Origin of the sequence: Streptomyces sp. H39-S7 (genome assembly GCF_027158205.1) — a bacterium.
Classification (GTDB): Bacteria; Actinomycetota; Actinomycetes; order Streptomycetales; family Streptomycetaceae; genus Actinacidiphila.
In genome coordinates this window covers 1-47,292 of sequence record NZ_JAPVLU010000051.1, presented here as the reverse complement: position 1 = coordinate 47,292, position 47,292 = coordinate 1, and the positions used below count along the sequence as shown (strand labels likewise).

50 protein-coding genes and 2 pseudogenes are annotated in these 47,292 nt (G+C 71.2%); 29 read left to right on the top strand and 23 right to left on the bottom strand.

The window, feature by feature from the left end:
* Together O3X23_RS35480 and O3X23_RS35475 are read left to right on the top strand one after the other, a co-directional pair.
* Positions 1 to 388 (top strand): annotated as a pseudogene (locus O3X23_RS35480) (AMP-binding protein); the annotation flags it as partial.
* A 131-nt stretch (positions 389 to 519) separates the two neighbouring features.
* Positions 520 to 1,248, top strand: a complete 729-nt coding sequence (locus tag O3X23_RS35475; RefSeq protein WP_269276737.1) for an SDR family NAD(P)-dependent oxidoreductase — start codon at positions 520 to 522, stop codon at positions 1,246 to 1,248.
* A gap of 85 nt (positions 1,249 to 1,333) precedes the next feature.
* Here O3X23_RS35475 and O3X23_RS35470 read toward each other — a convergent pair whose 3' ends face one another.
* The 3 genes from O3X23_RS35470 to O3X23_RS35460 all read right to left on the bottom strand — a co-directional run bounded on the left by O3X23_RS35470 (position 1,334) and on the right by O3X23_RS35460 (position 4,052).
* Entirely contained in the window at positions 1,334 to 2,098 is a 765-nt protein-coding gene (locus O3X23_RS35470) for an AfsR/SARP family transcriptional regulator (protein WP_269276754.1), read from the bottom strand.
* Between the two features lie 755 nt (positions 2,099 to 2,853).
* Entirely contained in the window at positions 2,854 to 3,549 is a 696-nt protein-coding gene (locus O3X23_RS35465; protein WP_269276736.1) for a DUF5701 family protein, read from the bottom strand.
* Between the two features lie 89 nt (positions 3,550 to 3,638).
* The gene (locus O3X23_RS35460; protein ID WP_269276735.1) at positions 3,639 to 4,052 is read right to left on the bottom strand and encodes a cytidine deaminase family protein; all 414 of its coding nucleotides are present in this window, start codon (positions 4,050 to 4,052) and stop codon (positions 3,639 to 3,641) included.
* A gap of 215 nt (positions 4,053 to 4,267) precedes the next feature.
* Here O3X23_RS35460 and O3X23_RS35455 point away from each other — a divergent pair, with 215 nt between their 5' ends.
* The 7 genes from O3X23_RS35455 (at position 4,268) to O3X23_RS35425 (ending at position 9,035) form a co-directional block, all read left to right on the top strand.
* Complete coding sequence (locus tag O3X23_RS35455) at positions 4,268 to 4,600, top strand: ArsR/SmtB family transcription factor (protein ID WP_269276734.1); 333 nt, start codon at positions 4,268 to 4,270, stop codon at positions 4,598 to 4,600.
* 34 nt (positions 4,601 to 4,634) lie between these two features.
* Positions 4,635 to 5,288 carry an NAD(P)H-dependent oxidoreductase gene (locus tag O3X23_RS35450; RefSeq protein WP_269276733.1) on the top strand — a complete coding sequence of 218 codons (654 nt, stop codon included), beginning with the start codon at positions 4,635 to 4,637 and terminating at the stop codon, positions 5,286 to 5,288.
* A gap of 101 nt (positions 5,289 to 5,389) precedes the next feature.
* Complete coding sequence (locus O3X23_RS35445) at positions 5,390 to 5,824, top strand: SRPBCC domain-containing protein (protein WP_331283986.1); 435 nt, start codon at positions 5,390 to 5,392, stop codon at positions 5,822 to 5,824.
* Positions 5,821 to 6,165, top strand: a complete 345-nt coding sequence (locus O3X23_RS35440) for an ArsR/SmtB family transcription factor (RefSeq protein WP_269276731.1) — start codon at positions 5,821 to 5,823, stop codon at positions 6,163 to 6,165. Before O3X23_RS35445 ends, O3X23_RS35440 begins: the two co-directional genes overlap by 4 nt.
* Positions 6,166 to 6,232: 67 nt before the next feature.
* A complete protein-coding gene (locus O3X23_RS35435; RefSeq protein WP_269276730.1) occupies positions 6,233 to 7,042 on the top strand; it encodes an SDR family NAD(P)-dependent oxidoreductase in 810 nt (269 codons plus the stop codon).
* Positions 7,043 to 7,398: 356 nt separating this feature from the next.
* A complete protein-coding gene (locus O3X23_RS35430) occupies positions 7,399 to 8,415 on the top strand; it encodes a helix-turn-helix domain-containing protein (protein WP_269276729.1) in 1,017 nt (338 codons plus the stop codon).
* A 332-nt stretch (positions 8,416 to 8,747) separates the two neighbouring features.
* Positions 8,748 to 9,035: a hypothetical protein gene (locus O3X23_RS35425; protein ID WP_269276728.1), complete on the top strand. Its 288-nt coding sequence runs from the start codon at positions 8,748 to 8,750 to the stop codon at positions 9,033 to 9,035.
* A gap of 45 nt (positions 9,036 to 9,080) precedes the next feature.
* On the opposite strand, the gene O3X23_RS35420 is transcribed toward O3X23_RS35425, so the two are convergent.
* Complete coding sequence (locus O3X23_RS35420) at positions 9,081 to 9,614, bottom strand: GNAT family N-acetyltransferase (RefSeq protein WP_269276727.1); 534 nt, start codon at positions 9,612 to 9,614, stop codon at positions 9,081 to 9,083.
* 71 nt (positions 9,615 to 9,685) lie between these two features.
* On the opposite strand from O3X23_RS35420, the gene O3X23_RS35415 reads away from it, so the two are divergent.
* From O3X23_RS35415 to O3X23_RS35400, 4 genes are all read left to right on the top strand, one after another.
* Positions 9,686 to 10,174, top strand: coding sequence for a hypothetical protein (locus O3X23_RS35415; RefSeq protein ID WP_269276726.1), 489 nt, complete (start codon positions 9,686 to 9,688; stop codon positions 10,172 to 10,174).
* Between the two features lie 242 nt (positions 10,175 to 10,416).
* Positions 10,417 to 11,628, top strand: coding sequence for a lycopene cyclase family protein (locus O3X23_RS35410; protein ID WP_269276725.1), 1,212 nt, complete (start codon positions 10,417 to 10,419; stop codon positions 11,626 to 11,628).
* A gap of 9 nt (positions 11,629 to 11,637) precedes the next feature.
* Positions 11,638 to 12,348: a class I SAM-dependent methyltransferase gene (locus O3X23_RS35405; protein ID WP_269276724.1), complete on the top strand. Its 711-nt coding sequence runs from the start codon at positions 11,638 to 11,640 to the stop codon at positions 12,346 to 12,348.
* Positions 12,345 to 13,883: an FAD-dependent oxidoreductase gene (locus O3X23_RS35400; RefSeq protein ID WP_331283985.1), complete on the top strand. Its 1,539-nt coding sequence runs from the start codon at positions 12,345 to 12,347 to the stop codon at positions 13,881 to 13,883. Before O3X23_RS35405 ends, O3X23_RS35400 begins: the two co-directional genes overlap by 4 nt.
* On the opposite strand, the pseudogene O3X23_RS35395 reads toward O3X23_RS35400, so the two are convergent.
* The 5 genes and pseudogenes from O3X23_RS35395 to O3X23_RS35375 all read right to left on the bottom strand — a co-directional run.
* A pseudogene (locus O3X23_RS35395) lies at positions 13,867 to 14,766 on the bottom strand (DUF5914 domain-containing protein); the annotation flags it as partial. The gene O3X23_RS35400 and the pseudogene O3X23_RS35395 sit on opposite strands and share 17 nt — an antisense overlap.
* Positions 14,763 to 15,746 (bottom strand): phytoene/squalene synthase family protein, encoded by a 984-nt coding sequence (locus O3X23_RS35390; protein ID WP_269276722.1) that lies wholly within the window; start codon positions 15,744 to 15,746, stop codon positions 14,763 to 14,765. The pseudogene O3X23_RS35395 and the gene O3X23_RS35390, both read right to left, overlap by 4 nt.
* The gene (gene crtI / locus O3X23_RS35385) at positions 15,743 to 17,281 is read right to left on the bottom strand and encodes a phytoene desaturase family protein (protein ID WP_269276721.1); all 1,539 of its coding nucleotides are present in this window, start codon (positions 17,279 to 17,281) and stop codon (positions 15,743 to 15,745) included. The genes O3X23_RS35390 and crtI overlap by 4 nt, the downstream gene beginning before the upstream one ends.
* Positions 17,278 to 18,486 carry a polyprenyl synthetase family protein gene (locus tag O3X23_RS35380; protein ID WP_269276720.1) on the bottom strand — a complete coding sequence of 403 codons (1,209 nt, stop codon included), beginning with the start codon at positions 18,484 to 18,486 and terminating at the stop codon, positions 17,278 to 17,280. The genes crtI and O3X23_RS35380 overlap by 4 nt, the downstream gene beginning before the upstream one ends.
* 198 nt (positions 18,487 to 18,684) lie before the next feature.
* Positions 18,685 to 19,134 carry an SRPBCC family protein gene (locus tag O3X23_RS35375; protein WP_269276719.1) on the bottom strand — a complete coding sequence of 150 codons (450 nt, stop codon included), beginning with the start codon at positions 19,132 to 19,134 and terminating at the stop codon, positions 18,685 to 18,687.
* Between the two features lie 618 nt (positions 19,135 to 19,752).
* On the opposite strand from O3X23_RS35375, the gene O3X23_RS35370 reads away from it, so the two are divergent.
* Positions 19,753 to 22,461, top strand: a complete 2,709-nt coding sequence (locus O3X23_RS35370; protein WP_269276718.1) for a glycoside hydrolase family 3 C-terminal domain-containing protein — start codon at positions 19,753 to 19,755, stop codon at positions 22,459 to 22,461.
* A gap of 36 nt (positions 22,462 to 22,497) precedes the next feature.
* Here O3X23_RS35370 and O3X23_RS35365 read toward each other — a convergent pair whose 3' ends face one another.
* The 3 genes from O3X23_RS35365 to O3X23_RS35355 all read right to left on the bottom strand — a co-directional run bounded on the left by O3X23_RS35365 (position 22,498) and on the right by O3X23_RS35355 (position 24,792).
* Positions 22,498 to 23,001: an AAA family ATPase gene (locus O3X23_RS35365; protein WP_269276717.1), complete on the bottom strand. Its 504-nt coding sequence runs from the start codon at positions 22,999 to 23,001 to the stop codon at positions 22,498 to 22,500.
* A gap of 62 nt (positions 23,002 to 23,063) precedes the next feature.
* The gene (locus tag O3X23_RS35360) at positions 23,064 to 23,612 is read right to left on the bottom strand and encodes a DUF1062 domain-containing protein (RefSeq protein WP_269276716.1); all 549 of its coding nucleotides are present in this window, start codon (positions 23,610 to 23,612) and stop codon (positions 23,064 to 23,066) included.
* A 184-nt stretch (positions 23,613 to 23,796) separates the two neighbouring features.
* Positions 23,797 to 24,792 carry a helix-turn-helix transcriptional regulator gene (locus O3X23_RS35355; protein WP_269276715.1) on the bottom strand — a complete coding sequence of 332 codons (996 nt, stop codon included), beginning with the start codon at positions 24,790 to 24,792 and terminating at the stop codon, positions 23,797 to 23,799.
* 61 nt (positions 24,793 to 24,853) lie between these two features.
* Between O3X23_RS35355 and O3X23_RS35350 the strand changes: the two genes are divergently transcribed.
* A complete protein-coding gene (locus O3X23_RS35350) occupies positions 24,854 to 25,441 on the top strand; it encodes a DinB family protein (protein WP_269276714.1) in 588 nt (195 codons plus the stop codon).
* Positions 25,438 to 25,899 (top strand): VOC family protein, encoded by a 462-nt coding sequence (locus O3X23_RS35345; protein WP_269276713.1) that lies wholly within the window; start codon positions 25,438 to 25,440, stop codon positions 25,897 to 25,899. The genes O3X23_RS35350 and O3X23_RS35345 overlap by 4 nt, the downstream gene beginning before the upstream one ends.
* A gap of 42 nt (positions 25,900 to 25,941) precedes the next feature.
* Here O3X23_RS35345 and O3X23_RS35340 read toward each other — a convergent pair whose 3' ends face one another.
* Positions 25,942 to 26,196 carry a hypothetical protein gene (locus tag O3X23_RS35340; RefSeq protein ID WP_269276712.1) on the bottom strand — a complete coding sequence of 85 codons (255 nt, stop codon included), beginning with the start codon at positions 26,194 to 26,196 and terminating at the stop codon, positions 25,942 to 25,944.
* A gap of 198 nt (positions 26,197 to 26,394) precedes the next feature.
* On the opposite strand from O3X23_RS35340, the gene O3X23_RS35335 reads away from it, so the two are divergent.
* The 5 genes from O3X23_RS35335 to O3X23_RS35315 all read left to right on the top strand — a co-directional run bounded on the left by O3X23_RS35335 (position 26,395) and on the right by O3X23_RS35315 (position 30,314).
* Positions 26,395 to 27,645 carry a PP2C family protein-serine/threonine phosphatase gene (locus tag O3X23_RS35335; RefSeq protein ID WP_269276752.1) on the top strand — a complete coding sequence of 417 codons (1,251 nt, stop codon included), beginning with the start codon at positions 26,395 to 26,397 and terminating at the stop codon, positions 27,643 to 27,645.
* A complete protein-coding gene (locus O3X23_RS35330) occupies positions 27,642 to 28,013 on the top strand; it encodes an STAS domain-containing protein (protein WP_269276711.1) in 372 nt (123 codons plus the stop codon). Before O3X23_RS35335 ends, O3X23_RS35330 begins: the two co-directional genes overlap by 4 nt.
* Positions 28,014 to 28,198: 185 nt before the next feature.
* Positions 28,199 to 28,549 (top strand): hypothetical protein, encoded by a 351-nt coding sequence (locus O3X23_RS35325; protein ID WP_269276710.1) that lies wholly within the window; start codon positions 28,199 to 28,201, stop codon positions 28,547 to 28,549.
* Positions 28,550 to 28,715: 166 nt separating this feature from the next.
* Positions 28,716 to 28,928: a DUF4287 domain-containing protein gene (locus O3X23_RS35320; RefSeq protein ID WP_269276709.1), complete on the top strand. Its 213-nt coding sequence runs from the start codon at positions 28,716 to 28,718 to the stop codon at positions 28,926 to 28,928.
* A gap of 150 nt (positions 28,929 to 29,078) precedes the next feature.
* Positions 29,079 to 30,314: a GNAT family N-acetyltransferase gene (locus tag O3X23_RS35315; protein ID WP_269276708.1), complete on the top strand. Its 1,236-nt coding sequence runs from the start codon at positions 29,079 to 29,081 to the stop codon at positions 30,312 to 30,314.
* Between the two features lie 90 nt (positions 30,315 to 30,404).
* Here O3X23_RS35315 and O3X23_RS35310 read toward each other — a convergent pair whose 3' ends face one another.
* Entirely contained in the window at positions 30,405 to 31,745 is a 1,341-nt protein-coding gene (locus O3X23_RS35310; RefSeq protein ID WP_269276707.1) for an MATE family efflux transporter, read from the bottom strand.
* Positions 31,746 to 31,837: 92 nt separating this feature from the next.
* Here O3X23_RS35310 and O3X23_RS35305 point away from each other — a divergent pair, with 92 nt between their 5' ends.
* Together O3X23_RS35305 and O3X23_RS35300 are read left to right on the top strand one after the other, a co-directional pair.
* Positions 31,838 to 32,359, top strand: coding sequence for a PadR family transcriptional regulator (locus O3X23_RS35305; RefSeq protein ID WP_269276751.1), 522 nt, complete (start codon positions 31,838 to 31,840; stop codon positions 32,357 to 32,359).
* Between the two features lie 71 nt (positions 32,360 to 32,430).
* Positions 32,431 to 33,321: an aminoglycoside phosphotransferase family protein gene (locus O3X23_RS35300; RefSeq protein ID WP_269276749.1), complete on the top strand. Its 891-nt coding sequence runs from the start codon at positions 32,431 to 32,433 to the stop codon at positions 33,319 to 33,321.
* Between the two features lie 57 nt (positions 33,322 to 33,378).
* Here the strand turns inward: O3X23_RS35300 and O3X23_RS35295 are convergent, their stop codons facing one another.
* Positions 33,379 to 33,786, bottom strand: a complete 408-nt coding sequence (locus O3X23_RS35295; RefSeq protein WP_269276706.1) for a DUF3224 domain-containing protein — start codon at positions 33,784 to 33,786, stop codon at positions 33,379 to 33,381.
* A gap of 87 nt (positions 33,787 to 33,873) precedes the next feature.
* Positions 33,874 to 34,053 (bottom strand): winged helix-turn-helix transcriptional regulator, encoded by a 180-nt coding sequence (locus O3X23_RS35290; protein WP_269276705.1) that lies wholly within the window; start codon positions 34,051 to 34,053, stop codon positions 33,874 to 33,876.
* Between O3X23_RS35290 and O3X23_RS35285 the strand changes: the two genes are divergently transcribed.
* Positions 34,042 to 34,770 carry a nitroreductase family protein gene (locus tag O3X23_RS35285; protein ID WP_269276704.1) on the top strand — a complete coding sequence of 243 codons (729 nt, stop codon included), beginning with the start codon at positions 34,042 to 34,044 and terminating at the stop codon, positions 34,768 to 34,770. The two genes, O3X23_RS35290 and O3X23_RS35285, sit on opposite strands and share 12 nt — an antisense overlap.
* Here the strand turns inward: O3X23_RS35285 and O3X23_RS35280 are convergent.
* Entirely contained in the window at positions 34,754 to 35,815 is a 1,062-nt protein-coding gene (locus tag O3X23_RS35280; RefSeq protein ID WP_269276703.1) for a sodium:calcium antiporter, read from the bottom strand. The genes O3X23_RS35285 and O3X23_RS35280 overlap by 17 nt on opposite strands.
* A gap of 283 nt (positions 35,816 to 36,098) precedes the next feature.
* Between O3X23_RS35280 and O3X23_RS35275 the strand changes: the two genes are divergently transcribed.
* A complete protein-coding gene (locus O3X23_RS35275; protein ID WP_269276702.1) occupies positions 36,099 to 36,689 on the top strand; it encodes a DUF2243 domain-containing protein in 591 nt (196 codons plus the stop codon).
* Entirely contained in the window at positions 36,689 to 37,564 is an 876-nt protein-coding gene (locus tag O3X23_RS35270; RefSeq protein WP_331283984.1) for a cytochrome c oxidase assembly protein, read from the top strand. The genes O3X23_RS35275 and O3X23_RS35270 overlap by 1 nt, the downstream gene beginning before the upstream one ends.
* A gap of 79 nt (positions 37,565 to 37,643) precedes the next feature.
* Here O3X23_RS35270 and O3X23_RS35265 read toward each other — a convergent pair whose 3' ends face one another.
* The gene (locus O3X23_RS35265) at positions 37,644 to 38,648 is read right to left on the bottom strand and encodes a LacI family DNA-binding transcriptional regulator (protein WP_269276700.1); all 1,005 of its coding nucleotides are present in this window, start codon (positions 38,646 to 38,648) and stop codon (positions 37,644 to 37,646) included.
* Between the two features lie 193 nt (positions 38,649 to 38,841).
* On the opposite strand from O3X23_RS35265, the gene O3X23_RS35260 reads away from it, so the two are divergent.
* Positions 38,842 to 39,315 (top strand): tetratricopeptide repeat protein, encoded by a 474-nt coding sequence (locus O3X23_RS35260; RefSeq protein ID WP_269276699.1) that lies wholly within the window; start codon positions 38,842 to 38,844, stop codon positions 39,313 to 39,315.
* Positions 39,316 to 39,521: 206 nt separating this feature from the next.
* Here O3X23_RS35260 and O3X23_RS35255 read toward each other — a convergent pair whose 3' ends face one another.
* The 4 genes from O3X23_RS35255 to O3X23_RS35240 form a co-directional block, all read right to left on the bottom strand.
* Positions 39,522 to 40,310: a hypothetical protein gene (locus O3X23_RS35255; RefSeq protein ID WP_269276698.1), complete on the bottom strand. Its 789-nt coding sequence runs from the start codon at positions 40,308 to 40,310 to the stop codon at positions 39,522 to 39,524.
* Positions 40,311 to 40,376: 66 nt separating this feature from the next.
* Positions 40,377 to 41,180 carry an ABC transporter permease subunit gene (locus tag O3X23_RS35250; RefSeq protein WP_269276697.1) on the bottom strand — a complete coding sequence of 268 codons (804 nt, stop codon included), beginning with the start codon at positions 41,178 to 41,180 and terminating at the stop codon, positions 40,377 to 40,379.
* Positions 41,177 to 42,124: an ABC transporter ATP-binding protein gene (locus O3X23_RS35245; RefSeq protein WP_269276696.1), complete on the bottom strand. Its 948-nt coding sequence runs from the start codon at positions 42,122 to 42,124 to the stop codon at positions 41,177 to 41,179. The genes O3X23_RS35250 and O3X23_RS35245 overlap by 4 nt, the downstream gene beginning before the upstream one ends.
* A 24-nt stretch (positions 42,125 to 42,148) precedes the next feature.
* Entirely contained in the window at positions 42,149 to 42,610 is a 462-nt protein-coding gene (locus tag O3X23_RS35240; RefSeq protein ID WP_269276695.1) for a GbsR/MarR family transcriptional regulator, read from the bottom strand.
* A gap of 159 nt (positions 42,611 to 42,769) precedes the next feature.
* Here O3X23_RS35240 and O3X23_RS35235 point away from each other — a divergent pair, with 159 nt between their 5' ends.
* Both O3X23_RS35235 and O3X23_RS35230 read left to right on the top strand, forming a co-directional pair.
* Positions 42,770 to 43,741, top strand: coding sequence for an ATP-binding cassette domain-containing protein (locus O3X23_RS35235; RefSeq protein ID WP_269276694.1), 972 nt, complete (start codon positions 42,770 to 42,772; stop codon positions 43,739 to 43,741).
* On the top strand, positions 43,738 to 44,523 hold the full coding sequence (locus tag O3X23_RS35230; protein ID WP_269276693.1) for an ABC transporter permease: 786 nt from the start codon (positions 43,738 to 43,740) through the stop codon (positions 44,521 to 44,523). Before O3X23_RS35235 ends, O3X23_RS35230 begins: the two co-directional genes overlap by 4 nt.
* Here O3X23_RS35230 and O3X23_RS35225 read toward each other — a convergent pair.
* A partial coding sequence (locus tag O3X23_RS35225) for an ATP-binding protein (protein WP_269276692.1) occupies positions 44,504 to 47,292 on the bottom strand: 2,789 nt, incomplete at its 5' end. The two genes, O3X23_RS35230 and O3X23_RS35225, sit on opposite strands and share 20 nt — an antisense overlap.

The following is a 47,292-nucleotide window of genomic DNA, read 5'->3' as shown; positions in this document are numbered from 1 at the left end:
CGGCCAGGCGTACGGCACGACGGAGACCGGCATCGTCGCCGCCGACCCAACCGGCTGGTTCGCCCCGGGCTCGGTGGGCATGGTGGCCCCAGGGGTACGGGTCAGGATCGTCGATGGTGAGCTCCAGGTCCGGATGACCGGCACCCCGTACTGGGGGCCGGAGGAGGCGCCCGCCCGATTCCTGCCCGACGGCGATCCGGACGGAGCGGGCTGGTTCTGCACCCGGGACCGGGCGGTCCGCGATCCGTCCAGCGGCGCGCTGCGCATCATGGACCGCGTCGATCCCCCGGCCGACCGGCACCAGCTGACGCGCGGCGTCGACCACGTCCTGCTCTCGGACCGGACGGCGTCCCGCTCCCTCACCCGCAGCGGGGCACCCGCGGGCTGACCGGCAGGCAGCGGGCGGCGGGCCGGGGTGGCGGGCGATGCAACCGAATGACGTGGGAGGTGTTCTTCCAGCTAGCAGGATTCGTTCACCTCTCACAAGGAGACGTCGCGTTGACCCGCACCCTGACTGGGATGACAGCGGTCGTCACCGGAGCCGGCAGCGGCATCGGGCGGGCGACGGCACACGCCTTGGCCGACCGCGGCGCCAATGTCCTGGCCGTCGGCCGGACCCGGGAGAAGCTGGTGGCCACGGCCAGGGACAGGTCCTCCATCGTGCCGATGAGTGCCGACGTCACGGGAAGGGCGTCGCCCACCGCCATCATCGCGGCCGCGCTGGAGACGTTCGGCGGCATCGATGTCCTGGTGCACGGTGCCGGGAGCCTGCGGTGGACACCGCTGGGCACCGTGTCCGCCGACGACTTCGACCGCTTCATGGCCGTCAACCTGCGTGCCCCGCTGCTGATCACCCAGGCGGCGATGGCGCCGCTGACCCGGTCGGCCGGGACCGTCGTCAACATCAGCGCGTCCTTCGGGCAGCGGGGCTGGCCGGGGCTGTCGCTGTACGGCGCGGCCAAAGCCGGCCTCGACTTCTTCACCCGGACGTGGGCGGGCGAACTCGCCGACCGCGGCATCCGCGTCGTGTCCGTGGCGCCCGGGCCCATCGAGACACCCATCCTGGAGAACAACGCTCTCGGCGACCGGGCCGTGACCGCCATCCACCGATTACACGAACTGCTCCCGCTGGCCCGGGTGGGGAGCGCCGAGGAGGTCGCCTGGTGGATCGCCAACTTCGCCGAGCCGCTGGCGGCCTACACCACGGGCGCCATCCTCCCGGTGGACGGCGGATACGGGGCCGTGTGAGCGGATTGTTCCGGACCCCACATTCCCACCGTATGCTCACAGAATTCCCATCGAATCCCTTATGGCGCCCGTTTCCCGCAAAACTCTAGCCCGAGTTGAGAATTCGGTACTGTAATTCCTGCACCGGCGTGCCCGGCTCTATGCCGAGATCCGAGACGAGATTCAGGCGCAGCCTGCCGAACACGTCGAGCGCGCGGACCCGGTCCCCCGACATGCTGAGGGCGCGCATGTATGTGCAATGCAGCCCTTCGTGCAGCGGATGCTCGAAAACCGGAACGGCGAGATCGGCGATGGCCTCGTGGTACATCCCCATCCTGATCTTGACGTCGGAGAGATCCTCGATCACCCCGAGCCTCGACTCCTCCAGTTCACGCCGCTGCGCCTCCAGCGCGAACCCCGTCGTCACGTCCACGAAAGCGGGGCCGCGCCAGATGTCGAGCGCGCGGCTGAGGATGGTCAGCCCCTCCGCGTCATCCCCCTGCCGGATCACTCCGCGGCCGTCGGTGACCAGGCTCCGGTAGGCGCCGTAGTCGAACTGCGCCGACCTGTCGCTGAAGACGTAGCCACCCGGCTTGGTCATCAGCAACTCGCCTGCCACCGACCGCGCCGACAGGCCGGTGAATTGCTGGAGCACCTTGCGGGACTGGAAGACGTAGGTCTGAACGTTGCGCAGCGCGCTCACGGGTGGGTCGTCCTCCCAGATCTCGCGCACCAGGGACGAGACGGGGACGACCCGGCCGGCGTTGGCCAGCAGGACGGCGAGCACGGTGCGCGGCTTCGGCGCCAGTTCCACCTGGTGCACCGTGTCATCGAGGGAGACGTACAGCGGACCTAAAACTCCTATATTCATACCCACTTCACAATTCCTTCAGGCCGACTTTTCCTGTAGAAACATGAGAAATAATGAGGCACGCCGAGTGACCGCACGTGCAGAGGTCACCCAATTACCGTACCCCGGCCACGCCCTCTGTCAAGATACGGCTGAATCAAACCTTGTGGCGCCGGAAACGATTGCTGCTTCTTATCCCATTCTTTACCCTCGCCATGCAACCGTCCGGCGTGCGGCGGTGTTACGGCGTCGCGCTCACGATGTGGCGAGGAATCCGCCGCCGTCCGAAATTCCGACAACCTTCCGTCTGGCTGAGTTATCCCTACCCGGGGCCAAAAAGCGCACACCAATCCGGCCGATTCCCAACGGTCGGCAGGCGCTTCGGGGATCCTCCGTAAGGGCCCCCGGAGGACACCGGCGCCACCGGCGCGCCACCCGGAGGTGGACCCGCCACCCGTGCAGACCTGGCACGCGGCGGCGGGAGCAGAGGCCAGGAGCCGGCAGTCAGGGCCCGGCAACCCCCGGACGGCCGCACCGGCACCTTCCGGTGACCCTGGCCGGATCCCGCCGGGGCGCACAAACCGGAGCGCGGGCAGACCGCACGAAGGCCGTACCGGGCAGGACGGCTTGACGTGCCATCAGATATGCGTCAGTCGGGAATTCCCGGCATGCCCCACCTGACCGCCATCCGGCCATCATGGCCCGCTCCCATCATCCTGAACAGCCCGAAGCGGGACGCCGAGCCGGGCTCGACCCGGGAGGTAATCAACGCATGCCTAGCCCCCGTTGGTCCGACGGCCCGTCGCGGAGGCGAAGCCCAGCCAGGTGTGCCGGTTGCCCGCCCAGCACCAGCCGACCTTGGCGGCGTTGCGGCGGTCCCGGCCGTCCCGCCCGGAGCCGTTACTGATCCAGATCGCCGGGGTGCGGGCGTCCAGGGTGCCGTTGGCCTTGGGCAACCGGGAGCCGATCGTCATGAAGCAGTGGTTGCGCTCCAGGACGTCGGGCCGCTGCAGCACCCAGTGGATGCCTTCGGTGAGCGCCAACGGGGTACGGCCCTGCGCGGTGAGCGCGGGCAGCGCCTCCTGCGGGCTCCAGTTGGCCATCTCGTCGCCGCGGTCCACGCCGGTGAGGAGGTAGAGCGGGGCGTCGGGCAGGGCGACCGTGTCGAGCGGGGTGAAGAGGTCGACGTCGGGCATGTCGGTGACGACGAAGCCCGGCTTGTCGTCACGGAGCAGCAGCGGCGCGAGCGCGGAGGCGGGGGCGCGCTCCGGGTGGAGGGCGAGCAGGGCGCCCTCGCCGCCCGCCGGATTCTCGGCGGCTTCGGCGTCCTCGGCGAAGCCGCGAAGCTCGGCCGCGGACAACCCGGCGATCGCGTGCACCCCCAGTTCGATCAGGCGCTCGGCCTGCACGCGCAGGCCCGGGAGTACACGAAGAGCGGTGGAGGTGGTGGCGCTGGGTGTGGTTTCGGGCACGATGCTCCCAGGGACAGCGACGTGGACGGGTTCACGGCCAACGAGGCGACGGACGCGAATGTTCCCGCCGCCACCTCACCCGCACCGCTTCACTCGGCGTCGAGTTGGTGGTCCGACCAGACGTAGCTCTCGGGCAGGAGGTCGGTGATGGAGACGGTTCGCAGGCCGTCGCTCGTGCCGACGATGACGTCGAGGGCCGGGAAGTAGTCCAGCAGGACCTGGCGGCAGCGGCCGCAGGGAGGCACTACCCCGCGCTCGCGGTCCCCCACGGCGACGATGGTGTCCAGGTCATAGGCGCCCTGAGCGGCCGCGGTGCCGATGACGACCAGTTCCGCGCAGGGGCCGCCAGTGAAGTGGTAGGCGTTCACCGCCGTGACGATCCGGCCGTCCCGGGCGCGGGCCGCGGCCGCCATGGTGTGGTTGTCTCCCTGGCAGCGCGTGGCCGCGACGTGCGCCGCGGCCGCGATCAGTTCGTGGTCCACGCGGTCGTTCCGGTTGGTCATCTTCTCTGCTTTCCTGCGGGGTCGGGCGCGACGCCGGGGCGGCTGCCGATGCTGCGGAGCCGGCATCAGCATGGTGCGGGGTACTCCGTCGCACGAGTTTGCCCCACTCGTTGGCGGGGTGGCTCGGAACAGGGCGGTCGCGGTCCGGGATCGGGATGCGATCCGGGATCGAGATATCGTGATGTGTCGACGTGCGTGTGCGAGAGAGGTGGCTCATGGCTGGGACGACGGGTTCGGATCCGGGCGATCTGATCGAGGTGTTCAAGGCCCTCGGCAACCCTGCCCGCCTGCAGATCATGCAGTGGCTCAAGGATCCGGAGACGCACTTCCGCGAGTACGAGCCGATCGCGGACCGGGAGTCGGTCGGCGTGTGCGTCACACACATCCAGGCGAAGTCGGGCCTCGCCCAGTCCACCGTCTCCGGCTACATGAGCACGCTCGAACGTGCGGGGCTCGTGCATCCCACTCGCGTGGGCAAGTGGACGCACTACCGGCGCGACCCCGAGCGGCTGGCACAGGTGGCGCGCGCGATGGACACCAGCATCTGATTGACGAATCGCGATATGTCGATATGATCTCTTCATGTCGACATCCAATGCTGCCCCCACCGCCCTGATCGTCCATGCCCACCCCGAGCCCCACTCGTTCAGCACGGCCCAGATGACCACCGCCGCCCAGGCCCTGCGCGATACCGGGTACCGGGTCGACGTCCTCGACCTCTACTCCGAGACGTGGAACCCGGCCCTCGCCCGCGAGGAGTTCGCGCCGATCGACGGGCCCTTCAAGCCCCAGGCCGAACAGATGCGCGCGGTCGAGGACGGGACGCTCGACGCGGCGGTCAGGGCCCATCTCGACCGGCTGCTCGCCGCCGATCTGCTCGTGCTGTCATTCCCGATGTGGTGGTTCTCGCTGCCCGCCATCCTCAAGGGGTGGGTCGACCGGGTCTTCGTGATGGGCGGGACGTTCGGCGGGGACTACGGCCTGTTCGGCGACGCGGCGCTCGCCGGGAAGCGCGCGATGCTGCTGTTCACGACCGGCGGATCCAGTCAGTCGTTCAGCCCCGGTGGAGCCTTCGGCTCGATGGACGACTTCCTGTTCCACATTCACCGCGGGATGCTGGAATTCGTCGGCTACCGGGTTCTCGAACCCGTGATCACCTACGGACCGGCCCATATGACCGACCAGGACCGGGCAGCGGCGCTCGAAACGGTCAGAGCGTCGATACGCTCGATGTAGCCGTCGTTGCGCAACGCAAGGTTGCGCATTGCCCGAGTGGCCTCTAAAGTCATACGCAACCAATGGTTGCTTATTGGAGGTCCCTGGTGGAGTTCGGAAAGTTGGAGCGCGAGATCCGTATCGACGCGGCACCGGAGATCGTGTTCGATGTCGTCAGCCGCCCCGAGCACCTCAAGATGTGGTGGTCCGATGACGCGTCGTTCGAGCCCGCGCCAGGCGCGGTCGGCGAACTGACGTGGGGTGACCGGGCCGTGGTGGAACAGTTCACGGTGGTCGACGTGGATCCGCCCCACAGATTCGCGATCCGCTGGATCGCTCCCGATGGCCAACTGCCCGACGCCGGCAACTCCCTCCTGATCACCTTCGAGCTCGAGCCCTCCGGTGACGGCACCATCCTGCGCCTGGCGGAGAGCGGTTGGCGGGAGAAGGGCTGGGAAGCCGCGGTGCTCGAGGAAGCCTTCCACGACCATGAGCGCGGCTGGGACCTGTTCCTGCCCAGGCTGCGGGGCTACGCCGTTTCCGTGGTGGCGCGATGAGCGCCGCCGTCGACGACGAACTCTGGTCGGCGATCGGCGATCCGGTCAGGCGCCGTCTGCTCGACCTGCTGCTCGCGGAGGGAGTCGGTACGCCGACCAGCCTGAGCGATCATCTTCCGATATCGCGCCAAGCGGTCACCAAGCACCTGGGTGTCCTCGATCGCGCGGGCCTCGTGCACGCGACACCCATGGGCCGCGAGCGGCGCTACGAAGTGGACGAGGCGCAGCTCACCCGCGCCGTCCGGCAACTGGACGCAGTCGGCAGGACCTGGGACGCCCGGCTGAACCGCATCAAGCGCATAGCCGAAGAGATGCAACGCCAGAGCCGGAAAAGCGACTGACCAGGGCGACGGTGCGGCCGTCGTCTCCGGGAACCTCGCAGAGAACCCATCACCTTGGAGGAAACATATGAGTGGGCTGCTGGCCGACAGGAACGCTGTGATCTACGGAGGCGGGGGCGCTATCGGCGGCGCGGTCGCCCGGGTCTTCGCGCGGGAAGGCGCGAGGGTCTTCATCGCCGGGCGGACGCAGGCCAAGCTCGACGCCGTGGCACGTGACATCGCCGCCGCGGGCGGGACCGTCGAGACCGCGCGGGTCGACGTCCTCGATCAACAGGCGGTCGACCAGCACGCCGACGCCATCGCGTCGACGGCCGGCAGCATCGACATCGCCCTCAACGCCGTCAGTGTCCCGCACGACCAGGGGACCCTGCTGGCGGACCTCTCGCTGGAGGAGTTCATGCGGCCGGTCGACGGCTTTCTGCGCACGCTGTTCATCACCAGCAAAGCTGTGGCACGGCACATGGGACGCGAGCGTCCTGGCATCATCCTGACGTTGTCCGAGCCGGGTTCCAAACTGGCCGTGGGCGGCATCCTGGGGCACAGCGTGAGCGCTGCCGGCAAGGAGGCCTTCTCGCGGGTACTGGCCGCGGAGCTGGCCCCCAACAACATCAGGGTGATCGGCATCCGCCCACACGCCGTCGTCGACGCGCCGGCAGCGGGTTCCTATACCAAGGACCTCTTCCAGCAGACCGCGGCAGCGGCCGGGCAGTCGGTCCAGGAGTTGCTCGAAGGCGGAGGCATGGCGCAGGGCACGCTCCTCAAGAGGCTGCCCACGCTGTCCGAAGTCGCGGAGACGGCCGCGTTCCTGGCTTCGGACCGGGCGGGAGCCATGACCGGCACCATCGTCAATCTGTCCGCCGGCGCACTCGTCGACTGAGACCGCTGCGCCTCATCAGGCCGACGAAAGGTGCCGGTCGCTCACGGGCGGGCGCGGAGGGCATGCGGCCCATGCGGTGGGGCGAGGCCGGTCTGGCGGCGGGACGGACCAGGCCCTCCGCTTCGCACGATGGAACTCCCTCACCCAGCGCGGGCGCCGGCGGCGGCCGGTGCCCGCGCGGTCGGGGCGATTCGGCCAATGACGCAGCTGGCGGCATACCTTCGAGCGGTTCTGCGTAGCCTCCCGTGGGCAGAACGAGGTTCCCTTCACGCGCGCGGCGCGACGGGCGCGTTGTCGCGCGGCCGCCCAACGGGGAGGGAATCCGAAGAGGCGGCGGGATATTCGGGAGGCTGCAGGTGTTCGGCGTCGTGGACACGTTGGCGCTGCCCCCGGCGCACCGGTTCGACTGGTGGTGCGAGACCGTGAGCCGCGGAGCGGCGCCGACCCGTATCAGCAGTGACCATGCCGCCGATTTCGTCGGCAGGGTGGAGATGCTCTCGGCGGGACCCCTGGAAGCGACCAGGATGTCGTTCCCGGCCCTGAGATCGGAGCGCACGCCGGCTCTCATCAAGCAGTCCGATCCGGAGACCTACGAACTGACGCTGGTCGCGGGCGGAGCCATGAGCGTTGCGCAGTCGCGCAGAGAAGCCGTGCTGTCCGCAGGGGACTTCGTCATGTGGAGCTCCTCGCAGCCCTATACCGGCCGGGGAACCAGCAGTGCGGACAGCGGACCCTCGCAGGGCATCGTCCTGCATCTGCCCAGGAAGCTCCTCCCCTTTCCGGAGGGCGGGATCGCTCAACTCCTGGCCACGCCGATCTCCGCCTCCGCGGGAATCGGTGCGATTCTCGCCCAGCATCTGCGCGTCCTGTTCCAGGAGGCCTCACGGCTGGAGGCCCCGGAGAGTGCCCGGCTCGGGACCGCGACCATGCACCTCGCGCACGCACTGCTGGCGCAACAACTCGACGCCCATGCGTCTTTGGAGCCCGAGGCTCGCGGCGCCGCGCTCCTGGCCCGCATCGAAGCCTTCATCGAGGAGAACCTCGCGAACCCGCAGCTCTCCCCGCACACCGTCGCCGCGGGCCACCACGTTTCCGTCCGCATGGTGCATCAGCTCTTCCGGCAGCGGGAGGAGACGGTGTCGGCGATGATCCGCCGCCGGCGGCTGGAACGGTGCCGGCACGATCTGGCCGATCCGCGGCTGGACCATCTCCCCGTGCACGCCGTCGCCTCCCGCAACGGACTCGAGGACCCGGCGGGATTCAGCCGCAGCTTCCGCCATGCGTACGGCCTGCCGCCGTCCGAGTACCGGAGGACCGTCCGTGCTGGAAGGGGCAGATCGGACCTGGCCTGCGCCCTCACCCATCGCCGGTGATCCGCACCGAACCGCGATCACCGGGCTGTCCGGAACCCGGCACTCCCTTTGTCGCGCCTGTCGGGTCTGCGCGCAACGACAAGGATGCGTGCACGCGCAGCCAATGACCGCACCGGATGTCGGTCCGCAGACTGGCGGTGTCCGCGGACAGCGGTCGATGTTGCCGTCCTGATCGAGGACTGTCGCACGCGGCGCCGGGCTCCGGTGAGGAACCGGCCAACTTCGCCGCCGCCCGCTCCCCCGTTCCACGGGACGTGGGCAGCGCGGAAGTCCCGTCGCACTGCCCGACCGTTGGCTCCGCTTCACCCACCCCGACGACTCGAGGAGACCCGATGAGCAGGATGAACCGCGTCGTAACGATACTGACGGGAGCGAGCGCCGCGCTGTCGCTGGCGACGACGCCCGGCGCAGCCACCGCAAGCCCCGCTGCTGCACCCTCCGTCCCGGTCGCCCGGACAGCGCAGGTCGCCGTCGACTCGCCCTTCTTCCTGTGGGCCACCTACCACTCCGAGATCGAGTGCTCGCAGACCGGCCACAACCTCGTGAACCGCGGGCCCTACGCGTCCTACATGTGCAGCCGGGTACTCGGCGGATGGCAGCTGTGGGTCCGGAGGTACTGAAAGGTCGCTGCGCCGTGGTGCCTCATCTCCGTCCCGGTGGTCCCATCACGCGTTGGGCCGGTCCACCGGCTCACGGTCCACGGTCGGAACACCGAGGTCCCGCTGGTACCAGGTGCCCGGCTTGCCGCCGAGATCGGCGGGGTCGGCAGGGCCGAGCGGGACGAAACCCGCCTTGCTCAGAACCCTTTGGGACGCGGCATTCTCGCGCGAGGTCGCTGCCCGCAAGGTGTGCAGCCCGTGCCGTTCCACCGCCAGTCGGCACAGATCCCGGACGGCCCCGGTCGCCACGCCGTGGCCGGCGACGTGCTGCGCGACCCGGTAACCGAGTACTGCGGCGCGGTCCTTGATGTCGACCAGGTTGAACCTGCCGAGGATCGTGCCGTCTTCCGCGACGAGGACGTAGAAGGCGCAGTCGCCGACTGCCTGCTCGGCCAGCAGGGCGTTGTACCGGTCGGTGAACCGGTCGAAGAAGTCGTCGCCTCGGTCCGGGATCGAAGCGGCGAAGTACCCGCGGTTCGCCAGCTCGAAGTCCAGGACCGCCGGAGCGTGGCGTGTACGCAACTGCTGCAGATCGGGCATTGCCCAACCCTACGCAGCCGGCGTGCTGCGGCCACACGGGTTTCCGACAGCGGCGGATTACCATCGCGCCTATGAGTGATACCCACAGCGCCACCGATCCGACGGAGTTGTACGCCCGCGTCCAGGTCGCCATCACGGGGACGTCCTATCGATGGTCGCGGACGGAGCGGGGGTTCGACCTGGCGGTGGACGTCCTGCCGTCCAGCGGTCGCCACCTCACTCAGGTGCACACGTACCGCGTCGAGCTGCGGCCGCGGGAGGGGGCGTTCACGCTGACGGATGTCGTCCGCACCCAGGAGCGCGGCCGGGGTGGGGTGCCGGGCTGGACGGTGACCACCGGCCGCAGCCGGTACCGGACATGGAGCCGCACCGCGGACGGCTCCGAGCGGCACCACTTCTCGTCCGCCGACGGTCATCGCCTGATCCGGGGGGTGGCCGAGGAACTGGGCTGGCACGAGGTGCGACCGGCCGGCATGAAGGTCGCTCTGGTCCTCGGAGCCTTCGGCGGCCTCATAGCCCTCGGCACGCTCATCGCCCTCGCGGTCGTCTTCTGGCCCTGACAGCTCGGTAGGACGCCCCCGGACCATGGCCACCACAACCAGGTCGGCACCCACCGCGCCGAAAGTGCCTCCCACGAAATCGTCGATCAGACGTCGGCCTTCCTCGCCGGTCAACTGCGTCCCCTCCGCCCCCCGTTTGGCCGCGTTCCTTTGGGCAGGCGGCCCAGCAGGCTGTTTACTGCCTCCGCCGGGGTCTCCGCGCGGAGGACTGTTGGTGGGCGCGCAGGGCAGGAGGCCGAGGAGTGAGCTGGGACGCGGATGTGACGGTGGTGGGGGCGGGGGCGGCCGGGTTGTCCCTGGCGGTCGGGCTCACTGAGCCCGCGTACGGGGGAACGGCTGCCCCGCGGGTGGTCGTGGTCGAGGCTCCGCCCGGGCCGCTGCGTCCACCCGACCGGACCTGGTGCTACTGGGAGGCCGGAGAGGGGCCCTACGACAGCTTGCTGGCGGCCAGCTGGAACCGGTTGCGGGTGTACACCCCGGACGGAACGGTCATCGACCGGTCGCTGGGACCGCTGCGGTACAAGATGCTCAGGTCGCACCGGTTCGAGGCAGCCATGTCGGAACGTCTCGGCGCCCGCGGGACCGACGTGCGGCGGTTGGCGGTGGACTCGGCGCGTGATGTCGGGGACGAAGCCGTGGTCCGCGGCCGTGACGCCTCGGGGGCGCCCGTGGAGCTCCGGTCGGGGCTCGTCTTCGACTCGCGCCCGCCCCGGGAGCTGCCGGCCGCCCGCACCACCCTGCTCCAGCACTTCCGGGGATGGTTCGTGCACACCGCGGCACCGGTCTTCGATCCCGGCGCCGCGGTCCTGATGGACTTCCGTCTCCCCCAGCCGTCCCGCGGGCTGGCGTTCGGCTACGTGCTGCCGTTGAGCCCGCACGACGCGCTGGTCGAGTACACGGAGATCTCCCCCGCTGTCCTGGACGAGGCGGCCTACGAGCGGGCCCTGGGCCACTACTGCGCGTCGATCCTCGCTCTGGGGGACTACACCGTGCGGGAGCGTGAACAGGGAGTGATCCCGATGACCGACGGCCGCTTCCCACGCCGCAGCGGGCGCCGGGTCCTCCTCATCGGGGCGGCCGGCGGGGCGACCCGCCCGTCCACGGGCTACACCTTCGCCGCGATCCAGCGCCAGAGCCGTCACCTCGCCGAGGCCGTACGAACCGGCCGCTCCCCCAGCCGCGTACCCGCCCCGCACGGACGCAGGGCACGGGCGATGGACGCGGTGCTGCTGCGCGCCGTGAACACCGGACGGGTGGACGGCGGGCAGTTCTTCGCACAACTCTTCTCGTCCGTGCCCGCCGAGCAGGTTCTGCGGTTCCTCGACGGTGCGACGTCGCCCTTCGAGGACTTCGGCATCGGTCTGCGCACGCCCATCGTGCCCATGCTGCGCTCGCTGCTGGAACTGCCGCTGCTCTCCCGATCCGTCCCCGCCCACCGGCCGGGACTCCATTGAAAGGCTGTCATGTCCCTCTTGCGCGACGACGCCCTGTCGACCGCTTTCGATCATGCTGCCGCACGCTATGACCTGCTGGTCGCGGCGAGCCCCGGTTACCACGGACATCTGCGCCGCTCAGCCCGCCGGCTGGGACTGCCCGACGCCGGACGCGGGGCCCGCGTCCTGGACCTCGGCTGCGGTACCGGCGCCTCGACCGCCGCGCTGCTGTCGGCCGCCGGGCACGCCGACATCACCGCGGTGGACGCCTCGGCGGGCATGCTCGAACGGGCCGCGGCCAAGACGTGGCCCCCCGGAGTCCGCTTCGTCCACGCGGCGGCGGAACAGCTGGTTGCGGCCGGCGTCGACGGACCGTTCGACGCCGTCTTCGCCGCCTACCTCTTCCGTAACGTGACCGACCCCGATGCGACGCTGGCGGCCGTGCGCGCCGCGATGGCGCCCGGCGCACGGATCGCCGTGCACGAGTACGCGCTCAGCGGGCGTCCGGTGCACCGGCCGTTGTGGACGGCCGTGTGCCAGGCGGTGATCATGCCGGTGGGCCGGGCGGGCGGGGACACGGCCCTGTACGAACACCTGTGGCGCAGTGTGCTGGATTTCGACACCGCCGACGCGTTCGCGGCGCGGATGCGCGCCGCCGGTTTCGGGGACGACCGCGGGCTGCCGCTGCCGGGGGGGCAGACCGGGATCACCCACACGTTCGTGGGACGGGTCGCCGCATGAGCGCGCCCTACCCGGGCCGGGACCGGCTGGCCCGGCGCATCGACCCCCGCGGCGGACGCCCCCGCCTCGAGGGGCGCGAGGTGCGGGTGGCGGTGGTCGGCGGGGGAATCGCCGGGCTGTCGGCCGCCGCTGTTCTCGCCGAGCGCGGGGTGCGGGTGACGTTGTACGAGCGGGACGCGCAGCTGGGGGGCCGGCTTTCGGGGTGGCCCACGCAGTTGGCCGACGGTTCGGAGGCCACGATGAGCCGGGGTTTCCACGCGTTCTTCCGGCAGTACTACAACCTGAGGGCGCTGCTGCGCCGGACCGATCCGGGCCTCCACGGTCTGACGGGGCTGCCGGACTATCCGCTGCGCCACCGCGACGGCGGGCAGGACAGCTTCGCGCGCGTACCGCGTACACCCCCGCTCAGCGCCCTCGGCTTCGTCGCGCGCAGCCCGTCCTTCGGCTGGCGGGATCTGGGGCGGATGAACCCGCGGGCCGCACTGCCGCTGCTCGACGTCGGGGTTCCGGGTGTGTACGAGGAGCTGGACGGGACGAGCGCCACGGACTTCCTGGCCGCGATCCGCTTCCCCGAAGCGGCCCACCATCTGGCCTTCGAGGTCTTCTCGCGCAGCTTCTTCGCCGATCCGGCGACGTTGTCGGCCGCGGAACTGGTGCTGATGTTCCACATCTACTTCCTCGGCAGCAGCGAGGGGCTGCTGTTCGACGTGCCGCGTGAACCGTTCCCCCAGGGCCTGTGGGACCCGCTGGCCCGGTATCTCGGCACGCTCGGCGTGGAGATCCGTACGGGTACCGCGGTGGGTGAAGTGCTCCCGGCAGACGAGGAACGGATGACGGTCGTCACCGACACGGCCGGTGAGCCGTACGACGGGGTGGTGCTGGCCCTCGACACCGGCGGTCTGCGGACGGTCGTCGGCGCCTCGCCCGAACTGGTGGACTCCGCGTGGCGGGAGCGGATCGCCCGGCTGCGGACGGCGCCACCGTTCCTGGTGTCGCGGCTGTGGCTGTCGCGGCCGGTGGCGGGCGACCGGCCCGGGTTCCTCGGCACCAGCGGCTACGACGGCCTGGACAACGTCAGTGTCCTGGACCGGTGGGAGGGAGAGGCGCACCGCTGGGCGCTGCGCACCGGCGGCTCGGTGGTGGAACTGCACGCGTACGCCGTCGATCCGGCCGGACAGCGCGGGCAGGTGGAGCAGCGTCTGGTGCGTCAACTGCGGGAGGTCTACCCGGAGACCGCCGACGCGGAGATCATCGACGCCCGGCACGAATGGCGGGCGGACTGCCCGCTGTTCACCGTCGGCGGCTACCAGGACCGGCCGGGTGTGCGCACGACGGACGCCCGCGTGGTGGTCGCCGGGGACCTGGTGCGTACGGGGCTGCCGGTCGCGCTGATGGAACGGGCCGCCACCAGCGGGTTCCTGGCCGCGAACGCGCTGCTGGAGCGGTGGGGCGTGCGGGGCGAGACGCTGTGGACGGTGCCGCGGCGCGGCCGGTCCGCCGCCGCCCGGGCGCTGGCGGGCCTGGGGCGGCGCTGACCGCCCCGCGGAGGGCGAAGCCGGGGCGCTCGGACGAGGCGACGACGGCCTCGACGCCGCGGGTGCGGGGGCGGCCGTCGCGGCCGCTTCCCAGCGGGGTGGCATGGGTTTCGACCACGGAGCCGACGCCTTCGCCCTCGGTGATGCGCATGACGACGGTGCGGGGGCCGGGCGCGGTGAACTCGGCGGTCACGGGCACGACCACGCGGCGGGCCAGCTTGAAGGAGACCCGCACGGTGAGCACGTCGCTCTCCTCTCCGTCGTCGACCACGGTGAGGTCGGCGAAGGAGTACGGGTGGAACCAGGCGCCGTGCCACGGGTCGAGCCGGTTGGCGACGATGTCCTGCGGCTCGCAGACGCCGGTGCCGGTGTAGACGGTGGTCAGGGAGACGGCAGCGGGCGGGCGGACGGGTACGGCGGGGGCGTCGAGGGGTTCCTCGCCGCCGTGGGCATCGAGTCGCACCCAGGCGAGTACTCCGTCGTCGTGAGCGGGGTAGGGGAGCCAGCCGGCGAAGGGCGCGCCGTCGAGGGACAGCCCGTGCCAGGGGCAGACCAAGGTGCCGCAGCGGACGGGTGCCCGGGCCAGCGCGGCGCCCAGGTGCGGGCAGGCGCCCGGACCGGCGAGCAGGGTCCCGTCGGCGGCGCGCCAGGCGACGATCTCGGTGCCTTCGACGGTGACCCCGTAGCCGGCGTCCGGTCGGACGGCGGCGCTGGGGCCCAGGACGTACCAGTTGCCGGCCGGGCGGGTCTGCGCGCGTTTGAGGGCGGCGTCGATGAGCCGGGGCGAGGCGGCCCGCCACGTGGGTTCCTGCTGGTGCCAGGCCGGCGGGTTGCGGCGCAGGCTGACCGGGAAGCGAGGGCGGCGGGGGGCGGTCGGGCTCATCGGGGCGGCTCCTCGACGGCGGACAGGCGTGCGGCGGCGGGGACCGCGGGCGCCGTCAGCCGGGCTGCCGCGATCCTGGCGAGGCCGGTCGCCGCGACGGCCGCCCGCCGGGTGAGGGGGACGGCGGAGCGGCGGTGGACGCTGGCGTACCCGTCGCGGGCTACGGCGTCCAGGATGTCCCCGTAGAGCACGAACGCGGTGCGGACGCAGGGCCGGGAGACGGGTTCGAGCATGTCGAGACCCGGTGCCGCCTGCGCGTAGAACCGACGGGTCAGGGCGGCGGCGGAGCGCAGAGCGCGCGTGATGCGGCGGTCCCGGCGCCCGGTGCGTCTGCTCCACAGCAGCAGCTCCCGGTCCACACCGTCCGCGGCGAGGAGGTCGGCGGGCAGGTAGACACGGTCGCGGTCTAGGTCCTCACCGACATCACGGATGAAGTTGGTGAGCTGGAACGCCTCGCCCAGGGCGGCGGCGTACGGCGCGGCCTCGTCCCGGGGGGCCGTATGGCCCAGCACGGGCAGCATCTGCAGACCGATGACGGCGGCGGAACCGTGCATGTATCCGCGCAGCGCCTCCAGCGTCCCGTAGTCGGTCACCGTGAGGTCGCTGCGCATGGAGGTCAGGAAGTCGTCGAAGTAGCGGTGGGGGATGCGGTAGCGGTGGGCGGTGTGGGCCACCGCGGTGACGACGGGATGGCAGCCGGGACCGCCGTCCATCGCCGCGTGCAGGTCCTGGGACAGGTCCCGCAGCCGCTGCCCGCGGTCACCGGGTGCGCGGGGGGCGGCCAGGTCGTCGACGATGTCGTCGGCCAGCCGGGCGAATCCGTAGAGGGCGTGCACGGCCGGGCGGCGGGAGCCGGGCAGCAGCCGCGTGGCGAGGAAGTACGTCTTGCCGTGGCGGGCGTTGAGGCGGCGGCACCGGTCGAACGCCGCGCGCAGCACGGGATCGGTGATGGCCGCGGCATCGAGTTCGCGTCGTGTCATGCGGAGCTGTCCTTCGTCGCGGCGGAGAGGGGTGTCGCGGCCCGGTGGCGGAGCGCGGGCGGGCCCGTGATGCGCAGCGCGGCAAGGCGGCCGGAGATCAGGACGGTGGGGACGCCGACGCCCGGAGTGGTGCCGCAGCCGGCCAGTACGGCGTTGGTGGTGCCGCGCACCAGGTTGCGGGGGCGGAAGGGGCCGGTCTGCGGGAAGGTGTGGGCAACCGAGAAGGGGGTGCCCGCCGCGTGGCCCTGGGCGGTCCAGTCCGCGGGGGTGACGAGGAGTTCGGTCTCGACGGCGTCCGCGAAGCCGGTCAGGCCCCGGCGCTCCAGTTCACGCAGCAACGTGTCGCGGTAGCGGGGTCCGAGGTCGGCCCAGGACGCGGCGGAGGGGCCGACGGAGGTGTTGGGGCAGGGCGCGAGGACGTAGTGGGTGTGCCTGCCGGGCGGAGCGAGGTGCGCGTCGGTGGCGGTGGGCCGGGTGATGAGCAGGGACGGGTCGCTCATCAGGCTTCCGCTGTCGGTGAGCTCGCGAAACGTCTGCTTCCAGGCGGCGCCGAAGGAAATCGTGTGATGGGCCAGTTCGGGCCAGGTGCGGTCGGTGCCGGCGTGCAGGACCACCGCCGACGGGGAATGGCGCAGTGCGAGCGGCCGGCGCGGGCGGGCACCGAGCAGCCGGTAGGCGGCGGGCAGGTCCGGAGTCAGCACGACCGCGTCGCACGGGATGCGCTGCCGGTCGGTGACCACGGCGGTGATCCGCTCGCCGGTGCGCTCCAGCCGGGTGACGCTCTGCCCGTACAGCAAGGTGGCGCCGGCATCCGCGGCGGCCGCCGACATCGCGGCGGGGACGGCGTGCATGCCGCCTTCGGGGAAGTACACCCCGGCGACGGTGTCCATGTAGGCGATGACGGCGTAGGCAGCGAGCGCACGAGCCGGCGGCACGCCCGCGTAGAGGGCCTGGAAGGTGAAGACCCGCTGGAGCCGCTCGTCCGCGATGAACTGACCGATCTTCGGCTGCAGACGGCCGAACCCGCCCAGTGCGGCGAGCCGGGCCAGGTCCGGGTGGAGCAGCGCGAGCGGCGAGTCGAAGTTCGTGTCGATGAATCGACCCATCTGCGCCCGGTAGAGGTCGTGCAGCCACTGACGCAGGCGCCGGTAGCCGGCCACCTCCCGGCCCCCGGCAAACCGTGCGACCTCCGCCTCCATGGCGGAGGCGTCGGTGTGGACGTCGAGGCCGCTGCCGTCGGCGAACCGGGCGTGGTAGGCGGGGTGCAGGGGATGCAGGGTCAGCCGGTCGGACATCGTCTGACCGACCGCGGCGAAGGCCTCCTCCAGCAGGTGCGGCATGGTGAGCACGGTGGGGCCGGTGTCGAAGCGGTAGCCGTCCCGCTCGATGCGCCCCGCCCGGCCGCCGGGGAGGAGGTCGCGTTCGACGAGAGTGACGCGTCGGCCCGCGCCGAGCAGATGGAGAGCGGCGGAGAGGCCCGACAGGCCGGCGCCCACGACCACGACGTGGTCGGTGCGCCCGGCGACCGTCCTCATCGGGGTCCCGCGGGAACGTCGGCCGTCGCGCCGGCGCTCGCGTGCTCGCGCGGAGGCGTGGCGATCCGGGCCAGCAGTTCGGCGAGGCGCTGGGCGGCCGGGCCCTGCAGGCCTGCCGCCACGAGGTGGCGTTCGGAAGCGCGCACCAGCCGCTCGATCCGCCGTTCGACCTGCGCCGGAGCACCGGTGGACCGCAGCGCGTCCCGGGCCGTGGACAGGGCCGCACCGGACAGTTCGGTGCTTCCCCGGCAGTCCCGCAGGCGCTCGATGACGGAGGTGGCGCCGGTGGCCCGGGCCCGCGCGTGGGCCAGGGCCAGCAGGTACGTCGCTTTACCGGAGCGCAGGTCGTCCCCCGAGGGCTTGCCGGTCACCTGGGGATCGCCGAACACGCCCAGGAGGTCGTCGCGCAGCTGGAAGGCGATACCGGCGCACCGACCGGCGGCGGCCAGCGCGCGGGCGGTGGCGTCGTCGGCCCCGGCCAGCGCCGCCCCCAGGGCCAGGGGCCGTTCCACGGTGTAGCGGGCGGTTTTCAGGCAGACGGTCCTGATGGCCTGGGCGGCCGATCGTGAGGAGGTCGCCTGACCGTGCAGGTCGAGGTACTGGCCGGCCACCATCTCCGTCCGCATGGTCCGCCAGATCCGCAGGATCTCAGCGCGGACCTCCGGCCTGAGGTCGACTCCGGCGACCAGGTCGTCCGCCCACGACAACGCGAGGTCACCGGCGAGGACAGCGGCCGACAGCGCGAAGGGCGCCTGACCGTCCTCCCGGGCGCCCGGGGGGTACTGCAGTGCGATTTGCGCATGGAAGGAGGGCCGGCCACGGCGGACGGCCGATTGGTCCATGACGTCGTCGTGCACCAGTGCACAGCTCTGGATGAGTTCGAGCGCCACCGCGATACGCAACGCCCCGGCCACGTGCGCATCCGTACCGCCGCACGCCCGCATGGCCCACCAGAGGAACCGGGGCCGGATCCGCGAGCCACCGCCCAGGGTGTACGCGGCGAGCCGCTCCGCGACGTCGGTGGCGAAGGTGGCGTCGAGGGACCGACTGAACGTCACGAACTCGCCGCAGCACAACCTCAGTTCACGGTTGACCGCACCGGTCACGTCGATATCGACGGCGTCCGCACCCGTGGGTGGGAAGGAAGGGGCGTTCTGCCGCTGGGGGGTCGCGACGAAAGGTCGCGCAACCGACTCCGCGTGCATTCGGTCCTCCGTGTCGTGACATGGCGCCTGCCGCCGGTTTCGCCTGCTTCGGGCGGACGCGTGGACTCGGCAGCGTTCCCTCGTCCCCGCCCGCTATGCGTCCCCCATGGGGCGGCGGCCCGGACAGCGCGGGCCGCCGATCCACCCGATGGGCGCATCACGCGTCCGGCGGCAGGGGAGGATCAGCGGCCCCGGAGGTCAGACCTCGCCGCGCCAGGAGCCGGACTCGCGTCCGCGGTCCTCGATGTACTCCTTGAACCGCTTGAGGTCGCCGGTGATCCGGTGCTTGACGATGCCGAGCTTGTCGCCGACGTTCTCCGCAAGGCCCTCCGGCTCGAAGTCGAGCTGCAGCATCACCTTGCAGCTGGCGTCATCCAGGCGGTGAAAGGTCACCACCCCGGCCTGCTTGACCTCGCCTGCCAGGGTCGTCCACGCGACCCGCTCGTCCGGGATCTGCTCGGTGATCTCCGCATCGAACTCCCGCTCCACGCCACCGACCTTCGTGACCCAGTGCGTCAGCGTGTCCGTGCGCTGTTCGATGCGCTCCACCCCTTCCATGAAGTGGGGGAACGATGCGAACTGCGTCCACTGGTTGTAGGCGCTGCTCACGGGGACATCGACCTGGACGGATTCTTCAACCTTCGACACGAAAGCAGCCTCTCTGTTCGCGGGGAGCCGGGCACGAGCGCCGGCCATGGAGGGGAGCCGTTCCCCTCACGCACCCGCCTGCCCACACTCACGTGATCCATGACCCCGAACAGCCGCACCGCCCTGCGGCCCGGCCAACCGTCGTGCGGTACGGGAACGGGGCGGGATCGCCGGCATGAGCGAATCCGTCAGCGACGCAGACCGGCCGGACGATCGGCATGGAGCGGACCTGCGCACCGCCGCGGACGGTGCGCGGCCAAGTGCGTCTGCGGGAAACGGCAGTTGCGGTTCCGGGGGCGCGGGAGCGGGTATCACCAGGTCATCACCCGGCACAGCGGCACGTGCCTGGACGTCGCGGACGAATCGAATGGCACCGGGGCCCACCCCATGGGGTGGCCCTGCCCTTCGGTGCGCGCGAGCCAGCAGTCTCAGCAGCGCACATCCTGACCGAACTCCGCGCGCCCTGTGACGCATCACCGTAGCGGCCCGGACCTCCTCACCCGTCACCCGATCCAGCATGCACCTGGAGGACTCGTGTACCGCTTTCGCCTGCCCGCGCAGCGACCCACGTCGTGTCTCGCCGCTGCCGTCCTGGTCCTGGCCGGATGCGGTCTGAGCGTGTCCGATCTCCCTACGGTCGCCGCCGCCGCACCCCGTGGCTGCCCTTGGGTGCACTCCGCCGACCCGATACCGCAACGGATCACCTGGCTGCTGGCCGCGATGACCACCGCGCAGAAGGTGCAACTGTCCACGGGAGCGGGCGGGTCCAGCTACGTCGGGTTCACCCCGGCGATCGGCTCGCTGTGCATACCCGCGATGAACCTCCACGACGGTCCGGCCGGGGTCGGCAACGGGGCGACCGAGGTCACCCAGCTCCCGGCCCCGGTCAGCATCGCGTCCACCTGGGACCTCGGTGCCGAGCAGCGGTACGGTTCGATCATCGGCGCGGAGCAGAGTGCCAAGGGCAGTACCGTGGACCTCGGTCCGACCATCAACATCGTGCGCGATCCCCGCTGGGGCCGCGCCTTCGAGTCGATGGGCGAAGACCCCTTCCTCAACGGTCAGTTGGCCGCCGCCACCATCCGCGGAGTGCAGTCCACCGGCATGATGGCCCAGGTCAAGCACCTGGCCGCGTACAACCAGGAGACCAACCGGGGCGGGAACCGCGCGGGAATCAACGTCGACGTCAGCACCAAGGCGCTCCAGGAGATCTACCTCCCCGCGTTCCGTGACGCGGTGCGGCAGGGCGCGACCTCGTCGGTGATGTGCTCGTACAACAAGGTTCAGGCCGTCCAGGCCTGCGAGAACCCCTACCTCCTGACCACCGCGCTGCGCCGGCAGTTCGGTTTCCAGGGGTTCGTCACCTCGGACTGGGGCGCCGTCCAGTCCACCGCGCCGTCCGCCAACGCGGGCCTCGACCAGGACATGTCCGGGAAGGACGGCTACTACGGCAAGGCGCTGGAGGACGCGGTCGCCTCGGGTCAGGTCGGTCGGAGCACACTCGACGCGATGACCACGCGGATCCTCACCCAGATGTTCGCCTTCGGGCTGTTCGACAGGGCGCCCACCGGCTCGCCGGCCCAGCCCGCGACCAGCGCGGCGCACAAATCCGCTGCCGCCCAGCTCGCCGCCGAGGGGACCGTGCTGCTGAAGAACAGCGGTAACGTGCTGCCGCTCACCTCGTCCACCACCTCGATCGCGGTGATCGGCACGGCCTCCGACAACGCCCGGACCAGCGGGGGCGGCAGCGCACACGTCCAGTCCAGCGGCACCATCACCCCGCTGCAGGGCATTCGGGCGCGAGCGGGCAACGCCACCGTCACCTACCACGACGGCTCCGACGTCAAGGCCGCCGCGGCCGCGGCCGGGACGGCCCGTGTCGCGGTGGTGTTCGTCAGCGGCGATACCGGCGAAGGGAAGGACCTGAGCGGTATCGACCTGCCCGGCACGCAGAACGGTCTGGTGTCCGCGGTCGCGGCCGCCAACCCCAACACCGTCGTGGTACTCAACACCGGCTCCGCGGTGGCCATGCCATGGGCCGGATCCGTCAGGGGCATCATGGAGGCGTGGTACCCGGGCCAGGGCTACGGTGCCGCCATCGCGTCGCTGCTGTTCGGCGACAGCAATCCGTCCGGTCACCTCCCGGTGACTTTCCCGACGTCCCTGTCGCAGGTGCCCGCGCACACCACCGCGCAGTGGCCGGGCGCCAACGGCACCGTCCAGTACAGCGAAGGCGTCAACGTCGGCTACCGCCACTACGACGCGAACCACCTCACACCGCTGTTCCCGTTCGGCCACGGCCTGTCGTACACCGCCTTCTCCTTCAGCAACCTGCGCATCGGGACACTGCCGAAGGGGGGCGTGCTCACGGTCACCGCGACCGTCACCAACATCGGGGGACGCGCCGGGGCCGACGTCGCCCAGTTGTACGTGACGCAGCCCGCCGCCTCCGGTGAGCCCGCCAGGCAACTCCAGGGCTTCGCCCGCGTCGACCTCCAACCCGGCGCCGGCACCACCGTCACCTTCCCCCTGACCGAGCGCAGCCTCTCCCACTACAGCGAGTCCGCCGGTGGCTGGGTGGCCGGCGCGGGCGCCTACACCATCGCGGTCGGGGACTCGGCCGGCAACCTGCCGCTGACCGGTACGGTCGACGTCACCACAGCTCAGCTCGGCCGCCCCCTGACCGTGACCAACCCCGGAGCCCAGGAAGGGCTCGCCGGCAGGCCGGTCTCGGTCCGGATCACCGCATACGACAGCACCGGCGGACAGACCCCGGCCTTCACCGCGACCGGGCTGCCCGGCGGCACCGCGATCACCTCCGGGGGCCAGATCACCGGCACCCCCGCCCGCCCGGGCACCTACACCGTCGACGTCACCGCCCGCGACGCGGCCGGAGCGCAGGACACGGCCACGTTCCTGTGGACCGTGGTGCCCGCCGACGCGTCGGCGGCCACCCCGCTCATCGGCGTCCGGGGCACGTGCCTGGACGTGGCCGGGGCCGACAACACCGATCGCACCAAGGTCGACACCTACGACTGCAACGGCACCAACGCGCAGATGTGGGCCGCCTCCACCGGCGGCACGGTCCGCGCACTCGGCAAGTGCCTCGACGTGACCTCGGCCGGCACGGCCAACGGAACCCGCGTCCAGCTCTTCACCTGCAACGGCACCGCCGCCCAGATCTGGCAGCGCCAACCCGATGGCTCCTTGCGCAACCCGCGGTCGACCCGTTGTCTGGACGCCCCGACGGAGTCGTCCGCCAACGGCACCCAGGTGCAGATCTGGACCTGTTGGGGCGGGGCGAACCAGAAGTGGAACGTGCCCTGAGCCTGCACGAGCCCTCGCCGGGATGGGCCGTGGCCATCAACCCCACGTCTGTCGCCGGACCTGCTCGCCCTCGCCGTCCGGCTCCTCGAAATCGGCCAGGTAGCGGTTGAGCAGGCCTTCGTCCACGGTGACGGCGTTGGCCCCCTCCTCGCGGTTGCGGACCGCCAGGCGGCGCTCCAGCGTCGCCCGGTCCGCCTTCAGGTGCACCAGTTCCCAGTGGCAGCCGTGACGCTCCACGATCGCCTTGTACTCGTCGCGAGCGGCGCGGCTCCAGAAGCTGTAGTCCACCACCACGTCCCGTCCGGTACGCATCAACTCGACCAACTCCCGCCGCTGCTCCTGCCGCACCTGGTTCCTGAGCTCGTCGTACCTCTCCGTCTCCAGCACCAGGCCGGCGTCACGGCCCCCGATCCGCCGCCAGACCACCTCGTCGATCGAGAGTCGGACGTAACCGCGGCGCACCAGGGCCATCGCGTACGTGGTCTTGCCCGCCCCCGGAGGACCGCACATCAGCACAACGGTGCTCGCTGGCTGCGTCATCAGGCCAGGTTAGGGCCTGTCCGGCGGAATCTGCCGGACAGGCCCCGGAACCCGGGGAGGGCTCAGCGCTTGAGCGTGAAGGTGAAGTCGCCGGAGAGCTTGCCGCTCAGCCGTACCGCCGCGACGAGCTTCCCTTCCGTGATCGCTCTTTCGACCTCCGCCCGCGACAGGCCGCAGCCTTCATCGATCAGTCGCACCGGCCGGACAGGGATCCGGGCCGCGAAGCGGACCGAGACGTCGATCACCTCACGGTCCAGGTGGTCCGATCCACCGGTGTCGAGACGCCAGGCGTTGTCCCAGTCGAGGGCGATGCGGTTGCGGTGCCGCACGACCGGATCCTGGAGCAGCTCAGCTGCCAGGCCGGGGTCGTTGTCATGCAGCCGGTCGAGCAACTCGGGCCGTACGGAGCGCACATGTATCCGCTCCAGGACCGTGAGCTTCGCCGTTTCCCCGCAAGCGGTGCAGAGCGCGAGGAGCCAGGCGTCGATGAGCTTGTGGTTGGCGTTGACGCGAAATTTGCCGCTCGTCCGGAAGCGGTCGGACCCGCACGCGTGGCAACGGCGGAGGACGAGCGGAAGGCAGGTGGGCATGACCACCCAGGTGTTGAGCACAGAAGTACACCGGTTTCAGTGAGAAGTCCGCAGCAAAAAGCAGCACGGCGCGCAGGCGCGACGCGCGACGAATCAGCGCTCGGGGGGTCTCACACGGTGTACAACGGCACGTCCTGGACTTGACGACTCGGTTCCGCAGCACGGTAGTGGCGCACAGCGACTCCGCTCCACCGGTTTTCGCGGCTCAGGCCTCCGAGCCCGGCACGGGTGCGGTCGTCGCCCCGGCCGCCCGCAGTCTCTTCGCCAGCGTGTGGCAGCGGCTCTTGAGTTCCGGAGGGTCGAGTACCTCGAAGTCGTGCCCCAGCAGAAGGACGTGCATGAGCACGGCGTCGAGGTCGGCGGCGCCACTGAGCACCTCGCACCGTCCACTCCCCCGCCGGCGTACGACGGCCGCCGACGCCGGGATCTGCGCGCGCACCGTGTCGGCCGGCGCGTGCACGAGGAAGCGCGCCTGGTGTTCGTAGACCCGGCTCGCCACGCCCTCCTGCACGTACGCCGCCGCGTCGGGGGCCGCGCGCGGACGGAAGCGCCAGGCCCGTGCCGACACCTCGGTCATCCGGTCGACGCGGAAGCTGCGCCAGCCGTCGCGGTCGAGGTCGTGGGCGAAGAGGTACCAGCGCCGGTCGGAGGCGACCAAACGGTAGGGCTCGACCCGCCGCCGTCGCACCTCGTTCCCGGACGGGTAGTCGAAACCGGCCTCCACCTCGTCGCGGCAGGCCCGGGCCAGCGTCATGAGCACCTCGGGATCGACGGGCGTGCGGCCCCCGTCGAAGGACTCCACCGAGCCGGAGAGCGCGCGCACCTCGTGCCGCAGCCGGGTGGGCAGCACCTGGTCGAGTTTGGTCAGCGCCCGCAGCGCGGCGTCGCCGGCTCCGGCGACCGCACCGCCCGCGCCGACGAGCAGCGAGACCGCGGTGGCGATCGCCTCCTGATCGTCGAGCAGCAGCGGCGGCAGTTCCTGCCCCGGGCCGAGCCGGTAGCCGCCGCCGACCCCCTGGCCGGCGTGTACCGGATAGCCGAGCGTGCGCAGGCGCCCGACATCACGCCGTACCGTGCGCGGGGTGACCCCGAGCCGGTCGGCGAGCTCGGGACCGGTCCAGACCCGCCGCTGCTGCAGCAGCCCGAGCAGGGTGAGCACCCGCTCCGTCGTACCCCGCTCTTCACCGCTTGCCGCGTCCATGACGTCACCCTGCCAGAGATAGCGGACCGATCCTGTCCGCCTGTGATGTCAGGGTGACGTCATGGACGCAATCGAACTCGACATGAACCGGACGCTGCGCGAGCAGTGGGAGGTCCACTGGAACCATCAGCTCCGGGCCCGGCTGGCCGGGCTCAGCGACGACGAGTACTTCTGGTCTCCGGTGCCGGACGCCTGGAGTGTGCGGCCGCGCGGCAGCTCGACGGCGCCCGTGCAGGCCGGCTCCGGGGACTTCACCATCGACTTCGCCTTCCCGCAGCCGGTTCCGGCCGTCTTCACCACGATCGCCTGGCGGCTCGGCCACGTCATCGTCGGCCTGCTCGCCGCGCGCAACGCGGCGCACTTCGGAGCGCCGGAGGCGTCGTACGAGAGCTGGGAGTACGCCGGCGGCGCGGCCACCGCACTGGACCAGCTCGAGACCCAGCTGGACGTCTGGCTGGCCGGGGTGCGCGGCCTCGGCGAGGCTGGACTGCGGGTCCCGGCCGGCCCGAAGGAGCCCTTCCCGGAGGCGACCATGGCGGATCTGGTGCTGCACATCCACCGCGAGCTGATCCACCATCTGTCGGAGGTGTGTCTGCTGCGCGACCTCTATCCGCACGCGAATCCCGCTACCAACGGAGCAACACGATGAGCCGTCATCTTCAGGTCACCTTCGACGCCCACGATCCGCGGGCGCTGTCCTCCTTCTGGCTCGAGGTACTGGGCTACGTCCATCCCGGGCCGCCCGGCGTCGACCTGCCGGAGGGCGCCGACCCCCTGGCCGCCTGGGACGACTTCCTCGCGCGGATCGGCGTGCCGGAGGAGCAGCGCAACTCGAGATCGGCCATCGAGGACCCGGACGGCCACGGCCCACGGGTGTTCTTCCAGCAGGTGCCGGAGGACAAGATCGCCAAGAACCGCGTCCACCTCGACATCCGTGCGGCGCCCGGTCTGCAGGGCGAGGGACGGATGGCGGCGCTGGAGACCGAATGCGACCGCCTCGTCGCCCTGGGGGCGACGAGAGTACGCCGCGATGAGCCCGCTCCCCCGATGAGCGCCGGCCTCATCGTGATGACCGACCCGGAAGGCAACGAGTTCTGCCTGGACTGACGCGGCGCGACTGCCCCGCGCGACAGCGCGACGACCCACCGTCTACGGTGTGCCGCCCGCCGAGGGTGCGCTGCCGGCCGCGGCAGCGCACCAGGCCTGCTGCTTGAGCTCCATACGTGCCGCGGGACCGTCGAGCAGCGTCGTCCAGTGCGGATGCGCGGCGATGCGGACCGACAGCCGCTGCAGCCGTTGGCGCAGCGCGGCGATCTGCGTGCCACGGGCTTCGGCCAGGAGTCGGTAGGTGGTGTACCAGTCGCGCTGGGCCTGGAGGAGATCGAGCGGAAATTCGCGTCTCATGTCGAGCAGTCTCGCATATGTTCGAATATTTGTGCGAATTAATACACCCGGGCGCGACCAGGCCTGAGCCGACGGGCGCCCCCGCTGCCGACCGCACCCCTGTGATGCGGTGCGGCATCCCGGGTACCAGAGGGAGAGGGGGTGGACGGGCGAGGAGGAGCGGGCGTGGACGTGGACCGCGAGGCGGGCGGACGGGCGATGCTTGCCGGTCTGCTGAACGCCAGCCACCTGATGCCCCTCGACGCCTTGCCGGACAGGGTCGGCGACTACTCCCGGGCCGCGGGTCTCACTGGCGTGCTCATCTACGTCGCCGATCTGGGCCGCCAGGAGCTGCACCTGCTGACCGGCCCCGGCGGGCCCCCTCCGGACACCGAAAGGGACATTCGCATCGAGGGCACGGCGCCCGGGCGTGCCTACCAGTACGGGCGCCTGACGCCCGCCACACCGCAGAGGGGTCGCGGCGACTGGTGGGTGCCCTTGGTGGACGGCACCGAGCGCCTGGGGCTGCTGCGCGTGCGCTCCGCCCACGACGACGCCCGCGCCCGCGAGGACGTCGACCGCCTCGCCGCCCTTCTGGCACTGATGATCAGCGCCAAGCGGGTCTCCAGCGACACGCTCGCCCGGCTGACGCGGACGGAGCCCCTGACCCTGGGCGCCGAGATGGCGTGGAACCTGATGCCGCCGCGCACGTACGCCGACGGACGTGTGGTGATCGCCGCGTCGCTGGAGCCGGCCTACGCGGTGAGCGGCGATGTCTACGAGTACGCCATCGACGGTCCCCTGGTCCATCTGACGCTCTGCGACGCCATGGGCCATGACACGGCCGCCGGTCTGTGCGCGGCCCTGGCCCTGGGGGCCTGCCGCAACTCCCGCCGGCAGGGCGCCGATCTGGTCGCCAAGGGCGACGCGATGGAGACCGCTCTGATGGCGCAGTACGACGAGCGACGCTACGTCACTGGCATCCTCGCCACTCTCGACACCCGCACCGGCGAGCTGGACTGGGTCAACCGCGGCCATCACCCGCCGATCATCATCCGCGGCAAGCAGTGGAGCCGTCACCTCAAGTGCCCCCCGGGCCACCCCATGGGCACCAACCTCGGACTGCCCAGCACCGTCTGCCGCGAACAGCTGGAACCGGGTGACCGCATCGTGCTCTACACCGACGGCATCACCGAAGCCCGCCGCCCCGACAAAAGCGTCTTCGGCCTCGAACGCTTCACCGACTTCCTCATCCGTGGAGAGGCCGAGGGCCTGCCGGTCCCCGAAACCCTGCGCCGCCTCATCCGGGCCGTCCTCGACTACCACGACGGGCATCTCCAGGACGACGCCACCATCCTGATGTGCGAATGGCTCGGTCCCGCCCTGGACAACACGCACCCGGCGGCCGTCCTGACAGGACTCCCGTCCCGCGACCACGCCCCCCTCGATCCCGAAAGCAGCCAGTCATGACCACCACGCTGCGCGTCGACACCGCCGGCACCCGCGGGCAGACAGCCGCCTTCTCACTCGCCGGCGACCTGGACCTGCACACCGCCCCCGTCCTCTACCCCACGGTGGAAGACGTCCTCGGCAGCCACCCCACCGTGATCATGGACCTGACGGGCATCACCTTCTGCGACTCCTCCGGCCTCAACGCCCTCATTCGCCTACGCCGCCGCGCCCAGGAAGCCGGCGGCGATCTGATCCTCGTCGCACCGTCCCAGCAGATGCTGCGCCTGCTCTCGATCACGGGTGCCGCGCGCATCTTCACCATCCACGCCGGCCTGCCCGAAGCCTGGAACGCCACCCCCGACCCCGGCACACCGCCCACGCCGTGACCACCCGGCGGCAATGCCTGCCTGCTGAGCCGATCCCCGAGGGCGCGGCGAAGCGGGCGGTCCGCCCACGCAGGACGACCCCTGCCGACATCCATTCGAATGACAGGTGGGCGGGTCGCCGCGAGGTGGTCCGCGGGCGCGGGTGATGGTGGAAGCGAGCCCCCCCCATTCACACAAGGAGAGATATGAACACCCGTCGCATTGCCCTCACGCTGGCCGGCATCGCCGCCGCCACTTTCCTGGCCTCAGGCACCGCCTCCGCGCATGGCCACGACAACGGAGACAGCGCCGGCCGCGAGACCGCCAGCGGGAACTTCTCGTACGCGAACCGCGGCGGCCCGTTCGGCATCACCTACGCGCACGCCGGGTTCGCGCACGGGAGCAGCTACGTGGGCGGCCACGACAAGCGTGACTACGCCGGAGAGGCGAGCAGCGCGGCGGCCTCGTACGCCAACCGTGGGGGCCCGTACGGCATCACGCGGGCGCACGGCGAGTTCATGATGGTGAGCGAGCACTCGGGCGACAGCGACCACTGACCGCGTGACAGTTCGGCCCCCTCCTCGCGGAGGGGGCCGAACGCGTTTCCCGGCCCGCGTCGTGCCGATCGCCATCGACGCAGCGGTAGCCGCCCCCCTCTTGCCATCACCGTCCGCGCGGAGACAATGGACGATCATCAACCGCGAACGGACGGAACCCGGCAACATGACCGAACCCGCGAAGGGCCCCGCCAGCTACTTCCCCTCGATCGAGGCGAAGCACGGCCGGCCGATCGCCGAGTGGAAAGACCTGATCCGCTCCTCGCCCCTGAGCAAGCACATGGAGCTCGTCGCGTGGCTCAAGACCGAGCACGGTCTGGGCCACGGCCACGCCAACGCCCTCGTCGCCCACACCCTCGCCGAGGACAGCGGAATGTGAACCGCGCTTGACCCGCGCAGGCGGCGGGCGCGGGCCCAGCCGGCGGGCGCGGACCCAGCCGTAATTCGCTTGACCCGGCCACAGGTCAACGCTGCACTGTGGCGGGGCATCGCGTCGTGGTGCCGAATTCCGAGGAAGGCAGCGGCAGCGATGGAGATCCGTTCCACGACCGACGACGACCTCGGCGTCTTCGTCCACACCCTCCATGCCGCGTTCGGCCGCTTCCCGGAGACCCCGACCGAGGAGGGCGGGCTCTGGTGGTCGGCGCTCGAAATGGACCGCGGCCTGCTCGCCCTGACGGCGGACGGGCGCCCGGTCGGCACCGCCGCCGCGTACTCCTTCGAGCTCACCCTGCCCGGTGAGAACCTGGTGCCGACCGCAGGGGTGACCGCCGTCGGTGTCCTGCCCACGCACCGACGCCAGGGCGTGCTCGGCTCGATGATGCGGCATCAGCTCACCGAGCTCCGGGCCCGCGGGGAGTTCCTCTCCGTACTGCTGGCCTCCGAGGCCCTGATCTACCGCAGGTTCGGCTACGGACCGGCGACCTACACGCAGAAGCTGACGGTGCCGCGCCACCGGGCCGCCCTCGCCCTCCCCCGGGCGCGGGGAACGGCAGACGAACGCCCACCTGCCGGCTCGGACACCGGCTCGATCGAGCTGCTGCGCCGTGCCGAGTGCGGCGAGATCCTGGAGGAGGTCTACGACCGGTACCGGCGCGCACAGCCCGGCGCGCTGTCCCGGCCGCACCGCTGGTGGGCCTCGCGCGCGGGGCAGCCTCCCCTCTCGCCGGCGCCGCGCCATGTCGCCGTCCACCGGGACGCCGACGGCGTCCCGGACGGGTACGCCAGCTACTCGCTCGGCGAGGCCGACACCCTGACGGTCGACGAGACCATCGCCACCGACGACGCCGCATCCACGGCCCTGGCCCGTTTCGTGCTCGGACACGACCTGGTCACTCAGGTCGTGTTCAAGCACTTCCCGCCCGAACACCCGTTGCGCTGGCAGCTCGCGGACTTCCGCGCCGGGCAGGTGAGCGGCGACACCGACTGGCTCTGGGTGCGGCTGCTGGACATCCCGCGTGCGCTGACCGCCCGCGGCTGGTTCACGGACGGCGAGCTCGTCCTCGACGTCGATGACCCGTTCCTCGGTGGGCAGGGCCGCTATCTGCTGACCGTCAGCGACAGCAAGGCCCTCTGCGTCCCGACGGACCGCGAGCCCGACCTGTCCCTGGACGTGAGCGACCTGGGCTCGATCTATCTCGGCGGCACCGCCCCGAGCACGCTCGTGCGTGCCGGACACGTCCGGGCCCACCGCCCGGGCGCAGCCGCCCTCGCCGACGCCCTCTTCCGCGCCGACCGCTCCCCGCACTGCCTGCACTGGTTCTGACCGCGCGCTCGCCGGCCGCTCCCGACACGGCGGTGGACCCGTCTCCGCCGCTTCCGGACGCCCCCGTCCGCCGTCACCCGTCCGCCCCGGTCAGCGCATCGCGGCCATCCGCGCTCCCGCGCTCGCCTCCCTTTGACGCGTCACCCGCAGGAACAGCCCCGCCACCGCCGCGCACTGGAGCGCGGCGCTCAGTCCCATGGCCAGGCACACTCCGGGCAGCCCCAGCCCCGACAGGGCGTAGGCGAGCGGCAACTGGATCCCGACCCCGGCCAGCGTGACGTGCACCAACTGCCGGCCTCCGCCGCTGCCTTGGAACACACCGCCGAGCGCGATGAGGCACGCCAGCAGGACCAGGTACGGCCCCAGGCACCGCAGGAACAGCGTCCCGGCGGCCGCCACCTCCCCCTGCGCGCCGGACGCCCGCATCACCCACGGCGCTGCCACGAGCAACACCAGCGCCGCGCCCGCACCCAGTGCACCGCCCGTCAGCACGGACTGCCGCCCGATCGCGACCCGCTGATCGCGCCCGCCGCCCAGCGCGTGCGCGGTGAGGATCGAGGCGGCCTGGCGCACCGCGTAGAACGACATCGTCGCCACGTACATCGCCTTCGTAGCGATCCCGTAGGCGGCCACCGAACTCACCCCGAGCCGCGCGACGATCGAGATCATCGCCAGCGAACCCGCCATCCTGACCAGGAAGTCGCCCGACATCGGCAGTCCGGTGGCCGCGGTACGGCGCAGCGCTGCGACCGTGCCATGGACCGGATCCGCGTGTACGGCCTCCCGTAGCAGCCGGTTGCGCCGCAGTGCCGCGACTCCCACGGCCAGCGCGACGACCCGGCCGATGACGGTGGCCAGGGCGGCGCCGCGGATCCCCAGTTGTGGCAGGCCGAGCAGGCCGTGGATGAGCAGCGGATCGAGCACCAGGATCAGGCCGTTGCCCAGGAAACTCAACCGCATGGGGATGCGGGTGTCGCCGACCCCCTTCAGGATGCCATCGAGGACATTCTGCGCGAAGAAGACCGCGACACCCGGCAGTGAGATTGCGAAGTATCCGACGGTCAGGCTCAGCACGTGCCCGTCGTGGCCACCGAGCACCAGTCGGGCGACCGGCTCCCTGAACCACCAGCCGCCGATCGCGACCGCGGGTGTGATCAGGGCGAACAGCGCCCAGCCGCCACGCACCGCGGAGCGCACCGCGCCCGGATCCCGGGCTCCCACCGCGTGCGCGACCAGCACCGTCGTCCCGGACGCCGCCATCATGATCACGCCGAGCAGCACGTTCTCCACATTGGTCGCGACCGCTACGGCCGCCACCGCCGCCCCGCCGAGGCGGGCCACCCACAGCACGTCCATGATTCCCGCGACGACCCCGGCCAGCAGCTCGAAGTACACCGGGACGGCGAGCGAAACCAACCGACCGCGCTTCATGTCCCTCCCCCGTTCCATGAATACCTCGATTCGAGGTAGCTCGATTAGAGGTACCATGGCAGGACGTGACACGGCAAGGACGGGACGCGACAGTGCTGGAACTGACCATCCTGGGCTTCCTCCACGAGGAGCCTCTGCACGGCTACGAACTCAAGGAGCGCATCGCCGCGCTGAGCGGCCACGTCCGCCCGGTCAGCGACGGCGCGCTCTATCCGGCCATCAACCGCCTCACCGCGGCGAACCTCCTCGAACAGCACACCGAACCGGGTGCGGGCGCCGCCCCCCGCCGCGTCCTCTCCCTGACCCCCGCCGGCCGCGCCCGTCTCCGCGCACGCCTCCGCGATCCCAAGCCGGTCGAGATCACCGACTCCACCCGCTTCAACACCTTCCTCGCCTTCCTGCGCCACTTGAAAGACCCGGCGGCCCAGGCCGCCGTCCTGCAACGCCGCCTGGACTTCCTCCAGCAGCCCGCCAGCTTCTTCTACACCGACGGCAAACCGGTACGGGCGGAGGAAGCAGACGACATCTTCCGGCGCGGCATGCTCACCGTCGCCCGAGCGACGGGCACCGCCGAGAAAGCCTGGCTCACGACCGCCATCGCAGAGCTCACGTAATCCGTACGGCTTCGCCCGGCCATGCGACGATCACGGCAGGAACCGAGAGAGCGGGTGGGGACATGGCCACGATGCACGCGGACGAGGCGGAGACCGACACCAACCTGGTCCGACGGCTGCTCCGCGCCCAGTTCCCCCGGTGGGCGGACCTGCCGATCACCCGACTCGCGTCGGGAGGTACGGTCAACGCGATCTACCGGCTCGGCGAGGACCTGACCGTCCGGCTACCGCTGCTCCCCGATGGCGCCGCGGCCATCGCGATGGAGGCCTGGCTGCTCCCCCGGCTCGCGCCGCTGCTGCCACTGCCGATTCCCGAAGTGGCAGCAACGGGAGTCCCTGGTGAGGGATACCCCCTGGCCTGGGCCGTGCACCGGTGGATCGAGGGCCGCAACCCGGTCGAAGGCGCCCTGGCCGAAGCCGAGTTCGTCGCCCGCGACCTCGCGGAGTTCGCGGTCGCCATCCGCAGGATCGGCCTTGCCGGCGGTCCGCCCGCGCACCGGGGCGCGCCCCTGATCGCCGAGGACCCGGAGATGCGGGAGGCGATCGAGGCCCTGCGCCGCACCGACGAACCCTTCGACGCCGACGAGATCACCGCGGCCTGGGAGGAGTCGCTCAAGGCACCGCCCTGGACCGGCCCGGCCTGTTGGACGCACTCCGACCTCATGCCGAGCAACCTGCTGCTCACCGGCGACCGCGTCTCGGCGGTCATCGACTTCGGCACGGTGGGCATGGGCGAACCCGCCACCGACCTCATCCCGGCCTGGAACCTCCTGCCCGCCTCGGCGCGACGGGTGTACCGCGAGGCAGTGGACGTCGACGACGCGACCTGGTCCCGCAGCCGAGGCTGGGCGTTGTCGATGGCGGTCATCCAACTGCCGTACTACCGGACAACCAACCCGATCATCTCCGCCAACGCCCGACACGCCATCCACCACATCCTCGAGACCTCCGCCACGGACTGAAGCGGCTCGCTGGACGCATCTCGCGCAACTCCGACCCGCAGTCAGCCGCTGAGCCGCTCAGCCGAGTTGGTAGTCGAACCACATGCGATGCGTGCCGTCCGCGTCGACGGCCATGCCTCCGGCGCCGGAGATTCCCACCAGGTCGCCCGTTCCGCTGGAGGGCACGATCGTGAAGAACTCCGCGGTGCGGTCGCTGCCGGAGGTAGTCGCTGAGTGCACGAAGTTGAAGGAGCCCTCCTTCCCGTTCAATGAGCCCTCGAACGACTCCATGGCCACATACGTGCCGACGCCGGTGGCTTGGTCGAACGCGGCGGTGAACAGGGTCGCCGAGCGGCCTGCGGCCTCTCCCTCGAAGTGCTTCTCCATGGTCGCGACACCTACCGGCAGCGCGGTGGCGACGGATGGCTCGGACTTCAGGTCGGTCGGGACGAACGCCTTGACGGTGAAAATTGCCGTAGCTCTCATGCGCCGACCGTACCGAAGGGCTCTGACACAGGCAGCCGGTGGCGACGCAAGTCGCCGGTGCCGCTCCAGGATCGGGCGAACCGCAGATCACCCGGCTGAGGGGCTGGGGGTCACACGGGCACGGGCGCGTTCGATCTCGTTGATGTGGGTCTCCGTCCACTGCCGGAGCGCTGTGATCGGTTCCGCCAGGCTCTGGCCCAGCGTGGTCAGGGTGTACTCGACCCGGGGCGGGATGGTCGGGTACACCGTGGTGCCATGACGAATCACCCGCTCTCCGTCGCGGAGGCGATCCGCAACCGCCGTACCGTGCGCCACTATCGGCCCGATCCCATCCCCAGCGCGTCCCTCTCCATGCTGCTCGAACTCGCAGTCGAAGCGCCCACCAGCTGGAACCTGCAGGACCGTTCGATCGTCGCGGTGACGAGCGACGAAGGCCGCAAAGGGCTGGCATGGGCCACCGGCGGCCAGCCCCAGCCGCAGGAAGCCCCGGTCGTGCTGGTCTTCGTCGCCGAGCCCCAGGCCTGGCGCGACGACCACAGCGACATCTACGACCGGGCCCGCCGCGCCCAGGCATGGAGCGACGAGTTCATCGCCATGTTCTCCGCAGCGTCAACAGCGTTCCAGGAGGACCTCGACCAGCGCGGTCTGCTCCGTGAGTACGCGGTCAAGGACGCGATGATCGCCGCGTCCTTCGTGATGCTCGCGGCGACGGAGCTGGGCCTGGCGACGTCCCCGATGAACGGCTGGGACGAGGACAGGGTGAAGCAGGTGATCGGGATCGAGGACCGCGACGACCTGGCCATCGCCCTGCTGATGTCCGTCGGCTACCCGGCGGAGGAACGGCGCCATCCCGGCCGCCGCCCCCTGCAACGCAACGTTTTCCATGAACGGCACCCCGGCCGGCGCGGCACCGCATACCGGGATGAGACGCCCCCCGTCCAGCCGGACCCGCCGCATCCGCAAGGGCTCAGGCGAGAGCGATGAGGCCTGTGATGCCGGCGGCGTAGAGACTCAGGACGACGAGGGAGTCGACACCCATACGGCCGATACGGCGTTGTGGTCGGAAGATCAGGCCGACCGCGTAGACGGCGGTGAGAAGGGCCCCGAGGCCGGTGAGGTAGATGTCGGAATGCTGCGCCTGCGGCAGCACCGCCTGACCGGACAGGAGGTCGGCGAGAACGAAGAGGATGGGCAGGAAGGCGTTGCCGCCGAAGATGTCGCTCATCGCCAGTTCGTAGTCGCCCAGTTTGACGCTGGTCAGGCCGGTGGAGAGCTCGGGAAGCGAGGTGGCGGCGGCCAGTACGGTGGCGCCGAAGAGAACCCCGCTGAGCCCGATGTGTCCGGCGATCTGATCACCGCTGCGTTCCAGGACGACCCCCGCGACCAGGGTGGCCGCCGCCGCGGCGCCGAAGATCGTCGCGGCCCGGGCCGTGGAGACGTTGCGCCGGGTCGCGGCGGTTTCCTTCTGCTTCTGGGCGTGCCCACGGGGTGCTTGCTGGCCGTCGGGGGCACGTCCCGAGTCCTTCCACGGCAGGCTCCGGCCGGCCCGCCCGACCAACCACACGCCCGTCAGCCACAAGAGGGCGATCAACGCCGAGGCCGGAGTCATCCGCAGCGCGTACACGTGGGACGGTAGTTGGGAACCCATGACCGTCACCGTAAGAACGGCGATCACCAGCAGGGCCTCCAGGACCAGGACCAGGCTGGCCGCCTGGAATGTCAGGGGCCGGCGCGCACGGACACCGAACGAGTCCAGGGCGACCAGCACCACGGTCTGGATGGCGATGCCGCCCAGAATGTTGCCCACCGCCACCCCGACGTTGCCGCTGAGAGCCGCCGAGCAGGTGATGGCGATCTCCGGCAGGTTGGTCGCGATGGCCAGCAGAACGGTGCCGCCCAGGGCGGCGCCCAGATGGAGCCGCTGATCAAGGACGTCCACCGTGTCGGACAGTTGGACGCCCGCGACCCAGATCACCCCCGCCGCCGCCACGAACACGACCACCAGGGCCCACAACGGCCACCCGCCCACAACACCACATCCTCTTGATCGTCTACTGCGGTGGCGGTTACCCCGGCGCACCTGCGGCTACGCCGGGGCCGCCCTCCTGGCCGCGCATACGCGGGGTTCGTCGCGGAGGGCGGCGGCATGCCCGGATCCGGCCACGTCTTTCGGGCCACCACCACGGGCGGGGGGCAGGGTCCGAAGGTGGCTCGAAACGGTGCAAGTACCGCACGAGCGGGTGTTCGAGGCGGATCGGGCGGGAAGGGTGGTGCGGAAGGTACGCGCACATCGACGGGACGGAGAACAGGTGATGGCCAGCACGACGGGCACAGCCCTCGCGGCTACGGCGGCACCGAACGCTCTGCGACTGCCGGGGATCATCCTCGGAGTGGGGCTGGGCGGGTTCGTCGACGGCATCCTGCTGCACCAGCTCCTGCAGTGGCACCACATGCTCACGAGCACCGACCAGGACCGCGTCGGGGTGAAGTACTACGACCCGAACACGGTCTCCGGGCTGGAGATGAACACCGTGTGGGACGGCGTCTTCCACGCCGTGTGCTGGGTCGCCGTCCTGCTGGGCCTGGCCATCCTGTACGCCCGGGTCACGCACAACCGTCGGGCCGTGTGGACCTCGGCCAAACTGTGGGGCTGGATCCTGGGCGGCTGGGGCATCTTCAATGTGGTCGAGGGCATTCTGGACCACCAGGTCCTGGGCATCCACCACGTCCACGGCGGCCCCCATCAGGCATGGTGGGACACCGGCTTCCTCGTCCTGGGCGCCCTGCTCCTGATCGGCGGCCACCTGCTGCAGCGCGGCGGCCGGCCCTTCGATCCCGAGGCCGGCCACGCGGCGCCTCGCACCGCCGAACGCACCGCCGGGCGGACCGAAGGCCACGCCTGATGGGCGGCATGCAGCCCACGCACCACCACGTCTCCGGTGGCGGCCTACTGGGAGCAGTACTCACCGTGCTGCTCCTGCTCGTCGCGGCGAGCGCCTACCTCCTCGCCGTGCGCCGGGCCCGGCGCCGCAACCCCGCCCGGGGCTGGAGCGGCCGACGGACGGCGTCGTTCCTCACCGGGCTGGGCCTGCTCGGCGTCGCACTGCTGCCCCCGCTGGGGTCGTCGGCACACACCGACTTCCGCGGGCACATGGCCCAGCACATGCTCATCGGCATGTACGCGCCGCCGGCCCTGGTACTGGCCGCGCCGGTCACTCTCCTGCTGCGCACCTTGCCGCCCGCCGGGGGCAGGCGGATCACATCCGCGCTGCGCAGTCTGCCCGCCCGGATGCTGTCCCACCCCGCCGTCGCTCTGCTGTTGAGCACCGGCACCCTGGGGCTGCTGTACTGCACCCCGCTGTACAACACCGCCATGGACCACCCCACCGGGCACTGGCTCATGCAGGCGCACTTCCTGGCGTCCGGGTGCCTGTTCGCCTACGTCATCGCCGGCCCCGACCCCGCACCCGCCCGGCCGGGCGTACGCACCCGTCTGGTGTACCTGGGCTTCGCGATCGCCGCGCACGCGCTGATCGCGCAAGCCATGTACGGGGGGTACTTCGTCGACATCCACGCCCCCATCGACCAGGTCCAGCGGGGCGCGGAGATCATGTACTACGGCGGTGACATCGCGGAACTCCTGCTCGCGGGGGCGCTGGTCGCCACCTGGCGGCCCGAGCGCCGCACCCGGCGGCCCCGCGGACCGGGCACTCGGAGACCGGTGTCGCCACCGCACCCCGCCGAGCGGATACGAGACATCCTGGCTACCCACCACTGACTGCGGATATCCGGTGGCGGGCCCTGCCACCGGTCGGCAAAATCGCGGCATGGACAGCGGCTGTTCCGGCGTGCCGCGGCTACCCGTCCGACGGGGCAGCCGCAGTGCTGCCGCGCTCGACCAGGGACATCTCGGCCACTTGGAGGTCCTCGACCTCGTTGCCCGCGACCACCTCGCCCAGCAGCCGCGCGGCGCGCGCGCCGTAGTCGGCGATGTCGCGGCGCAGCGCCGTCAGACCGGGCCGGATCAGCTCGCACAGCGCGGAGTCGTCCCAGGCCACCATGGAGATCTCCTCCGGCACGCGGACACCGAGGTGGTGGGCGGCGCTGAGGCCGGAGACGGCCATGACGTCGTTGTCGTACAGCACGGCGGTGGGCCGGTCGGGGCGCTCCAGCAGCTCGCGGGTGGCGGCGGCGCCCTGCTCGCCGGTGTAGTCGGCTTCGATGGTCGTGGTGCGCAGTCCCAGTTCGGCGGCGACCGTCCGGAAGGCGTCGCCGCGAAGCTGGGTGTGCACGAAGCCGGCCGGGCCGGCGACGCGCGCCACGTTGCGGTGCCCGAGCTCGGCGAAGTGGGACAGCGCGAGGCGTACGGCGCTGCCCTCGTCGCTCCACACCGCGGGCAGGCCCCCGGAGCCGGCCGGCGGGCCGATCACCACGGCAGGCAGCCCGAGTTCCTCCAGGTCCGCGATGCGCGGATCGTCGAAGCGCACGTCCACCAGGAAGACGCCGTCCACCCGGCGGCGGGCCCACCACTCACGGTGGGTGGCGATCTGTGCGGCGGCGTCCTCGGCGACCGTGAACAGCAGCGCCACGCCCTTGCCCGACAGCTCGGTCTGCATACCGGAGATCAGCGACATGAAGAACGGCTCGATGCCCAAGATGCGCGCCGGACGGTCCACGACCAGGCCGTAGGAGCCCGCCCGGCCGTCGGACAGCGCTCGCGCCGCACTGTTCGGCTGCCAGCCCAACTCCTCGGCGATGGCGAGCACGCGCTTGCGGGTGTGCTCGGAGACCCCACGCTTGCCGTTGAGGGCGAACGACACCGCCCCTTTCGTCACTCCTGCGCGGCGCGCGATGTCCGTCATCGTCGGACGCTTCACCTGTGCTGTCTCCCTGATCGGGCGCTCCACTGAACCGGATCGGCGGACCTGCGGACAGTCTAGGGGCGGGCCCGCGGGCCCCCCGCGCGCAGACCGGTTCGCGGCTCGTCCCGGCGCTGGGCGCGGGCCGGGAGCGGGAGTTGCGGTCCGGGAGGGCGCCGTGGCAGCGTGCGTCGGCATGGACGAGCAACGTGATACGGCCCTGTCGGAGGCGGTGCGGCTGCGCGAGACCGGGACTCGGCAGGCGTGCGAGCAGCTGCGGAGTCTGTCGGATCGGTATCCACAAGAGGCTGCTATCGCGTACCAGGCGGCGTGGGCGCACGATGTCCTGGGCTTGGAGCGTGCGGCCGTTCCCTTCTACGAACGCGTCTTGAGCGGATCGGGGCTGTCGGCGGAGGACCGTCACGGCGCCTTCCTGGGGCTGGGCAGCACCCACCGGGTACTGGGCGACTACGCCTCATCCCTGGCGACGTTGCGTCGCGGCCTGGAGGAGTACCCGGGTGACGCGGCCCTGCAGACGTTCCTGGCGATGGCGCTGTACAACGTGAGCGAATCCCGCGAAGCCGTGGGGACGCTGCTCCAGCTGATCAGACACCGGTGCAACCCGGCTGACGGGGTGTGCGTACGGAGGCCCGATGGGACGCGACGATGACGATGCGGCTGCGGTACGCGGCGGTGAGCCTCAGTCACGCGGTCATCTCCGCCCCTGCCGCGGTCACCGCCCATCCGGCTCCCTCGTGTACCTTTCCCCGTCAGCCTCACCACTCGTACTCCGGACCCCTCGCTCCACGGCAGTCCCTGGCCGCGCTCGCCGTACGCGGACGCATCAAGCGCTGACCGTCGCCCGGCAGAGGCGCTTCACCCACCGGCGGCTATCCCTCCGGCATCGTCGCCCGCCCCGGCGGCGTCGACAGGGCCAAGGGAGTCTTCGCCCGATGGGGCCAGCTCCCTGAGGCCGCTGGGCACCGCTGGATATTCCAGCGGGTGCCAGGTGTTGCCCGCCTGGGCGGTGATCACGATCAGGGCCGCCACGAAGACGAGGGAGGCCAGTACGAAGGATCCCTCCGTGACGTCGGGGTCGGCGGGGGCGGAGCGACGCATCAGGAGGAAGGCGTGCACGGCAGGAGCCGCCGCGCCGAGGGCGTAGGACCACAGGCCCACGGTATTGGTCGCGGTGTCCACGTGACGGCGGGTGGCCGGCGCGTGGCGGAAGAGTGTGTTCAGGTGGGCGCCGACGGCGCCCCGTAGTGCGTCGTCGCGGCCGATGTCGCCTTGACTTGGCTGAATGCCGACAGCCTGGTAGCGGCTGATGGCGCGGAACGCGGCCGCGGTGACCGGGTGGGCGGGCTCAGCCGCGTTGTCGGCCAACTCCAGACCGTCCCGGCGCAGTATGCCGTCCTGACGCATCAGTCGGACGGCCACGTCGGCCGCACGGTAGGAGTTCCTCTGCAGTTGCCCGGGCTGGTACTTGGCCGAGCACAACGGTTCGGCGGCGCTCAGCAGATCCGCGTGATAGACGTCGAGCCCCGGCCAGGCCCGCGCCTGCCGAACCATCCGAGCCTCCAGCGACCGCCGCCACAGCCGCCTCACACCCAGCACGATGTTCACACCGGCCAGCGAGATCAGACCGGTCATCAGAATCCCCATGACCACGACGATCGACGACGAGGTGGGCGACCCGCAAGCCCCTGGGCCTTGACGCCGCGGGTGGTGTCAGTTGCCCTGGGCCAGGTCCCGTCGGTGGAAGCCCCGGATTCCGATGGCGGCGAAGCAGAGGCCGAGTCCGATGAGCAGCGCGCAGTGCGTCCACTGGATCCCGTTCTTCAGCGGATCGCCTCCCAGGTACCAGTAGAAGGGCGAGAAGTTCTGGACCCAGTGCAGACCCTTGATCTGCGGGACGAACGAGTCGCACAGATACGCGGCGACCGTCACGTAGGCGCCGCCGACGATCGCGTACGCCCGACGCCCGGTGCCGGCGCCGATGCCGAACGCGATCGAGGCGAAACAGCAACCGAACAGGACGAGTTGGAAGGTCATGGCGGCCAGGTTCGCCATGCTGATCGCGTCGAAGTCCGCCGGCACGCGGATGGCGAGTTCCACGAGCAGCAGCACTACGCCGACCAGCGCGATCGCGGTCAGCACGGCGAGCCAGCGGGACGTCGCCAGCCGGATGCGGCGGACGGGGTGCGCCAGCACCAGGTCCAGCAGGCCGGCCTCCTCGTCGCCGGCGATCGCCTTCGCTCCGGCCGCGACAGCGAAGACGGCGAGCAGGATCGGGACGAGCAGCCCGAAGACCGTCGAGCCGAAGTAGCCCGCCGCGGTTCCGTAGTCCTGCATGTGGAACGCGTCGCGCATGGCTGGGGGGAACGAGTCGATCGCGGTGGCCAGGCTCGAGTTCCGCCCCATGACCGGCCACATCGCCGAGTACATGGCCGCGATCGCGGTGATCGCCAGCGCCCAGCCCAGGAAGCCGCGGCGGTTGTCCGACAGGTGCTTGCGAAAGACGGTGACGCTCATGGCGCGAGACCCTTCGTTCCGTTCCCGGTGGAGGCATGCTGGTAGAAGGTGAAGAAGATCTCCTCCAGTTCCGGCTCCTCGGCCAGCAGACTGGTCGCCTCGTACCGGGCCGCGGCCTTCACGAGCGCGTCCGGGCTGCCGGTCAGGATCGCGCGCAGTACGCTCCCGCCCTCGGGCGTCTCGGTGACGGCGGTGTTCCGCAGTTCGGGCAGCGCCTCGAAGACCGCGGCGTCGACATTCCCGGCGAAGGTGATCGTGACCTTGCGGTGTGCCGACTGGCGCAGCTTCCCTACGTCCGCCACGGTGATCAGCTCGCCCTCGCGGATGATGCCGACGCGTTGGCAGGTCTGCTGCACCTCGCTCATCACGTGCGAGGACATGAAGACGGTCTGCCCGTTGGCACCGGCCTCCTGCACCATCTCGACGAACCGCTGCTGCAGGAAGGGGTCGAGGCCGCTGGTCGGCTCGTCGAGGACGAGCAGCTCCGGGGCGTGCATGAACGCCTGGACGACGCCGACCTTCTGCCGGTTGCCCTTCGACAGGGTGCTGATCCGGCGTGTCAGGTCGAGGTCGAGGCGCTCGGCGAGCTCCGTGATCCGCGCGGCGGGGATGCCGCCGCGCAGGTCGCCGAGGTAGGTCAGCGCCTCGCGTCCGGTCTGCCGGCCGTCGATCCGGAAGTCCCCGGCGAGATAGCCGATGCGGCGGCGCACCTCCGCGTTGTCCCGCGGATCGGCGTCCAGGACGCGGACCCTCCCGGACGTCGGCCGGATGAGATCGAGCAGGAGGCGGATGAAGGTCGTCTTCCCGGCACCGTTGGGCCCGAGGAAGCCGAACACCTCGCCACGTTCCACGGTGAGGTCGAGGCCGGCCAGCGCGGTCTTGCCCGTTCGGGCGGTCCCGTACCGTTTGACCAGCGCGGTTGCTTCGACAGCGGTGCCTGTCATCGCCACATCATTCTTCCCGCTCCCTCACAAGCCGTTGTCCCGCTTGAATTCCTCGATGAGGTCGGGCACTCGCTCGGCGATGAAGGTGAAGAAGTCCCGCGCGATGCGCACCCGCCCCGCTTCCGGCGCGTCCTCGTCGCCGATCAGCTCCACGCCCCTGGCCATCAGAACGCTGAGAGCGGCCCAGACGGTTCTGCCGTTCATGGTCGCGGTGATCAGAGCATCGGGCAGCACCTCGTAGGCGTGCCCACGCTGCCCCGGACGTGTCACCCTCCGCGCGAGCTTGGCGCCCTCCAGCATGCGCATACCGGTGGACACCGAGCCCTTGGACAGCTGGAGCGCCTCGGCCAACTCGGCGCTGGTCTGGTGCGGCGGATCGCAGATCATCAGCCAGCCCAGGAGCTTCCCGTAGGCGGGCGGCATACCCAAGGTGGAATAGAGCAGGCCGAACTCCTCGGCGTACTCCCGCTTGGATTCCTGATCCACCACCACTCCTCAGTTTTTAATATTCAGAACTTACTGAACATTCAATACCCTCAGTGAGCCATCGCGCAAGGGGCGCGCGACCCGGGGCGGCCTCCGGTTTCAGGGCGCTGAAACCGGCGTGAAAGCGCGTTGAGTGCGCCCTGCCGCAGTCTCTGCGGCATGACGACAACGACATCGCGCTCTCCCGCCATCGCGGCCAAGGGGCTGCGCAAGGCCTACGGGGACAAGACCGTCCTCGACGGCATCGACCTGGCCGTGCCGTCCGGCACCGTGTTCTCGCTGCTCGGGCCGAACGGCGCGGGCAAGACCACCGCCGTCAAGATCCTGTCCACCCTCATCACCGCCGACGCCGGTGAGCTGCACGTCGGCGGCCACGACCTGGGCACCGACCCGCAGGCCGTGCGGGCCGCGATCGGTGTCACCGGGCAGTTCTCCGCCGTGGACGGCCTGATCACCGGCGAGGAGAACATGCTCCTCATGGCCGACCTGCACCACCTCTCCCGGAGCGAGGGCCGTCGCAGCGCCGCCGAGCTCCTGGAGCGGTTCGACCTCACCGAGGCGGCGAAAAAACCCGCCTCCACCTACTCCGGCGGCATGAAGCGCCGCCTCGACCTCGCCATGACCCTGGTCGGCGACCCGCGGATCATCTTCCTCGACGAGCCGACCACCGGCCTGGACCCGCGCAGCCGCCACAACATGTGGCAGATCATCCGCGAGCTGGTCTCCGGCGGCGTCACCGTCTTCCTCACCACCCAGTACCTGAACGAGGCCGACGAGCTCGCCGACCGCATCGCCGTGCTCCACGACGGGAAGATCGCCGCCGAGGGCACCGCGGAGGAGCTCAAGCGGCTCATCCCCGGCGGGCACGTCCGGCTCCGCTTCACCGACCCGGCCGCGTACCAGTCCGCCGCCGTCGCCCTGCGCGAGGTCACCCGGGACGACGAGGCGCTGTCCCTGACCGTCCCCAGCGGCGGCAGCCAGCGCGAACTGCGCTCCATCCTCGACTGGCTCGACGCGACCGGCATCGAGGCCGACGAACTCACCGTGCACACCCCCGACCTCGACGACGTGTTCTTCGCCCTGACCGGCGGCACCACCGTTCCCGACCAGCCCACGGAGGCGACCCGATGAGCTCCCTTTCCCTCGCCGTACGCGACTCGCACACCATGCTGCGCCGCAACCTGCTGCACGCCCGGCGCTACCCCTCCCTCACCCTGAACCTGCTGCTCACCCCGATCATGCTGCTGCTGCTCTTCGTCTACATCTTCGGAGACGTGATGAGCGCGGGCATCGGCGGCGCCGACCGCTCCGACTACGTCGCCTACCTCGTCCCGGGCATCTTGATGATGACCATCGGCGGCACCGTGATCGGGACCGCGGTCTCCGTCTCCACCGACATGAACGAGGGCATCATCGCCCGCTTCCGCACGCTGGCGATCCACCGCGGGTCGATCCTCATCGGGCACGTCGCCGGAAGCCTGCTGCAGTGCATCGCGAGTGTGGTCCTCGTCGGCGGCGTCGCCGTCGCGATCGGTTTCCGGTCCACCGACGCCACGGCGGTGGAGTGGCTGGCGGCGTTCGGGCTGCTCGCGCTGTTCTCCCTGGGGCTCACCTGGATCGCGGTCGGGATGGGCATGGCCAGCCCGAACGCCGAGGCGGCCGCCAACAGCGCCCAGCCGCTGATCCTCCTGCCCCTCATCTCCAGCGCGTTCATCCCGGCCGACACGATGCCCGGCTGGTTCCAGCCGATCGCGGAGTACCAGCCGTTCACCCCCGCCATCGAAACCCTGCGCGGTCTGCTGCTCGGCACCGAGATCGGAAACAACGGGTGGATCGCGATCGGCTGGTGCGTCGGCCTGACCGCGCTGGGCTACCGCTGGTCGACGGCGTCGTTCAACCGCGACCCGAAGTAACCGCCATGACCGCGCGGGCCGCCTCCCGCAACTCGTCCCGCCCCAGGGCGGCGTACTCCGACACCGCGTCGGCGTACGCCGCCCCGTCGGCGGTCCCGGCCGCCTCGCGGGCGCGGTCCGCCGACATCGTCGGCTGGAACTCGCGCAGCACACCCAGCCGTTCGGCCAGCGCGACCATCCGCACGGCACCGGTGTCCCCGGACGCGAGCCCCGCCAGGCCGAGGGCGTGCAGCACCGTGCCGAACAGGGGGAGCTCGGACGGGGAGCCGGCCGGGTCGCGGAGCAGGGTCCGCAAGTGCTGCCGCAGCCGGTCGATCACCTCCGCGACCGGTCCGAGTCGGCCGGCGTGCGCGTGCGCCGTCACCGCCACCGACTGGATCAGGTACGCCCACGGGTCGAGCCGGGCACCGTCGCCGGGCGTCGGGCCGGCCGCGAGCATGCGCTCCACGGTGCCGCGCCACAGGCCGAGGCCGACCTCCGTCAGTCCGCGCGCGAGCGCGATCTCGGCGCGCCCGCCGCGGTCGGGCCGGTAGAAGTCGTCCTGCTGCGGCACGGTGTCGCTCTCCGCCTGCCGCAGCCAGTACTCGGCCTCGTCCGTGTCGCCGCGCTGCAGGCAGGCCAGGACGAGGAGCGAGCGCAGGCCGATGTAGTCGTGCCCGTCGCCGAGCCGCGGCAGCACGGTGAGGGCCGCCGTGAGCTGCTCGTACGCCTCCTCGCCCCGACCCGTCCGCAAGCACAGCTCGCTCAGCCGCGAATGCACCATGAGCTGCACGGACGGATTGTCGACCGGCGCGAGTGCGGCGACCGTCCGGCGGGCCGAGGCGAGCGCGCGGTCGATGTCGTGCTCGAACTCCCAGACGTAGCAGGCGAGGCACTCGGCGATACCGGACAGCAGCGGCTGCTCGCTGTCGCAGAGCGCGCGCAGCACGTCGTAGTCGGGTGGCCGGATGTCGGGGACGGCGCTCAGCACGACCGCGGTGGCGCGCATCAGGGTGTCCGGCGGTGCCGGAGGCAGCCGCCGCAGGGTGACGAGCTGGCGTACGGCGCGCGGGCCGGGGCCCATGAACACGGTCACTGTGCCCAACACCGCGGCAGTGCGGGCGACTTCCACGAACGCGGGCTCCGGGCGGTAGTGCGACAGCGGCGGCCCGGTGTCCGCGGCGAGGGCGGCGAGACGGGGGAAGTTGGTGCCAGTGGACCACAGACTGGCGAGGACGGCGGCCAGGGCGGCGATCGCGGGGTCGTCCTCACGGGCCAGGGCGTGGCGCAGGGCCAGTACGAGGTTGTCCTGTTCGGCCTTGATCCGCTCCCAGGCGGCCGACGAATCCGAGCCGAAGAGCGCGTCGTGGTGCGCGACCCCGAAATCCCGCGCCCACGCGAGGAGTCGACCGAAGGCCTCGTCCTCCTCGCCCGACTCCGTACGCCTGGCCGCGCTGAACTCCCTGACGGTCTCCAGCATCCGGAACCGCACGCCGGCCGGGGTGTCGGCGACCGTGATCAGCGACTGTCCGGCCAACTGCTCGAGGAGGAGCAGCGCGTCCGCGCCGAGGACCTGCTCCGCCGCCCGCCCGGTGAAGCCGCCGGGGAAGACGGACAGCGTGCGCAGTGCCACCCTGGCGTCGTCCGCGAGGAGGTTCCAGCTCCACTCCACGACCGCGTGCAGCGTGCGGTGGCGCTCCGGCGCGTCCCGCGCCCCGCCGCGCAGCAGGGCGAAGCGGTCGCCGAGGCGGCGGGCGATCTCCGGCACCGACAGGACCCGCACCCGCGCCGCGGCCAGCTCCACGGCGAGCGGCAGCCCGTCGAGGTGGCGGCACAACTCGGCCACCGCGTCCGGCGGCAGCCGCACGTCGCGGCGGGCGGCCCGGGCCCGCTGGGTGAACAGTTCGATGGAGGTGTCGAGGCCGAGCTCCGGCAGCGCGTACACCGCCTCCGACGTGAGGTCGAGCGGAGCCCGGCTGGTGGCGAGCACCCGCAGCTCCCCCGAGGACGCGACCAGGGCCTGTACGAGGTCGGCGGCGCCCCGGACGACCTGCTCGCAGTTGTCGAGGACCAGCAGCGCGGGCCCGGAGCCGAGCACCCCGCGGATGCCGGCCAGGGGGTCGGCCGCGGCGGATCCGGTCACGGCGCCGGGCCGCCCGTCCCCCGCGCCGAGCGCGGAGGCCACCTCCGCGGCCACGTCCGCGTCCGCCGTGACCGCGGCGAGCGGCACGAAGAACACCACGCGCTGCTCGGCCCGACGGCTGACGGCGTGCGCGAGCCGGGTCTTGCCCAGGCCGCCGGGGCCGACGACGGTCACGGCGCGGGAGGCGCGCAGCAGCCGCTCCACCGCCGCGATGTCCTCGTCGCGGCCGAGGAGCGGGTTCGACTCGTGCGGGACGCCGTGCCGGACCACCGACGCCTCGCCGCGCAGCAGCTCCTGCTGTACGGCCCTGAGCCCGGCGCCCGGATCCGTACCGAGCTCGTCGCGCAGCTCACGGCGGTACGCCTCGTACCGCATCAGCGCCGCCGACGGCCCCGCCGTCGCCGCCTCCGCGCGCAGCAGTTCGGCGAGCACCTCCTCGTCGCGCGGGTGCACCGTGGCGGCCGCGGCCAGGGGTCCCGCCGCCTGCGCGTGGCGTCCGAGCCGGGCGAGCGCGAGCGCTCGTGCGCGGGCGAGCGCCGCGCGGGCGGGGGCGCGTTCGGTGCGCAGCGCGGCGACGGGGTCGTCGGGGTCGTCGGCACCGTCGGGGGTGCCCTCCCACAGCGCGAGCCCGGCCTCGGCCCACGGCA

Coding starts and splice junctions, on each gene's coding strand:
- crtI (WP_269276721.1), bottom strand. CDS start 17,281: ATGAGGACGGTCGCCGGGCGCACCGACCACGTCGTGGTCGTGGGCGCC.
- O3X23_RS35330 (WP_269276711.1), top strand. CDS start 27,642: ATGACCACCACGCTGCGCGTCGACACCGCCGGCACCCGCGGGCAGACA.
- O3X23_RS35355 (WP_269276715.1), bottom strand. CDS start 24,792: ATGGACGCGGCAAGCGGTGAAGAGCGGGGTACGACGGAGCGGGTGCTC.
- O3X23_RS35460 (WP_269276735.1), bottom strand. CDS start 4,052: ATGACCAACCGGAACGACCGCGTGGACCACGAACTGATCGCGGCCGCG.
- O3X23_RS35345 (WP_269276713.1), top strand. CDS start 25,438: ATGAGCCGTCATCTTCAGGTCACCTTCGACGCCCACGATCCGCGGGCG.
- O3X23_RS35365 (WP_269276717.1), bottom strand. CDS start 23,001: ATGACGCAGCCAGCGAGCACCGTTGTGCTGATGTGCGGTCCTCCGGGG.
- O3X23_RS35275 (WP_269276702.1), top strand. CDS start 36,099: ATGGCCAGCACGACGGGCACAGCCCTCGCGGCTACGGCGGCACCGAAC.
- O3X23_RS35300 (WP_269276749.1), top strand. CDS start 32,431: ATGCACGCGGACGAGGCGGAGACCGACACCAACCTGGTCCGACGGCTG.
- O3X23_RS35350 (WP_269276714.1), top strand. CDS start 24,854: ATGGACGCAATCGAACTCGACATGAACCGGACGCTGCGCGAGCAGTGG.
- O3X23_RS35335 (WP_269276752.1), top strand. CDS start 26,395: ATGCTTGCCGGTCTGCTGAACGCCAGCCACCTGATGCCCCTCGACGCC.
- O3X23_RS35415 (WP_269276726.1), top strand. CDS start 9,686: ATGAGTGATACCCACAGCGCCACCGATCCGACGGAGTTGTACGCCCGC.
- O3X23_RS35420 (WP_269276727.1), bottom strand. CDS start 9,614: ATGCCCGATCTGCAGCAGTTGCGTACACGCCACGCTCCGGCGGTCCTG.
- O3X23_RS35340 (WP_269276712.1), bottom strand. CDS start 26,196: ATGAGACGCGAATTTCCGCTCGATCTCCTCCAGGCCCAGCGCGACTGG.
- O3X23_RS35470 (WP_269276754.1), bottom strand. CDS start 2,098: ATGAATATAGGAGTTTTAGGTCCGCTGTACGTCTCCCTCGATGACACG.
- O3X23_RS35380 (WP_269276720.1), bottom strand. CDS start 18,486: ATGCACGCGGAGTCGGTTGCGCGACCTTTCGTCGCGACCCCCCAGCGG.
- O3X23_RS35320 (WP_269276709.1), top strand. CDS start 28,716: ATGACCGAACCCGCGAAGGGCCCCGCCAGCTACTTCCCCTCGATCGAG.
- O3X23_RS35285 (WP_269276704.1), top strand. CDS start 34,042: ATGACGAATCACCCGCTCTCCGTCGCGGAGGCGATCCGCAACCGCCGT.
- O3X23_RS35435 (WP_269276730.1), top strand. CDS start 6,233: ATGAGTGGGCTGCTGGCCGACAGGAACGCTGTGATCTACGGAGGCGGG.
- O3X23_RS35310 (WP_269276707.1), bottom strand. CDS start 31,745: ATGAAGCGCGGTCGGTTGGTTTCGCTCGCCGTCCCGGTGTACTTCGAG.
- O3X23_RS35475 (WP_269276737.1), top strand. CDS start 520: ATGACAGCGGTCGTCACCGGAGCCGGCAGCGGCATCGGGCGGGCGACG.
- O3X23_RS35325 (WP_269276710.1), top strand. CDS start 28,199: ATGAACACCCGTCGCATTGCCCTCACGCTGGCCGGCATCGCCGCCGCC.
- O3X23_RS35400 (WP_331283985.1), top strand. CDS start 12,345: ATGAGCGCGCCCTACCCGGGCCGGGACCGGCTGGCCCGGCGCATCGAC.
- O3X23_RS35425 (WP_269276728.1), top strand. CDS start 8,748: ATGAGCAGGATGAACCGCGTCGTAACGATACTGACGGGAGCGAGCGCC.
- O3X23_RS35265 (WP_269276700.1), bottom strand. CDS start 38,648: ATGACGGACATCGCGCGCCGCGCAGGAGTGACGAAAGGGGCGGTGTCG.
- O3X23_RS35315 (WP_269276708.1), top strand. CDS start 29,079: ATGGAGATCCGTTCCACGACCGACGACGACCTCGGCGTCTTCGTCCAC.
- O3X23_RS35455 (WP_269276734.1), top strand. CDS start 4,268: ATGGCTGGGACGACGGGTTCGGATCCGGGCGATCTGATCGAGGTGTTC.
- O3X23_RS35270 (WP_331283984.1), top strand. CDS start 36,689: ATGGGCGGCATGCAGCCCACGCACCACCACGTCTCCGGTGGCGGCCTA.
- O3X23_RS35450 (WP_269276733.1), top strand. CDS start 4,635: ATGTCGACATCCAATGCTGCCCCCACCGCCCTGATCGTCCATGCCCAC.
- O3X23_RS35230 (WP_269276693.1), top strand. CDS start 43,738: ATGAGCTCCCTTTCCCTCGCCGTACGCGACTCGCACACCATGCTGCGC.
- O3X23_RS35255 (WP_269276698.1), bottom strand. CDS start 40,310: ATGGGGATTCTGATGACCGGTCTGATCTCGCTGGCCGGTGTGAACATC.
- O3X23_RS35440 (WP_269276731.1), top strand. CDS start 5,821: ATGAGCGCCGCCGTCGACGACGAACTCTGGTCGGCGATCGGCGATCCG.
- O3X23_RS35405 (WP_269276724.1), top strand. CDS start 11,638: ATGTCCCTCTTGCGCGACGACGCCCTGTCGACCGCTTTCGATCATGCT.
- O3X23_RS35260 (WP_269276699.1), top strand. CDS start 38,842: ATGGACGAGCAACGTGATACGGCCCTGTCGGAGGCGGTGCGGCTGCGC.
- O3X23_RS35245 (WP_269276696.1), bottom strand. CDS start 42,124: ATGACAGGCACCGCTGTCGAAGCAACCGCGCTGGTCAAACGGTACGGG.
- O3X23_RS35235 (WP_269276694.1), top strand. CDS start 42,770: ATGACGACAACGACATCGCGCTCTCCCGCCATCGCGGCCAAGGGGCTG.
- O3X23_RS35390 (WP_269276722.1), bottom strand. CDS start 15,746: ATGACACGACGCGAACTCGATGCCGCGGCCATCACCGATCCCGTGCTG.
- O3X23_RS35250 (WP_269276697.1), bottom strand. CDS start 41,180: ATGAGCGTCACCGTCTTTCGCAAGCACCTGTCGGACAACCGCCGCGGC.
- O3X23_RS35295 (WP_269276706.1), bottom strand. CDS start 33,786: ATGAGAGCTACGGCAATTTTCACCGTCAAGGCGTTCGTCCCGACCGAC.